This is a genomic window from Pseudomonas shirazensis (assembly GCF_050496565.1).
GTDB classification, from domain to species: domain Bacteria; phylum Pseudomonadota; class Gammaproteobacteria; order Pseudomonadales; family Pseudomonadaceae; genus Aquipseudomonas; species Aquipseudomonas shirazensis_A.
Window position 1 is genome coordinate 170,704 of record NZ_JBNWAE010000010.1, and the last position, 55,441, is coordinate 226,144.

A 55,441-nucleotide genomic window follows, 5' to 3' on the forward strand; every position below is an offset into this window, starting at 1 on the left:
GAGAGTAATAGTAATGAGAATGCTTGTCAAAGCGGTTTCTGAAACTAAATGTGCAAGGGCGACCGGCGGTTGGATTCGGCCTGTCACCTTAACCTGTGTATGATGGTCAGCCTTTGCTGGAAGCTTGGCGGGTTTGCCGCCGGGCAACGTTTTTTCACCTTCATCAGGAGATAACGATGAGCGTACTCGTTGGTAAACAAGCCCCCGACTTCACCGTTCCAGCTGTGCTGGGCAACGGCGAAATCGTCGACAGCTTCAACCTCGCTTCGGCGATCAAGGGCAAGTACGGCCTGGTATTCTTCTACCCGCTGGACTTCACCTTCGTCTGCCCGTCCGAGCTGATCGCGCTGGACAACCGCATCCCGGACTTCGCTGCGCGCAACGTCGAAGTGATCGGCGTGTCGATCGATTCGCACTTCACTCACAATGCCTGGCGTAACACCCCGGTCAACAACGGCGGCATCGGCCAGGTCAAGTACACCCTGGCGGCTGACATCACCCACGAAATCTGCAAGGCCTACGACGTTGAGTCCGAAGGCGGCGTAGCCTTCCGTGGCGCCTTCCTGATCGACCTGAACGGCGTTGTTCGCTCGCAGATCATCAACGACCTGCCACTGGGCCGTAACATGGACGAGCTGCTGCGTCTGGTTGACGCTCTGCAATTCCACGAAGAGCACGGCGAAGTCTGCCCTGCCAACTGGAAAAAAGGCGACAAGGGCATGAACGCTTCGCCAGAAGGCGTTGCTGCCTACCTGAGCGAGAATGCTGGCAAGCTGTAATAGCCACGCATAAAAAAACCGGCCCAAGTGGCCGGTTTTTTTGTGCCCGCTGCGCGCCTCACAAACACCGCGCCCTCTGTAGGAGCGGCCTTGTGTCGCGAAAGGGTCGCGCAGCGGCCCCAAGATTTGATGCTCACTGCAAGATTGCTGGGGCTGCTCTGCAGCCCTTTCGCGACACAAGGCCGCTCCTACAGGCTGCAATCAATCCCGCCAGCCGCCCAGATCCTTCCAGCGGTTGACGATGCCGCAGAACAGCTCGGCAGTCTTCTCGGTGTCATAACGCGCCGAATGCGCCTCACGGCCGTCGAAATCGATGTCGGCGCTCTGGCACGCTCGCGCCAGTACGGTCTGCCCGTAGGCGAGGCCGGCCAGGGTGGCAGTGTCGAAGCTGGAGAACGGGTGGAACGGATTGCGCTTGAGGTCATTGCGCGCAACCGCAGCGTTGAGGAAGCCCAGGTCAAAGCTGCTGTTGTGGCCGACCAGAATCGCCCGTTTGCAGCCGTTGGACTTGAGCGACTTGCGAACGCTGCGGAAGATCTCAGTCAACGCGCTCTCTTCGCTCACTGCCATGCGCAGCGGGTGGTCGAGCTTGATCCCGGTGAACTCCAGTGCCGCCGCTTCGATGTTGGCGCCTTCAAACGGCTCGACGCGGAAGAAGTGCGTGTGCTCAGGAAACAGGAAGCCCTTCTCGTCCATGCCGATGGTGACCGCGGCGATCTCCAGCAAGGCATCGGTGGCGCTGTTGAAGCCGCCGGTCTCGACATCGATGACAACCGGCAGGTAACCGCGGAAGCGCTCGGCCATCGGGTGGCGTGGGCCGCCGCTGGAAACTTCCTGGTCGTCTTCGTACAGATCTTCGCTCACGCGTTTTCCTCCAGCAGGCGCCAGCGCAGTTTTTCACCGGCGCGCAGCGGAATCACAAGGTTGTCGCCAAACGGCAGGCTGCTTGGCGCAGTCCATTCTTCACGGACCAGAGTAATCCGGTCGGTGTTTGCTGGCAGGCCGTAGAACGCTGGGCCATGCAGGCTGGCAAAACCTTCCAGCTTGTCCAGCGCGTTGCGCTGTTCGAACGCTTCGGCGTACATCTCGATCGCCGCATACGCGGTGTAGCAACCGGCGCAGCCACAGGCGGCTTCCTTGGCGTGCTGGGCGTGGGGCGCCGAGTCGGTGCCAAGGAAGAACTTGCGATTGCCGCTGGTGGCCGCGTCCAGCAGGGCCACCTGGTGGGTGTTGCGCTTGAGGATCGGCAGGCAATAGAAGTGCGGGCGAATACCGCCGACCAGCATGTGGTTGCGGTTGTACAGCAAGTGCTGAGCAGTGATGGTCGCACCGACATTGGCCGGCGCTTCACTGACGAACTGCGCGGCATCGGCCGTAGTGATGTGTTCGAACACCACCTTGAGCGTCGGGAAACGCTCGACCAGACGGCGCATGTGCTCGTCGATAAAGCGTTTTTCGCGGTCGAATACATCGACATCGGCATGCGTCACTTCACCGTGCACCAGCAGCGGCATGCCGGTTTCGGCAAGGGCTTCGATGGCCGGGAAGATCTTGTCGATGCTGGTCACGCCGGAATCGGAGTTGGTCGTGGCGCCAGCCGGGTACAGCTTGGCGGCATAGACAAAACCACTGGCCTTGGCCGCGCGGATGTCATCGGCACTGGTACGGTCGGTAAGGTACAGCACCATCAGCGGCTCGAAGCGGCTGCCAGCCGGGCGCGCGGCAAGGATCCGCTCGCGGTAGGCACCCGCTTCAGCGGCATCGCGCACCGGCGGAACGGTGTTGGGCATGACAATGGCGCGGGCGAAGGTACGCGCTACGTCGCCAACAGTGTGGGGCAGGACAGCACCATCGCGCAGATGGATATGCCAGTCATCGGGACGCAGGAGGGTCAGGCGGTCGGACATTGGGGATTCCAGGCGGGTCGAACTCAAGTGCGAATGCTACCGGAAAACCCTTGGTCGAGCACGGCTATCAAGTTTTCCGGCACGCGACCGATAGCCTGCAGGTAAGCCGTCAGAATTTGTGGAGCCGCCCGTGCGCCAGCGTTACCTAGCCCTGTTCACCTTGTTTGCCAGCCTGCCGGCAGGCGCATTGACCTTCCAGACCCGGATGGAGAACATCGCCTGGACGGTCGAAGGCGATCAGTTCGAATGCCGCCTGGTCCAGCCGATAGACGGCTTTGGCAGTGGCGAGTTCGTGCGTCGCGCAGGCGAGCAGCCAACCTTCCGTCTGCGCTCGGACACCAACCTGCTCGGCGCCGGCTCTGCCACCTTGCTCGCCGCCGCTGCGCCATGGCAGCCGGGGCGCAGTGATGTCAGTCTCGGTGCCGTACGCCTGGCCCGCACTGGGGTGTTGTTCACCTCCTCGCAAGGCCAGGCCAGTCGTTTGATCAACGGCCTGATGGATGGGCGCAGCACGGTCGTGCGCAACCATGCCGGCGAGGGTGGTCGAGCAATGGAAGTGCGCGTGCTGCCCGTCAGCTTTGCCAAAGCGTTCAACGACTATCAGCTGTGCGCGAGCAAGCTGTTGCCGATGAACTACGACCAGATTCGCCAGACCCAGGTCGCTTTCCCCCGTGGGGTCGAACTGGACAGCAATGGCCGGGCTCGGCTGGACGTGATTCTCGATTACCTGAAGGCCGACCCGACGGTCAATCACATCGAACTCAACGGTCACTCCGACAACGGCGGCAATCGTCTGGCCAATCGCGAGGACTCGCGGCGCCGGGCGCTGGCGGTTGCCGAGTATCTGGTCGCGCATGGTGTGCCTGAGACGCAGATCATCGTGCGCTTCCATGGCGAGCGCTACCCGCTGGCGAAGAACAACAGCGCGGCCAATCGGGCGCGTAACCGTCGCGTCAACATCGAACTGGATCGCGTCACGCCTGTGGTCAAACCGGTGGAAAAAGCGGCCGAGCCGTCCGCAGCTGGCGCTGCTGTTGCCCCTGCGCCTGCAGCCAAGCAACTGTAAGCCATAGGATATGTGACCGTTGGTCGCTGTATCGAAAGTTCTTGTCGCTTTGTCGTCAGAAGCTGTCGCCCCACTGTAAATTTGCCCACGAGGCCGGTAGAATCGACGGCTTTCCGTAAAACCCCGTGGAGTGATGGCATGGCGGACGTAAATAAGGTCGTACTGGCGTATTCCGGCGGCCTTGATACTTCGGTGATTCTCAAGTGGCTGCAGGACACCTACAACTGCGAAGTGGTGACCTTCACCGCTGACCTCGGCCAGGGCGAAGAGGTCGAACCGGCCCGCGCCAAGGCTCAGGCAATGGGCGTGAAAGAAATCTACATCGATGACCTGCGCGAAGAATTCGTGCGTGACTTCGTGTTCCCGATGTTCCGCGCCAACACCGTCTACGAAGGCGAGTACCTGCTGGGTACTTCCATCGCGCGTCCGCTGATCGCCAAACGTCTGATCGAGATCGCCAACGAAACTGGCGCTGACGCCATTTCCCACGGTGCGACCGGCAAGGGCAACGACCAGGTTCGCTTCGAACTCGGCGCCTACGCGCTCAAGCCAGGCGTCAAGGTCATCGCGCCATGGCGCGAGTGGGACCTGCTGTCCCGCGAGAAGCTGATGGACTACGCCGAGAAGCACGGCATCCCGATCGAGCGCCACGGCAAGAAGAAGTCGCCGTACTCGATGGACGCCAACCTGCTGCACATCTCCTATGAAGGCGGCGTGCTGGAAGACACCTGGACCGAGCACGAAGAAGACATGTGGAAGTGGAGCGTCTCCCCGGAGAACGCCCCTGACCAGGCGACCTACCTCGAGCTGACCTTCCGCAACGGCGACATCGTTGCCATCGACGGTGTCGACAAGTCGCCAGCTACCGTGCTGGCCGACCTCAACCGCATCGGCGGCGCCAACGGCATCGGCCGTCTGGACATCGTCGAAAATCGTTACGTCGGCATGAAGTCGCGTGGCTGCTACGAGACCCCTGGCGGCACCATCATGCTGCGCGCTCACCGCGCCATCGAGTCGATCACCCTCGACCGTGAAGTGGCTCACCTGAAAGACGAGCTGATGCCCAAGTACGCCAGCCTGATCTACACCGGCTACTGGTGGAGCCCGGAGCGGATCATGCTGCAGCAGATGATCGACGCCTCGCAGGTCAACGTGAACGGCGTAGTGCGCTTGAAACTGTACAAGGGCAACGTCACCGTGGTCGGCCGCAAATCCGACGACTCGTTGTTCGATGCCAACATTGCAACCTTCGAGGAAGATGGCGGCGCCTACAATCAGGCCGACGCTGCTGGCTTCATCAAGCTCAACGCACTGCGTATGCGGATCGCCGCAAACAAAGGTCGTTCGCTGCTCTGATCGACTGCCAGATGGCGTGATCAACCCCGGCCTAGCGCCGGGGTTTTTTTTGCCCGCCGCTCTCGAACAGCAATGACTGAGGGATAGCGGTGAGTGGCTCGACCGCCAGATAGATCTGTTTGTGCGAATCCAGGTTGTACAGCGTCAGGCTACGCGCACCAGGCTGGGGATCGGCCAGCGTCCGGTGGATGTGCTGTTCGATCAGATCGGCAGCGCCTGGCCCAGAGAATGCGATGGCCGCAGAGGGCTGCCCGTGGCTTTGCTGGAGTGCGTCCGCGGGCTGCTTCTCGGTCGATTCATGTGCAGCGGGCAGGTAAAGGGTCTGATGATTGAAGTTCAGGGTCAGAAAGAACAGCACCGTAAGAAAAAATGGAAAGCCAACCAGAAACCATGTGTAGATCAACTGGCTGTTTTCGCTCAGGAACGGCAACGAAGCGAGGGCCGATGCCTCGACGATGCCAGCGAAAATCGCTATGAGCGTCAAGGGGCTCAGACCTTTTTCGTTATTCATGGTGGCAGACCCCCTCCGATTTAGCTCCTGTTTACCTGTTGCAGGCTGAGCCGAAAAGGTAGCTGAGTTCCTCGCTTGGCTGGAGTGCCGTCGTGCCCGCAGGCCCTCGCTGGGATGTCTGGCGTATAGCACCGATTAATCCTGCAAGCACCGCAGGTGATACGGCTTGATCAGCGCCAGGGCTGCTCGGCTATTGTCTGGTCAGCAGCGGGAATCATTTCTCAAGGCGCCAGTTTGTAGGAAATTTCCTTGATTGATGTAGGTTCCATCTCTGCGTGTCCTGCGGGCCCCAACCCTTGCGCTATTTGGCTTTGCGCTCGGTTATGGTGGTGCCTGGATAAAAAAACAAATCAATGGATATCGCATGAATAAAGTGCTTATCGTGGATGATCACCCGGTCATTCGCCTTGCTGTGCGCATGCTGATGGAGCGGCATGGCTATGACGTAGTGGCAGAAACCGACAACGGCGTCGATGCGCTGCAACTGACCCGGGACTACCTGCCAGATATCGTGGTCCTGGACATCGGTATACCCAAGCTCGATGGGCTCGAGGTGATTGGCCGCATTGGCCTGGCCAGCCCCGGCAGCAAAGTGCTGGTGCTGACGTCGCAAGCGCCTGGGCATTTCTCCATGCGCTGCATGCAGGCTGGCGCAGCGGGCTATGTCTGCAAGCAGCAGGAGCTGACTGAATTGCTCAGTGCCATCAAGGCGGTGCTCTCAGGCTACAGCTATTTCCCCAACCAGGCTCTGCACAAGGCCCGGAGTACCATCAGCCGTGGCACCGAGACGGAAATGGTCGAGCGCCTCTCGGCGCGCGAGATGATGGTGCTGCAGCAGTTGGCCAGGGGCAAGAGCAACAAGGACATCGCCGAAAGCATGTTCCTCAGCAACAAGACCGTCAGCACCTATAAAACCCGGCTGCTGCTCAAGCTCAATGCTCGCTCACTGGTCGATCTGATCGAGCTTGCCCAGCGTCACGGGCTGGCCTGAGCAGGCTGAGGGTCGGCCTGTTTTCAGATCGTGGTGTTACAGGTCGTAGTCGTAATCGGCGAGTTGCCGCTGAAGGCGTCGTTCCTCCAGCAAGTTGTCAATGGTGCGACGCTTGTCCAGGTTGGTCTTGGCAACTTCTACCCGCGGTTCCGGCTCGTCATCGGTGCTCAGTACCAGATCGTCATCGATCACCAGGTCTTCTTTGTCAGTGCTCATGAGTTACTCCAAGCCAAGGGGCCATTGGCCGACCTTATAACGAGAATCTCTGGTCTGGTAAAAAAGATTTTTTCAATCAGGCAAGGGGGTTTTTGCCTATCGGCTCAATCGTCCGAGGTTTTCAGGCGGTATTCGCACAAGTCTTCGATGCGGCAGCTGCCGCAGCGTGGCTTGCGCGCCTGGCATACGTAGCGGCCGTGGAGGATCAGCCAGTGGTGAGCGTCGAGCAGGTAATCCTTGGGAACGAAGCGCATCAGCTTCTTTTCCACTTCCAGCACGGTCTTGCCAGGGGCGATCCCGGTGCGGTTGCTGACGCGGAAGATATGCGTGTCGACGGCCATGGCGGGCTGCCTGAACGCAGTATTGAGCACCACATTGGCGGTCTTGCGGCCCACGCCTGGCAGCGCCTCGAGTGCTTCGCGGTTGTCGGGGACCACGCTGCCATGCTGCTCAATCAGCAGCCTGCAGGTTTCGATGACGTTTTTCGCCTTGCTGTTGTACAAGCCGATGGTGCGGATGTAGGCGCTCAGCCCGTCCACGCCGAGGGCGTAGATTGCCTCGGGTGTATTGGCAACCGGATACAGGCGCGCCGTGGCCTTGTTGACGCCGACATCGGTAGCCTGTGCTGACAGGATCACCGCAATCAGCAATTCAAACGGTGTGGTGTAGGCGAGTTCGGTCTTGGGCTCTGGGTTGTCTTCGTGCAGCCGACGAAAGATCTCCAGGCGTTTGGCGGCGTTCATGAAAGGCTAGGCTCTCGTTTGAGGCGGGGAGGCTGGTCGCTGGCCATGTGGGCCAAAACAGCGCCCCGGCACTTGGCCGGGGCGTTGTTGCTTACTTGATGCGCTGGCCTGGCTTGGCGCCGCTGTCCGGGCTGAGCAGATAGATCTCTTCGCCGCCAGGGCCGGCGGCCATGACCATGCCCTCGGAGATACCGAAGCGCATCTTGCGGGGCTTGAGGTTGGCTACCATCATGGTCAGGCGGCCTTCCAGCAGCGATGGGTCAGGGTAGGCCGACTTGATCCCGGAGAACACGTTGCGACGCTCGTCGCCGATGTCCAGGGTCAGTTGCAGCAGCTTGTCTGCACCCGGTACTGCTTCGGCTTTGACGATCAGGGCTACGCGCAGGTCGACTGCGGCAAAGGTGTCGAATTCGATTTCCGCAGCCAGCGGATCCTTGCTCAGTTCACCATTGCCAGCAGGGGCGCTGGGGGCCTGGGAGGCGAGCAGGTCTTCCTTGCTGGCGGCGATCATGGCTTCGACCTTGGCCGGTTCGATGCGGCTCATCAGTGGCTTGAACGCATTCAGCTGATGGTTTTCCAGGCGTGACTGGTGATCGTCCCAGCGCAGCGGCGCGACGTTGAGGAAGGCCTCGGCGTCTGCTGCCAGCACTGGCAACACCGGTTTGAGGAAGATCACCAGCTGGCGGAACAGATTGACGCCCTGGGCGCAGATGGCCTGCACCTCGTCCTGCTTGCCTTCCTGCTTGGCCAGCGACCAGGGTGCCTTGTCGGCAATCCAGGCGTTGGCGCGGTCGGCCAGGGCCATGATTTCGCGCATGGCGCGGGCAAAGTCGCGTGCCTCGTAGGCTTCGGCGATCGATGGCGCGGCGACGGCAAAGGCTTCGGTCAGTTCAGGCGCAGCGTCACCGCCGACCATCACACCGTCATTGCCTTTGTGGATGAAGCCTGCGCAACGGCTGGCAATGTTCACCACTTTGCCGACCAGGTCGGAGTTGACCTTCTGGATGAAGTCTTCCAGGTTGAGGTCGAGGTCATCGACGCCGCGGCCAAGTTTGGCGGCGTAGTAATAACGCAGGTATTCCGGCGCCAGGTGGTCGAGGTAAGTACGCGCCTTGATGAAGGTTCCACGCGATTTCGACATCTTCGCGCCGTTGACCGTCAGGTAGCCGTGCACGTTGATCGCGGTCGGCTTGCGCAGGCCTGCGCCTTCGAGCATGGCCGGCCAGAACAGGGCGTGGAAGTTGACGATGTCCTTGCCGATGAAGTGATACAGCTCGGTGGTCGAGTCGGCCTTCCAGTACGCATCGAAGTCCAGCTCCGGGCGGCGTGCGCAGAGGTTCTTGAAGCTGGCCATGTAGCCGATGGGTGCGTCCAGCCAGACATAGAAGTACTTGCCAGGCTCATCCGGGATTTCGAAACCGAAATACGGTGCGTCGCGGGAGATGTCCCACTCCTGCAAACCGGAGTCGAGCCACTCGGCGAGTTTGTTGGCTACCGCGTCCTGCAGGGTGCCACTGCGGGTCCACTGCTGCAGCATGGCCTGGAAGTCAGGCAGCTTGAAGAAGAAGTGCTTGGAGTCCTTGAGTACTGGCGTGGCGCCAGAGATCGCCGACTTGGGGTTCTTCAGTTCGGTCGGGGCGTAGGTTGCGCCGCACTTCTCGCAGTTGTCGCCGTACTGGTCTTCCGCCGCGCACTTGGGGCAGGTGCCCTTGATGAAGCGGTCAGCCAGGAACATGCCTTTTTCCGGGTCGAAGTACTGTGTGACCGAACGGTTGGCGATGTGCCCGGCGTCGCGCAGGCGGGTGTAGATCATGCTCGACAGTTCGCGGTTTTCATCGCTGTGGGTCGAGTGGAAGTTGTCGAAGTCGACCAGGAATTCGGCGAAGTCACTGCTGTGCTCGGCCTGCACGTCGGCGATCAACTGCTCGGGGGTGATGCCTTCCTTTTCGGCGCGCAGCATGATCGCCGAGCCGTGGGCGTCGTCGGCGCAGACGTAGGTGCACTGGTTGCCACGCAGCTTTTGGAAGCGAACCCACATGTCCGTCTGGATGTACTCGAGCATATGGCCAAGGTGAATGGAACCGTTGGCATAGGGCAGGGCGCTGGTGACGAGAATCTGACGTGGCTCGGACATGGTGGCTCGGCTATTACTCTGGCTAGACGGGATACAAAGTTGATCGGCCACTATAAAGCGACAGCGAATATATTTCACCCCATCGACGTACCTGCTGACGATTGACGGGTTAGCATAGGCGCCTGTTTCACCTTCAGATCTTGCCTATGGGAGCCTCCATGAGTGCCGTCACACGTGCCGATGTCGAAGCCGCGCTTCGTCAGTACACCGATCCCTACCTGAACCAGGACCCGGTCAGCGCCGGTTGCGTACGCGCGATCGACATCCAGGGCAGCCAGGTCAGCGTGCAGCTGCAATTGGGCTACGCCGCCGGGCTGTTCAAGCATGGCTGGGCGCAGGTATTGCAGACCGCTGTCGAGAACCTGGAGGGCGTGACTGCGGCCAAGGTCTCGATCGACTGCGTGATCAGCGCACACAAGGCCCAGGCGCAAGTGCCTGGCATGGCCAACGTGAAGAACATCATCGCCGTTGCCTCGGGCAAAGGTGGCGTAGGCAAGTCGACTACTTCGGCCAACCTGGCCTTGGCGCTGGCGCGTGAAGGGGCGCGGGTGGGTATTCTCGATGCCGATATCTATGGCCCAAGCCAGGGCGTGATGTTCGGTATCGCCGAAGGCACTCGACCGCAGATTCGTGAGCAGAAGTGGTTTGTGCCGATCAAGGCGCACGGCGTCGAAGTGATGTCGATGGCATTCCTGACCGATGACAACACGCCGATGGTCTGGCGCGGGCCGATGGTCTCCGGCGCCCTGCTGCAACTGGTGACTCAGACGGCCTGGGATGATCTGGATTACCTGGTCATCGACATGCCGCCTGGCACTGGCGATATCCAGCTGACCCTGGCGCAGAAAGTCCCGGTGGCTGGCTCGGTGATCGTGACCACGCCGCAGGACCTGGCCCTGCTCGATGCGCGCAAGGGTGTGGAGATGTTCCGCAAGGTCAACATCCCGGTGCTTGGGGTGGTGGAGAACATGGCCGTGCACATCTGCTCCAACTGTGGCCATGCCGAGCACCTGTTCGGTGAGGGCGGCGGTGCCAAGCTGGCCTCGCAATACGGTGTCGACCTGCTGGCGTCGCTGCCGCTGTCGATGCTGATTCGCGAGCAGGCCGACAGCGGCAAGCCGACTGCGATTGCCGAGCCGGAAAGCCAGATTGCCATGGTCTACCAGGAGCTGGCACGGCAGGTCGGTGCGCGCATCGTGCTGCAGGAAGCAGCCGCCCCTGCCATGCCGAGCATCACTATCAGCGAAGACTGATTTTTCGGCATCCCTGCGTAAGCGGGGATGCCGTTCACGCTGGTCCGATAGCTAAATTGCAGGCATAAAAAAACCCGCCGAAGCGGGTTTTTTTGAAGCCAGCTGGAATTAACCCAGTTGAACTTCTTCAGCCTGCATACCTTTCTGGCCGCGGGTAGCGACGAAAGTTACGGCTTGGCCTTCTTTCAGAGTTTTGAAGCCGTCAGCTTGGATGGCTTTGAAGTGCACGAACAGGTCGTCACCCGATTGAGGGGTGATGAAGCCGTAGCCTTTTTCATCGTTGAACCACTTGACGGTACCGTTTTGACGGTTGGACATGTGTCTGTCTCCTTGGACAAAGTAATTATCGGCGCAGGAAATGCCCTGGCCGGACTGAGTGCAAAGAGTCGGAAAATTCAGCGATGGGCAGATTGGGATCGTGCATCTAACTAGAGTTCTCGGTGTCACGTGCAGCACAGTGACGTCACCATACCCCACTTTCTTCAGCCTGCCAATGGCCAAACGCGGCTTTGCTCAAAATCGGATCGGCGGCGGCTGCAAGCCCCGTCTGGCGCGGGATCCGGCCGGGGAACTTTAACCCGCAGGCCAGGACCGGTAAGATGCGCATCTCGTTTTTTACCTTGCAGCCTTCAGGACACCCGCCATGAGCATCAAATCAGACAAGTGGATTCGCCGCATGGCGCAGGAACACGGCATGATCGAACCCTTCGTTGAGCGCCAGGTGCGCGGTGACGAAGCCAGCCGGGTGATTTCCTTCGGCGTTTCCAGCTACGGCTACGACGTGCGCTGCGCAGACGAATTCAAGGTCTTCACCAACATCAATTCGGCCACCGTCGACCCGAAAAACTTCGATGCCGGCAGCTTTGTCGACGTAAAAAGCGATGTCTGCATCATCCCGCCGAACTCGTTCGCCCTGGCCCGCACCGTCGAGTACTTCCGCATCCCGCGCAACGTGCTGACCATCTGCCTGGGCAAAAGCACTTACGCGCGCTGCGGCATCATCGTCAACGTCACCCCGCTCGAGCCGGAGTGGGAAGGCCATGTGACCCTGGAGTTCTCCAACACCACCACCTTGCCGGCAAAGATCTACGCCAACGAAGGCGTGGCGCAGATGCTGTTCCTCGAGTCTGATGAAGAGTGCGAAGTCTCTTATAAAGACCGTGGCGGCAAGTACCAGGGCCAGCGTGGCGTCACCCTGCCGCGGACCTGAGCCGACGAGCGCGGGGAATTAGTTGCCCGCAAGGCACTCCAACGGGGTAACAGTTACGGCGTGCATGACGTACGCCGGCCCCCGTAAGGAGCTGCCTATGAAACTCCATACCACTGTCAGTGCCCAGCTGGCTCATCTCCAGCCCAACCAGATCGGCCTGCTGGCCTGGTCGCTGTTGGCGCAGCCACCACTGCCTGTGCAGGCAGGAGGGGTGCCGGGCCAGCCGGACCCGGACAGCCCGCAGCCACCGCAGCCGACCGAGCCGGGCGTACCGACCCAGCCGGACGAACCTCCGCCCACGCCTGTTGCGTAATTAACGCTGCACTGCCCAGACCCGCTCAGCCCCTGCCAGAAACACGCGGGTGGCTGCGTCGGGTTCGACCGTCCATCCGCCGGTGAACTCTCCGAATGCGGGCAACAGGCAGACCTGGTCATTGATAAGAAAGCACGGCAAGCGCAGCCGTTGCCGAGCCCTGCCGCGTAATACGTAAACTGGATGCACATGCCCGGCGAGCACCGTATGCGGGGGATTTGCCGTGGGCTCGTGCTGCAGGGCAAACGGGCCGTATAGCCATGGCTCTTCCCTGATCTCGATATTCAGCTCTGCTGGCGGGTCGCCGGCGTGGCGGTCATGGTTGCCGCGCACCAGTATCATCTGCACCTGAGCATGCCGCTCGCGCCAGGCCTTGAGCTTGGCGATGATCGCTGGCGCCTGTGCGTGGCGGGCGTGCAAAAAATCGCCAAGAACAATCAATTGCTCGCAAGCATGCTCGGTAAGCAGTGCATCAAGGCGAGCGAGGGTGGCATCGGTGGTGCCGCGCGGCACCGGCTGATTCAATGCGCGGTAGCTTGCCGCCTTGCCGATATGTACGTCTGCGACCAGCAGTGCTCGCTGCGCTGGCCAGTAAATCGCCTTGTCTGGCAGCAGCCAGAGCGTTTCGCCGCAGTGTTCGATTTCCAGATGCTGCATATCAGTCCTTGTATTCAGGGCGAGGCTCAGCTCCCGCGTCGGGTTCGCCCCTTGGGTGCGTCAGCGACTTTTTCCAGATCCGCCACCATTCGCGCGATACGGTCGGCCAATTTCTCGGTGCTGAGGGTTTCTCGCATGCCCTCTACCAACAGCGCAAAAGCCAACGGCCCGGGGCGACGCAGGTCGTGCAGGTCCAGGCGCAACGTGCTCAGTTTGAGCAGCTGCCGATGCAGCCGCTCGATTTCCAGTTCTTCGCGCAACACCTCATCCCGCGCCTGGCCGAGCAACAGGTTGTCGGCGTCGTGCTTGCGAAATACCTCGTAGAACAATCCGCTGGAGGCCTGAATCTGTCGAGTGCTCTTCTGCGCGGCCGGGTAGCCGCCGAACACCAGCCCGGAAATCTGCGCGATTTCGCGAAAGCGCCGTAGCGCCATTTCTCCCGCATTCAAACTGGCCAGGGCATCTTCGAGCAGACCATCCGTGCTCAGCGCCAGCGGCAGATAGGTGGCCCAGTCGACCGAGCTGGGGCTGACCAGCTCGAAGCCGTAATCATTGACCGCGATGGACACCGACAGCGGCTGCACCCGGCTCACGCGCCACGCTATCAGGTTGGCCAGACCCAGGTTGGCCATGCGCCCGGCGAATGGGTACAGGAACAAGTGCGAGCCTTGTCTTGAAGTGAATGTCTCGGCCAGCAGGGTGTGCTGGGTGGGCAGCGCCGACCAGGTCGCCTGCAATGCCAGCAGTGGCCTGACGGCGCGCATTTCCGGGCCATCGAAGTGGTCGTGGGCTGCGGCATCCAGGCGCTCGACCAAGGCGTCCGCCAGTTCGCTCGACAGCGGCATACGGCCGCCATTCCAGCGGGCAATCGCCGCCTTGCGTGCCGTGCTGCGGCGCACATAAGCGGTCATGTTCTCGACCCGCACCAGTTCCAGCACGCGGCCGGCAAACACCAGCGTATCGCCAGGTTTGAGGCGCGCGATGAACGATTCCTCTACGCTGCCCAGCTGTTTGCCACCGCCGCCCTTGCTCCAGTATTTGAGCTGGATACTGGCATCGCTGACGATGGTGCCGATGCCCATCCGATGGCGCCGCGCCAGGCGCTCGTTGGCCACGCGCCAGATGCCATCGGCGTGGGCTTCGACGCGCTGGTAGTCAGGGTAGGCCGTCAGCGAACTGCCGCCGTGGCAGACGAAATCCAGCGCCCATTGCCACTGGCTGTCGCGCAGTTCGCGAAAAGCCCAGGTGCTGCGCACTTCCTCGAGCAGTTCTGCTGGGCGAAAGCCGCTGCCCAGCGCCATGCTGACCAGATGCTGCACCAGCACATCCATGCTCAGCCGCGGCGACTGGCGTGCCTCGATCTGGCCGGCGGTCAGGGCATGCCGAGCAGCGGCGGCCTCGACCAGCTCCAGGCTGTGAGTCGGCACCAGGGTAATCCGCGAGGCGCGCCCGGGCGCATGCCCAGATCGACCCGCACGCTGCATCAAACGCGCGATGCCCTTGGCCGAGCCAATCTGCAGTACCCGCTCGACTGGCAGAAAATCCACCCCCAGATCCAGGCTTGACGTGCAGATCACCGCCTTGAGCGAGCCCTGCTTGAGGCTGCGCTCGACCCAGTCGCGGGTCTGGCGCGCCAATGAGGCATGGTGCAGGGCGATCAAGCCGGCCCAGTCAGGGCGGTGCTCGAGAAGTGCCTGATACCACAGCTCGGCTTGCGCGCGGGTATTGGTGAAGACCAGGCAGCTTTCGCTGGCGTCGATTTCGGCACTGACCTGCTTGAGCATTTTCAGGCCCATGTGACCGGCCCAGGGGAAGCGCTCGATTGCCTCCGGCAGTAATGTGTCGACGACAAAGCGCTTGTCCTGACGGCCTTTGACCAGCGAGCCGCCGGCGGGCAGCAGTACATCGCGGGCGTGTTCGAGGTTGCCCAGCGTCGCCGACAGCCCCCACACCACCAGCCCGGGATGCCAGCGGCGCAAGCGCGCCAGCGCCAACTGGAGCTGCACGCCACGCTTGTTACCGAGCAGCTCGTGCCATTCGTCGACCACCACCATGCGCAGCTGCGCAAAGTCTTCATGGGCCTGGGCGCGGGTCAGCAACAGGGTCAGGCTTTCTGGAGTGGTCACCAGCGTGCTGGGCAGTCGCCGGGCCTGGCGGGCGCGCTCGGCCGAGCTGGTATCCCCGCTGCGCACGCCGACGTTCCAGTTCAGTTCCAGGTCATCCAGCGGCGCCTGCAGGGCCCGCGCGGTATCTGCTGCCAGGGCGCGCATCGGCGTGATCCACAGCACCTGCAACGGCGCCGGCTTGCCGGTCGGGTTGGCCGTCCGCGCATAGGCGCGCAGGGCGGCCAGCCATACCGCGTAGGTTTTGCCCGAGCCGGTACTGGCATGCACCAGCCCCGACTCGCCACGCTCGACGGCGGCCCAGACCTGACGCTGAAAGGCAAAGGGCTTGAATCCACGCGTGGCAAACCAGGCGTTGGCAAGGTCGGTCGTGGCGGGCATGCGCGGGATCCGTCAGAGGCTGTGCTTCTACAGACCGCCGCGCGTGCCGATTGGTTTACCCGTCAGTTGCCCAATAGGTAACCGCTGCGGCAAATCTGCTCGCCCGCCACGTGGGCGACGACCATGCCGCTGGTGGCCATGCGCCGAACGCTACGGGCATACAGCAGCCCTGCCTGTTGATTGCGCAGCGAACTGACCTGATCGGTGAGTGGGTCGATCACTTCGGCAATCAGTTGCCCCGCTTGCAGGTATTGGCCGGGCTTGGCATGGAATACCAGCAGCCCGCCGTGGGGTGTGCTGACGGGTTCCACCGCGGCCAGTGGCGTTGCCGGATGGAGCAGCGCCGGTAATTCGGCCGGTTGCCCTTCGATAACGCCAGCATGGGTGAGGAAGTCAATGATCGCCTGGCAGTCCTTGGTCGCCAGCGCGTGGCAGACGTCGGCCTGCCCGCGCAGCTCCAGCGTAACCGAAATACCACCGTCGGGGATCGGGTAGCGCTTGCCGAAGCGCTGCTGCAATTGCCACCAGACCAGGCTGAAGCACTCATCGAACGACTGCCCGCCCGAGTCGGTCGCGAGCAGGCTGGCCTGCGCCCCGAGGTAGCGCGCCAGTGGCTCGACCCGCGGCCAGGCCTGCGGCGTGGTGTACAGGTGCTCGACCGCTTCGAAGTCGCAGTGCAGGTCGAGGACCATGTCGGCATCGCACGCCAGCCGTTGCAGGCACAGGCGCTGGGACTGCAGCGCGGTACGTACCGGGTGTGCGTCCAGGCCCCGGCGCAGGTGCTCGCGGATCAGCTCGAGGTTGTGCTGCGGGTCCTGCGTCAATTGGCCTTCGACCTGGTCGCCAATGGTGTCCGAAAGGTCGACGAAGTTGCGGTTGAAGTTCTCTCCGCTGTGCAGCTCGAAGCGGCCCATCGGCGCATCCAGCAGCACTTGCTCGATGCCCAATGGGTTGGCCACTGGCACCAGCAGGACCTGCTGACGCAACAGGCCTTGCTGTTCCAGTTCGAGCAGGCGCTGCTTGAGGTGCCAGGCGACCAGCATGCCGGGCAACTCGTCGGCATGCAGCGAGGCCTGGATATAGACTTTGCCGGCGCCGGCCGGGCCGAACAGGAAGCTGTGCAGGTGCCGGCTGATGCCGGGCGCGGGGCTGAGCAGGCTGTGGGTCGAGTGGTGCATGGGGGTCCTGGGCGCTGATTGATGATCGGGCTGCGACTGAAGATAGAAGCACAAACTTCAGCGTTGCGCATGTGCGCAGGCATATCCCGACCACTGTTTTAGCTCAGCAGGGCCTGCAAGGTGGCCAGGTCGTCGGCTTCCTCGACCGGCTTGTCCAGGCGCCAGCGCAGCATCCGCGGGAAGCGCACGGCGATGCCGCTCTTGTGCCGCTTGGACAGGGCGATGCCTTCAAAGCCCAGTTCGAACACCAGCGTCGGGGTGACGCTGCGCACCGGGCCGAAGGTTTCCACGGTGGTTTTGCGCACGATTGCATCGACCTTGCGCATTTCTTCATCGCTGAGGCCTGAATAGGCCTTGGCGAACGGCACCAAGGCACGTCCGGGCGTGCCTGCTGGCGCGTCCCACACGGCAAAGGTGTAGTCACTGTAGAGGCTCGCACGTCGGCCATGGCCGCGCTGGGCGTAGATCAATACGGCATCGACGCTGAACGGGTCGATCTTCCACTTCCACCACAGGCCCATGTCCTTGGTCCGGCCAACCCCGTAAAGCGCGTCGCGCTGCTTGAGCATCAGCCCCTCGACACCGAGGTTGCGCGACTTTTCGCGCTGTTCGGCGAGGTTGGCCCAGCTGTCGCCGGTCAGTAGCGGTGACAGCAGCAGCGGCGCCTGCGGGTAGTCGGCGACCACCTGCTCCAGCTGCGCACGCCGTTCGTGCTGCGGGCGGCTGCGCCAGTCGTGGTCCTGCCATTCGAGCAGGTCGTAGGCCTGCAGCACCACTGGCGCATCTCCGAGCAGCTTCTTGCCCAGGGTCTTGCGGCCGAGGCGTTGTTGCAGCAGGGCGAATGGCTGCACGGCGACATCCTCGCTGCTGGAGCCGGGCTTCCACACCAGAATCTCGCCGTCGAGCACGGTGCCGTCCGGCAGGCTGCTGGCCAGGCTGTGCAGCTCGGGGAAACGGTCGGTTACCAGCTCTTCGCCACGCGACCAGATCCACAACTGGCCCTCGCGTTTGACTACCTGCGCGCGGATGCCGTCCCACTTCCACTCCGCCTGCCAGTCGCTGACCGGGCCGAGCAGGGCGTCGAATTGCTCGGTCGGCGCTTGCAGCGCGTGGGCCAGAAAGAACGGATACGGCTGGCCGCCGCGCTGGCTGTGCTCGTCGGCCGACTCGGCGGCGATCAGCTTGAGGTAGCTGGCCGGGGTCGGTTTATGGCTGAGATCGGTATAGCCGACCATGCGCTGGGCCACGCGCTTGGCATCAAGATCGGCCAACTGCGCCAGCGCGCGGGTGACCAGCAGTTTCGACACGCCCACGCGGAAACTGCCGGTGATCAGTTTCAGGCAGAGCATCAGGCTCTGCCGGTCAAGTTGCGCCCACAGCACTGGCAGGCGGGCCCGCACTTCTTCCTGAGGCTGGCCGCGCAAGGGCAGCAGATGCTGCTCGATCCATTCAGCCAGGCCCTGATCGCTGGCGTGGAGGCTGTCTGGGAGCAGCAACGAAATGGTTTCGGCCAGGTCGCCCACTGACTGATAGCTCTCTTCGAACAGCCAATCGGGCAGGCCAGACAGTTCAATCGCCAGTTCACGTAGCAGACGCGTTGGCACCAGTTGCCGCGGCCGGCCGCCGGCAAGAAAGTACACTGCCCAGGCAGCGTCTTGCGCAGGCGCCTGGCTGAAGTATTCGCGCAAGGCCAGCAACTTGGCGTTGCTCGAAGTGGTGCCGTCCAGGCGCAGGTACAGCTCGGCAAAAGCCTTCATGGCTGCACCTCGCGGGTGTCGTCTTCCTCGCCGTATTCGGTGACGAAGGCCCGCGCGTCCAGACCTCGCTCGGACAAATAGCGCACCAGCACATTGACCGAACCATGGGTGACCATGACCCGTTCGGCGCCGGTCTGGGCAATCGCCCAAAGCAGCCCCGGCCAGTCAGCGTGGTCAGACAGCACAAAGCCGCGATCGACCCCGCGCCGCCGGCGGGTGCCGCGCAGGCGCATCCAGCCGCTGGCGAAGGCATCGCTGTAGTCGCCAAAGCGCTTCATCCAGCTGCTGCCACCGGCCGACGGCGGCGCCATGATCAACGCCTCGCGCAGCAGCGGATCGTTGCGGGCAAAGTCACCGGCGTAATGGGTCTCCGGCAGGGCCACCCCGGCTTCGCGATAGACCCGATTCAATGGCTCGACGGCGCCATGTACCAGAATTGGCCCAATGCTGGCGTCCAGGCCGTAGAGGATGCGCTGGGCCTTGCCGAAGGCATAGCAGAACAACACGCTAGCCTTGCCTTGCTCACGGTTGGCCCGCCACCACTGGTTGATCTCGGCGAAAATCACCGCTTGCGGGGGCCAGCGGTAGATCGGCAGGCCGAATGTCGACTCGGTGATGAAGGTGTGGCAACGCACCGGCTCGAACGGCGCGCAGGTGCCGTCGGGCTCGACCTTGTAGTCACCAGAGGCGACCCAGACCTCGCCCTGGTACTCAAGGCGCACCTGCGCCGAGCCGAGCACATGCCCGGCCGGGTGGAAGCTCAAGGTTACGCCGTGGTGCTCCAGGCGTTCGCCGTAGGGCAGGGTCTGCAGATTGATGTGCTGGCCGAGCCGGCTGCGCAGGATGCCGGCACCGGGCGCTGCGGTCAGGTAGTGATTGTTGCCCGAGCGTGAGTGATCACCGTGACCGTGGGTGATCACAGCGCGATCAACCGGGCGCCACGGGTCGATGTAGAAATCACCGGGTGGGCAATACAGGCCTTCGGGGCGAGCGATCACGAGGTCCATGGCAGGCCGCTGGCTAGGGAGTTATAGCTAGGAGCGTTGCTGGCGCGATGAAGTTCGGATTGTCTGGCTGAGGTTACCCGCACAGACAGGGCTGTGCGGGCAGTCGGGCGTTGGCTTACTTGCCTGGGACCAGGGTCAGGCGCTGACTGCCGTAGGCACGGGCGAAGTTCTGCGGTTGCAGTGGCAGGCTCATGAAGCGGCCTTTGAACCAGGCGTCCAGGCCGTCAGTGTGGTGACGGCTGGCCGGGTTGCCGGACTGACCACTGCTGGTCAGCAGTTGCAGCGGTTCGGCCTGGCCAAAGTCGACGATCATCCGCGCCGAAGCCGGCAGTTGCGTGTCGAAGTTGCTGCCCCACGCGTACGGCGTCAGGGCCAGGGTGCTGAAGTCGCCGCCGGCCGCCATTGGCGCGCGGCTGAGGTTGTCACCCAGGCCGTGGTAGGCCGGTGCTGGCCAACGGTACTGGTGCAGCTTGCCCCACTGCCAGGCCTTGCGGTCGGCGCCGAGCAGCGCGGTGCCGGTGTCAACCGCGCCAGCCAGGCTGCGCGCCAGGATCGCCGGTTTGTCTTCCTTCTGCGCGGTGCTGCGGTCATCCCAGAATGGGCTGTCCTCGCGGCCCAGCAGGTGATCGGCCTGGGCCGAGTAGGACAGCTGCGCGTTGCTGACAAAAGCCTGCCAGGCAGGGCTGGACTCAGGCCCCAGATCGTCGAGGAAAGTCTGTCGGGCCACTTCCTGAAGGAACAGCTGATACAGCGCGGCATCTGCCGACACCGGACTCAGGCGACCATCGAAGGCTTGCAGCCGAGCCAGCGCGGCATTGGCCTTATCGCGCTGGGCAGGTGGCAGTGCCGCGATCGCCTGCTTGAGCGGCTGAGCCATGCCGGGTGCGTTGAACATCTGCTTGAGCTTGTCGGCGAACAAGGTGACTTGATCGTTTTGCAGGGCCATCAGGCTACGGCTGTCATGGCGACCATTGCCTGCCAGCTGACCGAGGCGCTCGGCGCGCTCGGGGTAGTACCAGGTGTTGGACAGCTGCATACCGTAGCCCTTGGCCAGGCTGCGCTCGTTGGCATGGCCGAGCCAGCCGGACGGTGGGTCCTGGTCGTAGGGGTGGAGCATGGCGTCGGCATAGCCATCCCAGTCATAGCGCCCGTCCCAGCCTGGCGAGGGCAGCAAGCCCTGGCCTTCACGGCGGTTCGGGTAGCGCCCACTGACCTGCCAACCGATGTGCTGTGGCTCAGCAAAAACGAAGTTGAGCGCCGCTGCGCCAACCTCGCGGGTGCTGTCGAAGGCGCGTTCTACGGAAGTAGCGCGGGTCAAGTCGAACAAGGCGTCGAGGCTGCGATCACCCTTCAGTTGCGGCAGGCTAAGGGCCAGGCCAAGGCTACTGCCGGCAGGCTGGCCGAGCAGGGTGCCGTGGCGGGTGTCGTAAAGCACTTCGCGCAGAGGCTGCTGGCCGCGGGCGAAGAAGGTCTCGCTGCGGGCACGTGTCGGCAGCCATTTGCCGTCGGCCAGGTAAGTGACCTGGTTGCCTTGGCGGCGCAGTTGCTCAAGGTAAAGGTCCTGGTTATCGGCCATGACCGCGCTGCTGCTCCAGGCCAGTTTGCCGTTGTAGCCGGCCAGCACGATTGGCAGGCCCGGCAACGACAGCCCGGCAACCTGATACTTGCCGGTGTGGATCTGTACCGGGCTCAAGGCCCAGGCGGCGCGGCCGTCGCTGGCCAGCAGGCTTTTGCCGCTGCGGCTGCGTTGTGGGCCGAGGGCCAGGTTGGCCGAGCCCGGGCTGCCGAGCAGGCCCAGGTCGGCGAGCTTCTGGCTGGCGTTGGCCAGGGCAGGCAGGCCAGGCAGCTGGCTGGCCAGGTTGATGCCCTTGAGTTTGTCGACTTCGCCTTCAGCCAACGGCTCGTCAGGCGCACCCGGCAGGAGCCAGGCGAGCTTGTCGCTGCCGACTTTTTGCGCGAGGGTCAGGGCGCTGAGCTCTTCCTGCAGATTGACCGACTGGCTGAAGGCATACAGGCTGAAGATCAGCGCGCTGTCTTCGGCCTTCCAGTATTCAGGGCGATAACCATTGCGGGCGAGCTCACCCGGTAGCTTGTCGCGGTAGCGGTACAGGTAGGCGTTGACCCCGCGCGCATACACTTCAAAAAAGCGCTTGAGCCGCGGAGAGGCGTCGGCATACAGAGCATTGGCGCTCTGCTTGAGATTGGCCGCACGCATCAAACGGTCGATATCCAGCGCTTCAGGCCCGGCCAGTTCAGCCAGGCGGCCCTGAGCCAGCAGGCGCATGCCGAGCATCTGCTCGATGCGGTCGCCGGCGTGCACGTAACCCAGGGTGAACAGTGCATCGTGGAAGCTGCTGCTTTCGATCAGCGGTGCGCCCATGGCATTACGTCGCAGCGAAACGTTCTGCGCGAGGCCCTTGAGCGGTTGCACGCCGGTGGTCGGCGGCACGCTGTCTTGCACGGCGCTCATCTGGCAGCCGCCAAGACCAAGCAGACCTAGCAGCGCCAGGCTGGCGAAGCGGGGACGCAAAGGAGGAAAAGCGGGGGCGGCCATTGAAGAGGCTCCTGCAAGGTGTGACAAAAAGGGATTTGGCTGGATCGGAAAGCATCAACCGCAAGCAATCACGGCCAAAGGCGGCGATTGCTTGCGGCGGGGGTCAGCGAGCGAAGATCAGGCGCCGTGGCACTTCTTGAACTTCTTGTCGCTGCCGCACGGGCATGGGTCGTTGCGGCCAACGTCTTTCAAGGCGTTGCGCACCGGCTCCTGGTGGCCGTGGTTGCAGTGTGGACCGTGCACATGGCCGTGGTCATGATCATGCTGATGATCGTGATCGTGGTTGCAGTCAGGGCCATGAACATGCGGTTGCTGAGTCATTGCAGGTTACTCCGGTAAGAAATCGCCGGGCATTATCTCATCACTGCGCGACAAGTGCAGGCCCCGCCAGATGATCAGCCCGGTATTCAGCTCGGCCTGCAGTGAATAACGCAGCGGTTGCCTGCTCTTGAGCAGCTTGGCCAGCGGTTTGAGCTGCTTCCACAGGTTGGTGCGGGCAGTGATCTTGAAGGTCCGCCCCTCGTGAGCGGCGACGCTGCGCCAGATGCTCGCCTCATCGTCGACCAGCAGCAGCTGGTTGAGCCGCACCGAGTAATTCAGGTTGCGGATGAACAGGCGGCTGTCATTGGGATTGTCGACCCGCAGGTGAATGACGAACTCCTGTTGCAGCAGGCGCGCCTTGACTGTCTCGACCTTGACCAGATGCACCTGTGGTTCGCGCCATTGCTCGCCGCTCCAGCCTGCGCAGCCGGCCAGCAGCAGGATGCAGCTGGTCAGGAGCAGGCGGGCGAAGGCGTTCATGGTCAAGTACCGACGTAACTGGAACAGCACTTCTTGAACTTCTGCCCGCTGGCACAGGGGCAGGGGTCGTTGCGTGTGGCCTTGAGGCCGACCGTTGGGTCAATGAAGTACCAACGGCCATCGCGCTGCACGAAAGCCGAACGCTCACGGTGGGCGTGTTCGCCTTGAGCGTCGTGCCAGCGCGCGATGAAGGTGACAAACGCATGCTCAGGCTGACCGCCAAGCACCTCGGCGCTTTCCACCTCAAGCCCCAGCCAGGTGCTTTGCGCGCTCCAGGCGGCAATCGCGGCGCGGTCCAGGCCGTCTTGTTGGGCTGGCAGGGTGGTCGCGACCAGGTAATCGATCAGGCCCAGCACGTAAGCGCTGTAGCGCGAGCGCATCAATGCCTGGGCATCTGGCGCCGGGGTGCCGGCATGATAATGCCCGCAGCAGGCGTCGAGCAGGTTGCCGCTGCCGCAAGGGCAAACCGAGACACTCATCACATCACCACCAGTACTTGCCGAAGTTTTCAGGGTTGGCCCAGAACCTGGCGTTGAGCCAGTCCGGGACCTGCTTGTAGTCATGTAGATCATAGGTGAACAGGCTCAACACCTGTTGCTCACGGCTGAATTTCTCGCTGGCCGACATTGCCAGCGAGAAAAACTCGGTGTCTTGCCAGCCGCAGGCGCTCAAGTCGGCCAGCACTGCCAGGCGACTGGCATTCAGATTGCGAATGCCTGCCAGCAGTTCCAGGCCGGTGCGCTTGGGCAGGTGCTCAAGGCAGTCGACCAGCACCGCCAGGTCGAAGCGCTGGGCCGCGAGTGGCCCCGGCAGTACGCCTGGCGCTGCCACTTCGATGACCACCTGCGGGTGCGCCTGGGCAAACGCCTCCAGCGCCGGGAAGCGCGTGCCCACCAGCAGCAGGCGCTGCGGTTGCACCCGCTCGAGCAAGGCGGCGAGGGCTTGTTGCGGCGTGCGTTGGGAAAAACCGTCGGTCATTGCCTATCTCCGTTCAGGGTCGCTCAGCCTAGCTGGCTAGAGCTTGCCGGCAAAGGGCTGCTGCACACCAGCATGGCTCATTGCTGGCAGATCGGGAATGCGCGGTCTTTACTGGCACAGATCGGCCTTATGCCGATTCCCCCTAGGAGATGCAACAGATGAGCATAGTTCGCACGGCGATACCCTTGGTGCTGCTGACCAGTGTGTTGACTGGTTGTGCAGGTTTGCAGAAAACCGACTGGCCGACATGTGCTGCCGTCGGGGGTGTGGGCGGCGCTGCCCTTGGCGCTATTGAAAGCTCGAGTTGGGCCGGCTGGGGCGCGCTGCTTGGCGGCGGGCTGGCGGCCGGCTATTGCTGGGCCAATGGCGACGGTGACGAAGATGGCGATGGCGTGCCGGACAGTCGTGACAAGTGCCCGGGCACCCCGCGTGGGGTCCAGGTCGATGCCAATGGCTGCCCACCTGAGCCGGTGGCGGTGATCGAAGAGGTGGTAGTGGTCAAGGAAGAAGTCATCGTCATCCGTGACGTGCACTTCGAATTCGACTCGGCGCGGCTGACTGCGGCCGACAAGGAACGCCTCAATACCATCGCCACCCGCCTCAAGCAGGAAGCGGCCAGCACCCGACTGAGTGTCACCGGGCATACCGACAGCGTTGGCTCCGACACTTACAACCAGAAGTTGTCCGAGCGCCGCGCGCATTCGGTGACTGACTATCTGGTCGAAAGCGGCGTGCCGCGCAGCAGTGTGGTGTCGGTAGGCGGTGCCGGCGAAACCCAGCCAGTGGCCGACAACGCTACTGCTGAGGGGCGTGCCATGAACCGCCGGACCGAGATCAAGATCGAGCGTTGACCGTGGGCTGCAGATGGAGGACGCCTGGCAGTCTGTCCTCCAACTGCACGATCAACTCTACTGCGGCCCCGCCAGGGCTGATACAAGGTCTGGCGGGTGCCCCTTGATAACGTTACTGTGGACGCAGCGGCCCGTTTGCATGGGCCGTTGCGACAAAAAACAAGATGGGGGCGGGGTATGAAATTTATCCTGGGGCTGGGCAAGGCCCTGACGGTTGTGTTCTGGTGGGTGGTGCTGGTCAATCTGCTGATGCCGCAGCCGCTGCCGTTCAATCTCCTGATCAATGCAGCGGGCATCCTTTTGCTTGGCCTGCATATGCTCGAAGTACTGTTTTTCAACGCCAGCCTGCGCAACCGTAGCCACCGCTGGTTCGATCGTCTGCAGATTTTGCTGACAGGAATTTTTCACGTGATGTCGATTCCCAAGCCTCAGGAGGCGCCCCGCCGTGCGTAAATTGATGTTGTTGGTGGCCTTGGCCAGCCCATGGGCCCAGGCAGACAGCCTGGATGTTGCTGCCAACTCGGTGATGCGCCTGGCCAACAAGGCCGGCAGTGTTCATCTGCAACACCTGCGGGTGGCGGATTCGGCAACCTTGCTGTTGCCGGCGTCACTGACCTCGCTCAAGGTCGAGCAACTGGAACTTGGCCAGGATGCGCGCATTGCCGTCGCCCCGGCCGACACGGAATTGACCATCGAAGCCGGCTCGGCGCGCTTCGCCAGTGGCAGCGAGATCAGCGCCAACGGCGCGCCCGGTACCTATGAACGCGCCGCCCACAGCGGCCGCAGCCTTGACCTGCAGTTGCACGCACTGGACGCCGAGCAGTTGTCGATCGACGCCCGTGGTGGCGCCGGTGCGCCGGGCTATGTCGGCCTGGATGGTGCCAATGGCAAGGCCGGTGGCTGCACCTGGGGCCAGGCCAGCCGCGGCGCTGATGGCGACAATGGTGGCAACGGCCATGACGGCGCAGCGGGCGGGCGAATCCGTCTGGCGGTGCCGGCTGACTACCCCGAGCAGCGCATTGTCGTCCGCCTGCACGGCGGTGTACCGGGCAAGCCGGGCGCTGCGGGCAAGCCTGGCGCAGGTGGCGCGAGCAAGGGTTGTCTGGTGTATAGCACCGACGCTGGGGCCAAGGGCCGGCCGGGCGTTGAAGGCCAGGCCGGCCTGGCCGGCGCAGACGGTGTGTTGATTCGGCGCCCCCTTAACCCGGACTTCCCGCCGCGCAGTTGGCCGGCGCGGCGGCACCGTTCAGAGCGGGAGACGCAGGCTGGCAATCGCCACAACGGCCAGCCCCAGAAGCAGGTTGATACCCACCAGCCGGCGAATCCGCCCCAGCGCAGCAGCACCTGCCGGCCAATCCTCGGCCTGCACTGCGGCACGCAAGTCAGGCAGCAGCAAGGCCTGCACGCGCAGGAACAAGGCGAACATCACGATCGCTCCGCCCATCATCACTTGCACATACTTGGGCGCCGTCTCGAAGCCGCTGAAACGCATGTGCAACATGCCGATACCACTGATCGCCAAAATCGCCACAGCGATCCAGACCCAGACAAAGAAGCGTCGGAAAACTTCCAGCCACAAGCGCAAGCGTGCCGGCCCCTCCAGGGCTGCAACCGTTGCCGGGCGCAGGATCAGCCAGGCGAAGAACATCCCGCCGACCCAGACCAGGGCGGCTAGTACATGCAGGGTGTAGGGTAGGGCAAAGCTCAGCATCGGGATCTCCATGCGGCATAAAGGGCGCGAGCGAGGTATGATAGCCGCCCATGCAAAACACTGAAAATATATCCAGCCCTTCGGGCGCCTGCAGACCATGATCAGCAACGAACTCAAAGTCACCATCCAGGGCGCCTATTCGCGTTTTCTCGAAGCCAAGAGCCTCAAGCCGCGTTACGGCCAGCGCCTGATGATTGCCGAAGTGGCGAAAGTGCTTGGCGATATTGCCTGCGACGACGAAGGTCGACGCTCGGGTGACCCCGCTGTGGTTGCCGTCGAGGCGGGCACTGGTACCGGCAAGACGGTCGCCTACGCCCTGGCGGCCATCCCGGCTGCCAAGGTCGCCGGCAAGCGCCTGGTGATTGCCACCGCTACCGTGGCGCTGCAGGAGCAGATCGTCTTCAAGGATCTGCCTGACCTGATGCGCAACAGCGGTCTGAACTTCAGCTTTGCTCTGGCCAAAGGCCGTGGCCGCTATCTGTGCCTGTCCAAGCTCGATGTGCTGTTGCAGGAAGGCCACGCCCAGTCGGCCACTGCGCAGCTGTTCGAGGAAGAAGGCTTTCATATCGAAGTCGACGAGCGCAGCCAGAAGCTGTTCAACAGCATGATCGAGAAGCTCGCCGGCAACCGCTGGGATGGCGACCGTGACAGCTGGTCGGAGACCATCGAAGACCCGGACTGGGCGCGCCTGACCACTGACCACAGCCAATGCACCGGCCGCCACTGCCCGAACTTCCAGCAGTGCGTGTTCTACAAGGCCCGAGAAGGCATGGGCAAGGTTGATGTGATCGTCACCAACCACGACATGGTCCTGGCTGACCTGGCCCTGGGCGGCGGCGCGGTGCTGCCTGACCCGCGCGACACCATTTACGTGTTCGACGAAGGCCATCACCTGCCGGACAAGGCGATTGGGCATTTTGCCCATTATTCGCGGCTGCGCTCGACCGCCGACTGGCTTGAGCAGACGGCCAAGAACCTGACCAAGTTGCTCGCCCAGCACCCGCTGCCGGGCGATCTGGGCAAGTACATCGAACAGGTGCCGGAGCTGGCGCGGGAAATCCGCACCCAGCAGCAGTTCATGTTCACCCTCTGTGAGCAGATTGCAGACTTCAAGCCCGGTGAAGACACCGAAGGCCGCGAGCGCCCACGTTACCGCTTCGAGGGCGGGGTAGTACCGGAGCATATCCGCGAAGTCGGCATCGAGCTGAAAAAGGGTTTTTCCCAGCTCAACGACCTGTTCACGCGCCTGGCAGACCTGCTCAAGGAAGGCATGGATGGCGAGAAGAACATCGGTATCGCCAGCCACCAGGCCGAAGAGTGGTATCCGCTGTTCGGCAGCCTGGTCACGCGGGCTCAGGGCAACTGGGAGCTGTGGACGGCGTTCACCGCCGAGGACCCGGAGGACAGCCCGCCGATGGCGCGTTGGCTGACCCTGGCCGAGACCGGTGCGTTGTTCGACATCGAGGTCAACGCCAGCCCGATCCTGGCGGCGGAGATGCTTCGGCGCAGCCTGTGGAGCGTTGCCCATGGCGCCTTGGTGACCTCGGCAACGCTGACCGCGCTGGGCAAGTTCGACCGCTTCCGCATGCGCTCCGGCCTGCCAAGGGACGCAGTAACCTGTGTGGTGCCGAGCCCGTTCGTGCACGGCGATGCCGGGTTGCTGCGGGTGCCTGATCTGGGTGCCGATCCGCGCGATGCTGCCGGGCACACTGCAGCGATCATCCGTGAACTGCCGGCGATGCTTGAAGAGGCGCGGGGTGCGCTGGTGCTGTTCTCGTCGCGCAAGCAGATGCAGGACGTATTCGATGGCCTTGATCGTGACTGGCGCAAGCTGGTGCTGATTCAGGGCAACCTGTCCAAGCAGGAAACGCTGAACAAGCACAAGGCGCGGGTCGACGACGGCCAGCACAGCGTGCTGTTCGGCCTGGCCAGTTTCTCCGAAGGGGTCGACTTGCCTGGCGCTTACTGCGAGCACGTAGTGATTGCCAAGATCCCGTTCTCGGTGCCGGATGATCCGGTCGAGGCTGCCCTGGCCGAGTGGATCGAAGCGCGCGGGGGTAATCCATTCATGGAAATCTCCGTACCCGACGCCTCGCTGAAGCTGATCCAGGCCTGTGGTCGCCTGCTGCGCACCGAACAGGACCGCGGCGTGATCACCTTGCTCGATCGGCGCCTGGTCACTCAGCGCTACGGCAAGGCTATCCTCAACGCGCTACCGCCGTTTCGGCGGGAAATTTCCTGACGGCTGGAGCGTGCAGCTCCGGCCTGTTGTCCATTACTCAGTCACGGGCTCCCCGCGGCCCTGAAGGAGAGCTTTAGCTCTATGATTCGACGCACCTTGCCCGCAGTCTTCACGCTGCTGTTCTGCTCACCCTTGCTGGCTGGGCAGCAGACGCTGTTCAGCTTCGTGCGGCCGGCCTCGGTGGTCAATGTCGTCACCGCCGACGCCGGCATGCCGCAATACAACGCCGAACAGACCGCCGAGGGCGAGGTGTTGCGCCGCGTCGTGTTCAATCCAGCGGAACGCCCAAGCCTGGGCCTGAGCCCGCAAGGTGGGGCGTGGGACTGGTCGGCCGGCAAGGCCCTGACCTTGCGCCTGCAAAGTGCAATGGATTGGGCGCTGACGGTCGACGTCACGGTGCAAAGCAGCGATGGCCGCACCCTAACCAGCCGCATCGACCTGCCGGCCGGGCCTGCGCAAACGGTGATGGTGCCGCTTACCGCCAGCTCGCCGCTGAGCCAAGGCATGCGTGCCGGCCCACCGATGCCGTGGACCTACGACGGGCAGCGCGTTCTGCTGACCAGCAGTGTCGGCGAGGTGGACCTGAAGCAGATCAGCTCGGTGACTCTGAGCATCCCCAAGCCCAACGTGGCGCAAAGCCTGCTGATCGAGAGGGTCGGCCTGCAGGATGACGATCTCGCCTTCAAGGCGGCCTATGCCGATCTGATCGACGCTTACGGCCAGTCGACGCGGGGCCGCTGGCCGGAGCGAATCGTCAGCGATGACCAGCTCAAAGCTGCTGGTAGCCGTGAGCAGGCGCAGCTCAAGACCTGGCTGTCCGAGCGCGGCAAGCAAGCGCTTGACCCGTACGGTGGGCTGCTGGCCGGGCCTGCGTTCGAGGCTCAGGGCTTCTTCCGTACTGAGAAGCGCGATGGCCGCTGGTTCCTGGTGACGCCTGAAGGTCATCCGTTCTTCTCGTTGGGCGTCAACGCTGTGGCCGCTGATGGCGGGCGTACCTATGTCGCCGGCCGCGAAGGCATGTTCACTGCGTTGCCCGGCGTCAACGAGCCCCTCGCCGCGTTCTATGGCGAAGGCAACAATGATGATGGCAATGCCTCTTCGCAAGGGCGCGCATTCAAGAAAGGCCGCTGGTTCGACTTCTACGCAGCCAACCTGCAACGCAGCCATGGCCAAAGCTGTGCCCCGGCCGCCGGCGAACCGACCAGCCAGGCGTGCCCGCCGATGGCGATCGATACCGCCCGTTGGCAGGCGCATGCTCTGGATCGCTTGCAGGCGTGGGGCTTCAATACCCTCGGCAACTGGAGCGACCCTGAGCTGGGCCTGGCCAAGCGAGTGCCTTACACCCTGCCGCTGTCGATCGTCGGCGACTACGCCAGCATCAGCACCGGCATGGACTGGTGGGGGCGCATGCCCGATCCGTTCGACCCACGTTTTGCCATGGCCACCGAGCGTGCTGTAGCGATTGCTGCCCGTGACCATCGCGATGACCCGTGGTTGATCGGCTACTTTGCCGACAACGAACTCGCCTGGGCCGCACCTGGTGATGATCCGCGGGCCCGCTATGGCCTCGCTTTCGGCACCCTGCGCCTGACCACCGACGTGCCGGCCAAACGCGCGTTCCTCAAGCAGCTGCGCGACAAGTACCGCAATCAGGAAGGGCTGTCCAAGGCCTGGGGCATCGAGCTGCAGGCGTGGGAGCTGATGGAAGACCCAGGCTTCGAAGCACCGCTGCCCAACCCCGAACACCCGGAAATCGAACGCGATTACCAGTACTTCCAACAGGTGTTCGCCGACACTTACTTCAAGACCATTGCTGACTCGCTCAGCTGGCATGCGCCCAATCACCTGCTGCTCGGTGGCCGCTTCGCCCTGAGCAGCCCGCAGGCGGTCAAGGCCTGCGCCGAGTTCTGCGATGTGCTCAGTTTCAACTTCTATACCCTCAAGCCTGACGACGGCTACGACTTTGCTCGCCTGGCCGAGCTGGACAAGCCGGTGCTGGTGTCCGAATTCCAGTTCGGTTCGCGCGATCGCGGGCCGTTCTGGCCGGGGCCGGTGGAGCTGGCGCGTGAAGAAGACCGTGGCCCGGCTTATTCCAACTTCCTCAAGGCCGCCATGGCCCAGCCGATGATCGTCGGTGCGCATTGGTTCCAGTACCTGGATCAGCCTGCCAGTGGCCGCTTGCTCGATGGCGAAAATGGGCATCTTGGGTTGGTGGCGATCACCGATGTGGCCTATCCGGGCTTTGTAGAGGCGGTGCGGCGCAGCAATCAGCAGGTAATCGACGGGCTGCGCACGGTGGTCAGCAAGCCCGCGCCATGAGGCGCTTGGGCCTGGTTGCAGAGCTGTTTGGCAACGTTGCCTGACAACCATCCAGCCACATTCAGTAGGCAAAATGGCCAACTACTGAAACAATGCACGCCTTTGCAAACTCGAGTCGTACGGAGAGCTGGCGGTGCAGATTCAGGGTCACTATGAGCTGAAGTTCGAGGCGGTGCGTGAAGCATTCGCCGCCTTGTTCGAGGATTCCCAGGAGCGCGGTGCCGCATTGTGCATCCAGGTCGGTGGCGACACCGTGATCGACCTGTGGGCCGGCAGTGCCGACAAGGATGGGCAGCAGGCCTGGCATAGCGACACCATTGCCAATCTGTTCTCCTGCACCAAGACGTTCACCGCCGTGACTGCCCTGCAACTGGTAGGTGAGGGCAAGCTGGCGCTGGATGCCCCGGTAGCACGCTACTGGCCGGAGTTCGCTCAGGCCGGTAAAGAAGCCGTGACCCTGCGTCAGTTGCTTAGCCACCGCGCTGGCCTGCCGGCAATCCGCGAGCTGCTCCCCGCCGAGGCGTTGTACGACTGGGAAGTGATGACTGCCGCGTTGGCCGCAGAAACGCCGTGGTGGACCCCAGGCACCGAGCATGGCTACGCGGCGATCACCTATGGCTGGCTGATCGGCGAGCTGATTCGCCGAGCTGACGGCCGCGGTCCGGGTGAGTCGATCGTCGCCCGCACGGCCAAGCCGTTGGGGCTGGATTTTCATATCGGCCTGGCGGATGAAGAATTCTACCGTGTGGCACATATCGCCCGCGGCAAGGGCAACTCAGGCGATGCGGCTGCTCAGCGCCTGCTGCAGGTGACGATGCGCGAGCCAGAGGCGCTTTCGACCCGTGCGTTCACCAACCCGCCAGCAATCCTTACCAGCACCAACAAACCCGAATGGCGACGCATGCAGCAGCCTGCGGCCAACGGCCATGGCAACGCGCGCAGCCTCGCCGGTTTTTATGCCGGCCTGCTCGACGGCAGCTTGCTCGAATCGGAGCTGCTGGATGAACTGACCCGCGAGCACAGTCTCGGTGAAGACCGCACCTTGCTGACCCAGACCCGCTTCGGCCTGGGTTGCATGCTGGACCAGCCAACCGTAGCCAACGCCACCTTCGGCCTTGGCGCACGTGCCTTTGGTCACCCGGGCGCGGGTGGTTCGGTCGGTTTCGCCGACCCCGAGCACGATGTTGCCTTTGGCTTCGTCACCAATACCCTCGGCCCCTACGTGCTGATGGACCCAAGAGCGCAGAAGCTGGTGCGGGTGCTCGCCAGTTGCCTTTGATCGGCTAGTGCGGGTAATGCCCGTACGGTTTGACTATGCTCAATGCCAATGCCTGCGGTTGCAGGCAAAATTTCCTTCAATTTCATGGTGTATCGCTGATGTCTTCACAAAAAACCTTAGCACTCGCCCTGTGCCTGGCCATGACCGGTTGTGCCAGCCAATCGCAGGATGCCTCCTCGACTAGCGGTCACAGCTGGTGGCCGTTTGGCTCGGACAAGGTTGCCGATCAGGAAGTGAAGCAGGCGGTGACCGAAAAAGTTGCCAAGGCCGACGCCAAGTCTGAAAGCAGCAGCCGCTGGTGGTGGCCGTTCGGCTCTGAAGAGACCCAGGCCAAGGGGCCAGTCGTTCCCAAGATCGACCACAAGGCCACCCAGGCCTGGCTTGACCAGTATGAGCCTAAGCTGCGCGAAGCGGTCAAGGACAGCAAGTTTGAAGTGGAGCGCCGCGAAGACCTGCTGGCCGTGACCATTCCGGTCGACAGCTCGTACAACCCGGACCGCCCGAACATGCTGTTGCCGGCGAGCCTGGGGCCGATCACCCGCCTGGCCAAGGCCATTGAGGTCGACCCGAAAACTGCCGTGCTGATTCTCGGTCACGCCGACAGCAGCGGTGCCGCTGCCGCCAACCAGAAGCTCAGCCTTGAGCGTGCTGCTTCGGTCTCGGCGATCTTCCGTTTGAGTGGCCTGCAGCGCGACCGTTTGAGCCTCAAAGGCATGGGCTCGGTGATGCCACGCGCCGCCAACGACAGCCTCGAAGGCCGCGCCTTGAACCGCCGCGTCGAATTGCTGATGACGCCGCAGAACACCATGCTGGCCCTGTTGGCCAAATACCAGCAGCCGAACCTGGCGCCGGCCCCGGCCGCTGTGGTCGCCACTCAAGACAGCAAAGCCCCGGTGGCCAAGCCTGCAGCGAGCAAGCCTGCTGCCAAGACCGCTGTCAAGCCAGCGGCGAAGAAAGCCGTGGCCAAAGCCCCGGTCAAAAAGGCCGCAGCCAAGACTGCTGCGAAGAAGCCGGCGGCCAAGCCGGCCGCGAAAAAAACCACGGCCGACAAGAAAGTCGCTGCCAACAGCCCTGCGAAGACCAACTGATCGTCAAGGAAGTGCTGTCATGACTCAATCTCTGGCCGATATGCGCCGCGACTACACCCGTGATGGCCTGGCCGAAAGCCAGGCGCCGGATGAGCCGTTTGCGCTGTTCCACCAGTGGTTTGCCGATGCTGTAAAAACCGAACAGGCACCGGTCGAGGCCAATGCCATGACGCTGGCTACGGTCGATGCAGATGGGCGTCCGCATTGCCGAGTGTTGCTGTTGAAGGGCCTGGATGCTCAGGGGTTCACCTTTTTCAGCAACTATGACAGTGCCAAGGGGCAGCATTTGCGGGCTAACCCGTTTGCGGCGATGACCTTCTTCTGGCCGGCGCTGGAGCGTCAGGTACGGATTGAGGGGCGAGTTGAGAAGGTTACTGCGCAGGAGTCCGATGACTATTACCAGGTGCGGCCGCTGGGGAGTCGCCTGGGGGCTTGGGCTTCGCCGCAGAGTCGGGTGATTGCTGGGCGCGAAGAGCTGGAGGCTTTGGTCAAGGCTACTGAAGAGCGGTTTTCGCAGACTCAGCCGCATTGTCCTGAGCATTGGGGGGGGTATCGTTTGCTGCCGGAGCGGGTTGAGTTTTGGCAGGGTAGGGCTAGCCGGTTGCATGATCGGCTGAATTATCTTTTGGTGGCGGGGCAGTGGGGTCGGGAGCGGTTGGCTCCCTGATCGCGGTTATTGTGAGCTTATCCGGTTCTTGTGGTGGTTTTGCGGGCCCCTTTCGCCCTTACGGCGAGTCACTTTTTTGGCAAACGCCCCAAAAAAGTAACCAAAAAAGGGCTTGGCTCCACATCCGGCCCCTTCGCTGCGCTGCGGGGTTCCCTCGCTCCGGCCTTGCTCCCGGGAGGACCGCGCTGAACGGGCCCTCCTGGCCCGCAGCGCTTGACGGGCATCCATGCCCGTCACCTCCCTTCGCAAGACCTGCGCTCGGCCTCCTGAGTCGCCGGTAGATCAAGATCAAGATCAAGAGCACGCCTCGCTGCGCTGGCGCAGATCAAGAGCGGGGCCGCTTTGCGGCCCTTCGCGGCGGTCCGGCGTCCCGGTAAACCCGCTCCCACAAGTTGGCGCCGCTTCCTGTGGGAGCGGGTTTACCCGCGAAGGGCTGCGCAGCAGCCCCGGCAATCTCAAACCAGACAAAAATCAGGCAGCCACACCAATCTCGCTCTGCGCCAGCGCAGCGAGGCGTGCTCTTGATCTACCAGCGACTTCAGGAGGCCGAGCGCAGGTCTTGCGGAGAGAGGTGCCGGCCATGGATGGCCGGCAAGCGCTGCGGGCCAGGATGGCCCGTACAGCGCGGTCCTCCCGGGAGCAAGGCCGGAGTGAGGGAACCCCGGAGCGCAGCGCAGGGGCCGTATGTGGGAGCGAGCCCTTTTTTGGTTACTTTTTTGGGGCGTTTGCCAAAAAAGTGACTCGCCGTAAAGGCGAAAGGGGCCAGCACTGCCAACATACAGAATGGATAAGTCCCCAATACCCAATCCCAAACCCAATGCAGTAATCCAAGCCAATCCAAGGTCTGACTATCAAGCGTCAACACACACCCTGTACCGACGCTGAATGAATGCTTTTTTGTTACGTATGCACCGTGACAGCCGTCAACCTGCAGCGTCTAATGGTCACCTGTCTTATGGAGATACAACCCATGCGTAAATCTGTTCTGGTGGTAGCGTTCACCACCATGTCGCTGCTGCTCGGCGGTTGTGCCTCGAGCCTGACCGGTGACAGCTACTCCCGTGATGAAGCCCGCCGCGTGCAGACAGTACGCATGGGCACCATCGAAGCCCTGCGCCCAGTCAAGATCGAAGGCACCAAGACCCCAATCGGCGGCGGCGCTGGTGCTGTGGTCGGCGGTGTGGCCGGTAGTGCCATCGGCGGCGGTCGCGGCAGCATCGTTGCCGCTGTAATCGGTGCTGTAGCCGGCGGCCTGGCAGGTTCGGCTGCCGAAGAAGGCATCACCCGTACCCAGGGCGTCGAAGTCACCGTACGTGAAGATGACGGCAGCACCCGCGCTTACGTGCAGGCCGTGCAGGAGAATGAAATCTTCCGTGTGGGCGAGCGTGTCCGCATCATGACTGTAGATGGCACCAGCCGCGTCACTCACTGATAGCCGCGCTGAAAGCAAAAACCCCGATCGGCAGTGCCGATCGGGGTTTTTTACGCCTGGTTTTCAGCTCACTGCAGCCCGAGGATATCCCGCGCCACGGCTTCGGCGATGCGAATGCCGTCGACACCTGCCGACAGAATACCGCCCGCGTAACCTGCACCTTCACCGGCCGGGAACAGGCCCTTGACGTTGATGCTCTGGAAGCTGGCATCACGGGTGATGCGCAGTGGTGACGAGGTGCGCGTCTCGAGCCCGGTCAGTACCGCGTCATGCAGGTTGTAACCCTTGATCTGCCGGTCGAACGCCGGCAGCGCTTCGCGGATGGCCTCGATCGCGAAATCAGGCAGGCTCAACGCCAGATCACCCAGGGTCACGCCCGGCTTGTACGAAGGCTCGACACTGCCCAGCGCGGTCGAAGGCCGACCGGCGACAAAGTCGCCAACCAGTTGCGCCGGCGCCTGGTAATTGCTGCCGCCCAGCTCATAGGCGAGTGTCTCAAGCCGCTCCTGCAGCTCGATGCCGGCAAGCGGCCCGCCCGGGTAATCCCGTTCCGGGTCGATGCCGACGACGATGCCTGAGTTGGCGTTGCGCTCGTTACGCGAGTACTGGCTCATGCCGTTGGTCACGACTCGGCCTGGCTCGCTGGTGGCCGCAACCACAGTGCCGCCCGGGCACATGCAGAAGCTGTATACCGAGCGGCCGTTCTTGGCGTGATAGACCAGCTTGTAGTCCGCGGCGCCGAGTTTCGGGTGGCCGGCGTATTTGCCCAGGCGCGCCTTGTCGATCAAGGTTTGTGGGTGCTCGATGCGGAAACCGACCGAGAACGGCTTGGCTTCCATGAACACACCCTTGGCGTGCAGCATACGGAAGGTATCACGCGCACTGTGGCCAAGAGCCAGCACCACGTGCCGCGAGTGCAGCTGTTCGCCGCTGTCGAGGACCACACCGGTGAGCTGTTCGCCGTCGAGGAGCAAGTCGCTGACTTTTTGCTCGAAGCGCACTTCGCCACCGAGGGCGATGATCTGCTCGCGCATGTTCTCGACCATGCCGGTCAGGCGGAAGGTACCGATGTGCGGCTTGTTGATGAACAGGATCTCGTCTGGCGCGCCGGCCTTGACGAACTCTTCCAGCACCTTGCGGCCGTGGTGCAGTGGGTCCTTGATCTGGCTGTACAGCTTGCCGTCGGAAAAAGTCCCGGCGCCGCCTTCACCAAACTGTACGTTGGACTCGGGGTTGAGCACGCTTTTGCGCCACAGGCCCCAGGTGTCCTTGGTCCGCTGGCGGACTTCCTTGCCGCGCTCGAGCACAATCGGCTTGAAGCCCATCTGCGCCAGCAACAGCCCGGCAAAGATACCGCACGGGCCGAAGCCGACGACCAGCGGCCGCTCCTGCAGCTCGGCAGGCGCCTGGCCGACGTACTTGTAGCTGACGTCGGGGGCAACGCTGATGTTGTGATCGTCGGCGAATTTGTGCAGCAATTCAGCTTCGTTGCTGGCGTGCAGGTCGATGGTGTAGATGAACAGCAGTTCGCTGTTCTTCTTGCGGGCATCGTAGCTGCGCTTGAACAGGGTGAAGCTCAGCAACTGCTCATCGGCAATGCCCAGGCGCTGGAGAATGGCCTCGCGCAGGGCTTCGTCAGGATGGTCCAGGGGCAGCTTCAGTTCAGTGATTCGTAACATGGCAGGGTCCAGTATCCCGGCCTCTGGCGGCCGGCGGCTTTACACAAACCGCCAAGTATAAGCTGTTCGCCGGGCTCAAAGGCAGGATAAAAACCACCAGGCGATCAGTTGTCGCGGGCCCCGCCATAGTAAGCGCAGCCGTGCACGGTCTGGCCATCGACGCGCAACTCGGCACGCAAGTGGCGTACGGCGCCGTTGACGCTGTCGACGCAGCGCTGCGGGGCGAGCCACAGTTCGATGCGCTGGCCATTGGCTTCGCTGGACAGGTTGAGGCCGCCGCCGGGCATCTGCTCTTCAAGGAACGGCAGTGGCAGTGGCGGCTGGCCGGCGCGGTTGAGGACCATGCCCTTGCCGCTGGCCTTGATATCCCACTCCGGTGCATGGCCGCCGGCGCGCAGGGTCAGTTGCTTGAAGTTGGGGTCTTCGCAGGCACTGGCCGAAGGCTCCAGGCGATACAGCCGGCGAACATCCAGCTGGCCGTCGCTGTTGGCCTGCTTGCTGCCGGCAAGGCGCCCGCGCACATCGGCGAACAGCTTGTCGCCAGCGCCGTGGGCCAGGCTCGAGGCTTCCTGCAGGATGCCCGTGGCGCCGGCATCATTGACCACGAACGAGCGGCTTTCGCTGCAGGGTTTGAACAGCAGATGACCGCCGCTGGCGCTCAGTTCGCCCTGCATGCGCGTGGTGCCAAGGTCAGGGTCGACCGGTTTGTCGGCCAGCATCTGGCAGCCGGCGAACAGTGGCAGCAGGGTGGCGAGCAGCAGAGGAGGGGTGCAACGCATGGGTGAGGCTCCGGGGACGCGGCGGGTGAAGTGCGCACGTTACCGAGCAGTACCGGGGATCACAAGGGGTGGTGAAACGATTGGGGCCGCAAAACGGCCCCAATGGATTACACGAAGGATCAACCGCCCAGATAGGCGTCTCGCACCTTCGGGTCACTCAGCAACGCTTCGCCAGAGCCCTGCATGACCACGTGACCGTTCTCCAATACATAGGCACGGTCTGCGATCTTCAGCGCCTGGTTGGCGTTTTGTTCGACCAGGAATACCGTAACGCCATCCCGGCGCAGCTGTTCGATGATGTCGAAGATCTGCTGGATGATGATCGGCGCCAAGCCCAGCGAAGGCTCATCTAGCAGCAGCAACTTGGGCTTGCTCATCAGCGCACGACCAATCGCCAGCATCTGCTGTTCGCCACCGGACATGGTGCCGCCACGCTGTGAGTAGCGCTCTTTCAAGCGCGGAAACAGCTGCAGAACCTTGTCCAGTTGCTCCTGGTAATCGCCCTTGTCGGTAAAGAAACCGCCCATGGCCAGGTTTTCTTCGACAGTCAGACGGGCAAATACCCGGCGGCCTTCGGGGACCACGGCGATGCTTTTGCGCATGATGTGCGAAGACGGCTGGCCGACCAGCTCTTCGCCCAGGTACTTGATGCTGCCGCTATGTGCCTGCGGCGAGCCGCACAGGGTCATCAACAAGGTCGACTTGCCGGCGCCATTGGCGCCGATCAGGGTGACGATCTCGCCCTGGTTGATCTCGACGTTGACGCCATGCAGCGCCTGGATCTTGCCGTAGAAGGTGGAAACGTTTTCGAACTTGAGCATTACGCTTCCCCCAGGTAGGCCTTGATCACATCAGGATTGTCACGGATCTGCTCCGGGGTACCGTCGGCCAGGGGAGTGCCCTGGTTGATCACGACGATATGGTCGGAGATGCTCATCACCAGTTTCATGTCGTGCTCGATCAGCAGCACAGTCACGTTGTGGGATTCGCGCAGGTAGCCGATCAATGCCTTGAGGTCTTCGGTTTCCTTGGGGTTCAAGCCGGCGGCGGGCTCGTCGAGCATGATGATCCGCGGTTGGGTCATCATGCAGCGGGCGATTTCCAGGCGGCGTTGCTGGCCGTAGGCGAGGGTGCCGGCAGTGCGGTTGGCAAACTCGGTCAGGTTGACCTTGTCCAGCCAGTACTGCGCGCGCTCCATGGCTTCGTGTTCGCTGCGGCGGAAACTCGGGGTCTTGAACAGGCCGGCAAAGAAGTTGGTGTTCAAGTGCCGGTGCTGGGCGATCAGGAGGTTTTCCAGCGCTGTCATCTCTTTGAACAGCCGCACGTTCTGGAAGGTCCGCACCACACCCTTGCGGGCGATCTGATGGCCGGCCAGGCCCTGAATCGGCTGGCCGTCGAGCAGAATGGTGCCGCCACTTGGCTTGTAGAAGCCGGTCAGGCAATTGAACACCGTGGTCTTGCCGGCGCCGTTCGGGCCGATCAGCGCCACCACTTGTTTTTCCTTGACGGTCAGGGCCACGCCGTTGACCGCCAACAAGCCGCCGAAGCGCATGCTCAGGCCGCTGACTTGCAGAATTTCGCGGCTCATCGACGCAGCTCCATATGTGGTCGTTGCATAGGCAGCAAGCCCTGCGGACGCCAGATCATCATCAAGACCATCAGCGCACCGAACATCAACATGCGGTACTCGCTGAACTCACGCATCAGCTCCGGCAGCAGGATCATCACGATGGCCGCGAGAATCACGCCCAACTGCGAACCCATACCGCCCAGCACAACGATGGCGAGGATGATTGCCGACTCGATGAAGGTGAACGACTCCGGTGTCACCAGCCCTTGCCGTGCGGCGAAGAAGCTACCGGCAAAACCGGCGAAGCAGGCGCCCAGGGTGAATGCCGAGAGCTTGATCACGGTGGGGTTGAGGCCCAGCGCGCGGCAGGCGATCTCGTCTTCACGCAGTGCTTCCCACGCCCGGCCAATTGGCATGCGCAGCAGGCGGTTGATCACGAACAGAGCCAGCAAGGCCAGCAGCAACGCCACCAGATAGAGGAAGATGACCTTGTTGATCGAGTTGTACTCGATGCCGAAGTACTCGTGGAAGGTCTGCATGCCTTCAGCCGCGCGGCGCTCGAACGAGAGCCCGAAGAAGGTCGGCTTGGGAATGTTGCTGATGCCGTTGGGGCCGCCGGTGAGGTCGGTCAGGTTACGCAGGAACAGCCGGATGATCTCACCGAAACCGAGGGTCACGATCGCCAGGTAGTCACCGCGCAAGCGCAATACCGGGAAGCCCAGCAAGAAGCCGAAGGTGGCTGCCATCAGGCCGGCAATCGGCAGGCAGATCCAGAAGCTCAGCCCATAGTAGTGCGACAGCATGGCGTAGCTGTAGGCACCCACTGCGTAGAAGCCGACATAACCCAGGTCGAGCAGGCCGGCCAGTCCCACGACAATGTTCAGGCCCAGGCCGAGCATCACGTAGATCAGGATCAACGTGGCAATGTCGACCGCGCCGCGTGAGCCGAAGAACGGCCAGACCAATGCCACCACGATCAGGCCGAGGATGATCCAGCGCTGGGTCTTGGGCAAGGTCAGGAAGTTGCTTACGGCTGGCGAGATCAGCTTGCGGTCCGAGCCACGGGCAGTCACTGCGCTCCACTGCTTGTCGAACAGCACCCGCAGGAACATCAACACCGAACACACCGCAATCACGGTGATGGTGAACGGCCCCTGGCTATGCACGATCAGGTTGATGCCATCGATGCTCAGCTTCAGGCCGAGTACCGGGAAGGCCACGGCCCAGACCAGCAGGGCGCTGAAAAACGCTTGTTTGATATTCTTGTTCATACTTTCTCAACCTCCGGACGGCCCAGAATGCCGGTCGGCCGGAACAACAGCACCAGAACCAACAGCCCGAACGCCACGACGTCCTTGTACTGGTCACCGAAGATATCGGCGCCAAAGGCTTCGGCCACACCCAGCACCAGGCCACCGAGCATGGCGCCCGGAATACTGCCGATGCCGCCCAGGACTGCCGCGGTGAAGGCTTTCAAGCCCACCAGGAAGCCGGCGTTGGGGTTGATCACCCCGTATTGCATGCTCAGCAACACGGCTGCCACTGCCGCCAGTGCGGCGCCAATGACGAAGGTCAGGGCAATAATGTTGTTGGTGTTGATACCGAGCAGGTTGGCCATCTTGATGTCCTCGGCGCAGGCGCGGCAGGCGCGGCCCAGGCGGGAACGGGAGATGAACAGGGTCAACAGGGTCATGGCCACCAGAGTGACGACGAACACCAGTACCTGCATGTAGGAAATCAGCACTTCCTCTGCGCCGCCCGGGCCGAAGGAGAAACTCCCAGGGATCAGGTTGGGGATCGACTTGTCCTTGGAGTCCTGTGACAGCAGCACAGTGTTCTGCAGGAAGATCGACATGCCGATGGCAGAGATCAGCGGGATCAGACGGTTACTGTTGCGCAGCGGGCGGTAGGCAACGCGCTCGATGCTGTAGCCATAGGCACTGGTTACGCAGATCGTGGCGATGAAGGCCACGGTCATCAGTATCGGCAGGGAATGGATGCCCATCATGGCCAGCCCGGCGAGTGCAATGAATGCCACGTAGGACCCGATCATGTACACCTCGCCGTGGGCGAAGTTGATCATGCCAATGATGCCGTACACCATCGTGTAACCGATGGCGATCAAGGCATAGGTGCTGCCGATGGTCAATCCATTAACCAGTTGTTGGAAGAAATGGTAGATCTCAGGCATTACAGCGCTCCTAAAAACCTGATTGCATTCGCTGGCGGGGGGTAACCCGGCGCGCCTCGTGGTCTGTGCAACGATGGCAGGGCTCGGCCAGTGAACCGCGGGTGACGGTTTTAAGATTTTCAGGTGAGGCGGCTGCCGGATCACGGCAATCGGTCTCATGAACCTCGTAAAACAAAGCCCACTGCTCGCACAGTGGGCTTTTCGGTCAGCTATTGATCACGCAGTTACTGCGGGGAGACTTCGGTCTTCGGCTTGTCGAAGTGCCATTCGTAAACCACGAACTTGAAGTCTTTCAGGTCGCCCTTGGCGTCATACGACAGGTCGCCGGTCGGGGTCTTGAAGGTACCAGCATGGATGGCTGCAGCCACCTTGTCGGCGTCTTCGGACTTGGCTGCAACGATGCCGTCAGCGATCAGCTGTACAGCGGAGTAGGCCGGGAATACGAACGGGCCGCTTGGGTCCTTGCCGTCAGCCTTGATGGCATCGGCAATGGCCTTGTTCGCAGGGTCTGCGTCGAACGACTTCGGCAGGGTCACCAGCAGGCCTTCCGACGCGCCTTGGGCGATCTGCGAGATGGAGTCGTTGCCGACACCTTCTGGACCCATGAACTTGGCTTTCAGCCCTTTTTCCTGAGCCTGGCGCAGGATGAGGCCCAGCTCTGGGTGGTAGCCGCCGTAGTAGACGAAGTCGACGTTGTTCTGCTTGAGCTTCTGGATGATCGAGGAGAAGTCCTTGTCACCCGCGTTGAGGCCTTCGAACACGGCAACTTTGGTGCCTTTGCTTTCCAGGGTCTGCTTGACCGCGGTAGCGATGCCTTCACCGTACTGCTGCTTGTCGTGCAGTACTGCAACAACCTTGGGCTTGACGTGGTCGGCGATGTAGTTGCCGGCAGCCGGGCCTTGCGCGCTGTCCAGGCCGATGGTGCGGAAGATCATCTTGTAGCCACGGGCGGTGATTTCCGGGCTGGTGGCAGCCGGGGTGATCATGATCACGCCTTCGTCTTCGTAGATGTCGGATGCAGGCTGGGTGGAGCTGGAGCACAGGTGACCGATTACGTACTTGACGCCATCGTTGACCACTTTGTTGGCAACGGCCACTGCTTGTTTAGGGTCGCAAGCGTCGTCATATTCCTTGGCCTCAAGCATCTTGCCATCGACGCCGCCCTTGGCGTTGATGTCCTTGATAGCTTGCTTGGCGCCGATGAACTGCATGTCGCCGTACTGGGTGACGGGACCGGTTTTCGGGCCAGCGATACCAATCTTGATGGTATCGGCGGCAAACGAATGGCTGGCTACGCCGGCCAGTACCATTGCAGCGAACAGCTTGGAAATCTTGATCATAGTGCTCCACTCATTCTGTTGTAATTCTTATAGTCCTGGCGGTCAGGGCTACAGACCGGGCGGGATGTGCAATGGCCACGCCATATGCACGCCCACCTTCCCCCGGAACATGTCCCGGAACTGTACCGGTACAGTGTAGAGCGCTGGCTCGATGCTTGAAAAGCCATCAAAAAGCGTCTGTTTCGTGGGGTGTCGCGTGATCGACATAAACATACAGAATAGCGCCATCAAATAGCCTCTATTCAGCGTTGCATCCCCCATACGCGGGAGCCGTAGAGCAAATTACATATTTGCAACCGGGTTTTTCTGCAAAAATAGCGGCCTTTAAGTTGGCCGATTGTTGCTGGTAGGAACCCATGACTGATCAAACAAGCACCCTCTATGCCAAATTGCTTGGTGAGACTGCAATCATTGAGTGGAAAGCGCTGGAGCGTTTCTGGGCAAAGGGTGACCTGATTTGGGTCGACCCCGATCTGGACCTGATTACCGTCGCTGCAGCGATGGCCGAAAACCAAGGCGAAATGTTCGCCAAATGGCGGGCGGATCGCACTGTCGGCCCGGTATCGGCAGAGCAGGCGCTAGACATGCAGGCCCGTGATCCGCAAATCTGGGCTGTGGTGGTTTCGCCGTTTGTGCTCATGCAGACAAAGCCCGCTACAAATCAGTGAGCTTTTTTGGTGCGTAGAAACAGGCAGGCGGCTGCTTATGGTGCGCGTTGACGTGCACGTAAGGTAGAAGTAAGTAACACCGCAAGCCGCGTTCGGCACAGCGGTAACAGTTTACGGAATGCGTAATAAAGGTGCAGGGCGCTCGCCACTGCGCTCAGGTCGAGGCCAGGGTGGCGCCGTCACTTGCTGGTTGCTGCTGCACACACTGTTGATGGAGTTGCTATGAGTAGTGCATTGCCTGCGTTGGGTTTCGCCGGGATTGGCTTGATGGGCCTGCCGATGTGCCGTCGCCTGTTGGCTGCCGGTTATCCATTGACGGTATGGAACCGCAGCCCGCACAAGTGCGCCGAGTTGGTCGCTGCCGGCGCGCGGCTGGCGGCAAGCCCTGCAGAGCTGAGCCAGCACAGCGACATGGTGCTGTTGTGCCTGGCGGACACCAGCGTGGTCCGCGAGGTGGTATTTGGTGAACAGGGGGTTGCCGCCGGTGGCCGGCACGGGCAGTTGCTGGTCGACCTGTCCAGCCTTGAGCCCAGTGCGACACGGGCAATGGCAGCCGAGCTGGCCGTGCGTTGTGGCATGGCCTGGCTGGATGCGCCAGTGTCTGGCGGCACAGCCGGGGCTAGCGCCGGCAGCCTGGCGATCATGGTTGGCGGCGCAGCGCAGGATCTGGCCCGGGCACGGCCGGTGCTGATGCAGCTCGGTCAGCGTGTGACCCACATGGGCGCGGTAGGCGCAGGCCAGGTCACCAAGGCCTGCAATCAGATGATCGTTGCCTGCAATGCCTTGGTGATCGCCGAAGTGGTCGCCCTCGCCGAGCGCGCCGGCGTCGACGCCAGTTTGATCGCCGAAGCGCTGGCTGGTGGCTTTGCCGATTCCAAGCCGCTGCAGATCCTTGCGCCGCAGATGGCAGCGAGCGAGTTCGAACCGGTCAAGTGGCATGTACGCACGCTGCTCAAGGACCTCGATGGCGCCGTCAAACTGTCCCACGAACAGGGCTCGGCCGCACCGATCAGTGGCCTCGCCGCGCAACTGATGCGCTTGCACGGTAGCCAGGGCTACCTGGAAAAAGATCCGGCAACTCTGGTTGAGCTGTATCGGAATCTGCCTTGAGCGTCAGTTGCTGGCGATCGAGGCGCTCCAGTACCGGGTACAGCTCGGTCAACGGCACCGGTCGGCTGAGCAGGTAGCCTTGCAGGTAATCACAACTGTGGCCGACCAGAAACTGCTGCTGCTCCACGGTTTCGACGCCTTCGGTGACTACCTGCAGGTGCAGGGTGTGGGCCATCATGATGATTGCCTGGACGATCTCGCGGTCTTTCTGGCTGACCGGGACTTCCTGGATGAATGAGCGATCGATCTTCAGCACGTCCAGCGGCAGGCGCTTGAGGTAGGCCAGCGACGAATAGCCGGTGCCGAAGTCATCGATCGACAGCGCCACGCCTTGCGCGCGAATCCGCTTGAGCAGGTTGATGACCTGCTGAATGTCGCCCATCAGGGCGTTTTCAGTGACCTCAAGTTCCAGTTGTCGCGGCGCCAGGCCAGCCTGGAACAAGGCCTGTTCGACATCCTCTGGCAGCTCTTCGCGGGCCAGTGCCAGCGCCGAGCAATTGACCGTGACCCTGAGGCTGGCGTAACCATGCTGATTGAGCCGGGCGAGGTCGGCGCAGGCGCGGCGCAGCACCCACAGATCCAGTTCGGCGATCAGCCCGTTGGCTTCGGCGATGCCGATGAAGCGGTCGGGCCCGAGCAGACCGTGCTGCGGATGTTGCCAGCGCACCAGCGCTTCCAGCTTGGCCACTTGACCGCTGCGTACGTCGAAAATCGGTTGGTAGTGCACGCACAGGCCGCGCTCTTCGAGCAAGGCAACCCGCAGTTCTTCCTCCAACTGCAGCTCCAGGGTCGCGCGAACACGCAGGCTGCTATTGAAGAAGTTGAGGTTATTGCGTCCGCAGCCTTTGGACTGATAAAGCGCCAGGTCGGCGTTTTTCAGCAATTCTTCGGCATTGCGGCCGTCGTCCGGATAGATGCTGATGCCGATACTGGTGGTCATGACCATGCGCCGCCCGCCCAGGTCGATCGGCTCCTTCATCCGCTGCATGATCCGCTGCGCCAGGTGACGGGCCTCGTCGCGGCTGTGCAGGCTGGTGACGATGCAGAATTCGTCGCCGCCAAACCGCGCCACCAGATCCTGGCTGCGGGTTGCGGCTTTGATGTGATCGGCGATGACCTTGAGCAGGTCGTCGCCGGCGGCGTGGCCGAGGCTGTCGTTGATCCGCTTGAAGTGGTCGATGTCGAGGAACATCACCGCCAGCATGCCTTCATTGGCGGCATGCTCGGCGAGGCGTTCGGCAAACACTTGGTTGAAACCACGGCGGTTGATCAGGTTGGTCAGTGCATCGTAGTGCGCGGCCTGCTGCAGCGACACCCGGGCCTGGTCAAGTTGGCTGAGCAGCACACTGACCCGGCGCAGGTCGTGCTCCTTGCTTTGCAGTTTTTTGTCGGCGAGTGCCGCGCTGATGCTGCTGGCGCTGATCAGCAGGGTGATGCAGGCAACGGTCAGGCCCAACTGCAGGCTGTTGTCAGTGGATGGCAGGCTCAGCGCGGCGTCTGCCGGGATCACCAGGGTCATGGCCGCCATCCCGGTGAAATGGGTTGCGACGATACCGCCGGCCATCAGCAGGCTGGCGCCGTACTTCATGGCCAGATGCAGGGTGCCGCTGCCGTTGCGAAAGTAACGCGCCATGACTAGCGCGAGCAGGCTGGCGACGATGGCAATCAGCAACGAGGCCAGTAGCAGGCTGGTCTGGTAGTACTGCACGGCGCTGGTCTTCATTGCCGCCATGCCGACGTAGTGCATCAAGGTCACACCGAGGCCGATGAATGTGGCCGCTTGCAGGTAATGACGCGGGCTCATCACATGGCGCTCAAGGCTGTGCATGGCAAACCACGAGGCGAGCAGGGCAAGCAGCAATGACAGCCCGGTCAGCGCGGCGTCATAGTGGGTTTCCAGCGGCGCGTGAAACGCCAGCATGCTGATGAAATGCAAAGCCCAGATACCCCCGGCCAGGCAGCATGCGCCAAGAATCCGCCATTGCCGGCGAGCGTTGTCGTTTTCGCTGTGGCACTGGCGCTCAGCCATGTCCAGGGTGGCAAACGCCGCAGCACTGACGACGATATAGGCGAGGATGATCAGCAATGGCTCGTGACGGCAGTCAACAATGATCTGTCCGGTTGCCGGTAGCTCGGCGAACAATTGCAGTCCCAGCCACTCCATCGCGCCTCTCCGTGGTGCCCTGGATCCGTCTCCGAAGGAGACTCATGAACAGGCAGTATAGGAAAAGGTAGTTAACCCTTCCTGATTAATGGCAATTTGGTTGCTACGATTTGGTTATCGCTTTGATAGCGGGCGGGAATAAAAAAGGGCGCCGTTTGGCGCCCTTTTGATGTTGCTTGAAGTTGCGCTGAAGCTGATCAGCCAGCAACCAGCACCCGAATCGCTTCCAGGCGCAAAGCCGCCTTGTCGAGCATGGCCAAGCCCTGCTCACGCTGTGCACGCAGGGCGTCGATTTCGCTGTCACGTACCGTCGGGTTGACGGCCTTGAGTGCGGTCAGGCGTGCCAACTCTTCATCCGCTTCGGCAGCCAGGCGACGCTGCGCCTCGGCCACGCGCTCGACGTGCACCGGCTCGATCTTGGCTTCGGCACCACTGATGCGCTGGGCCAATACATCGCGCTGCGCCTGGATGAACTTGTTGGCGCTGGCTCGCGGTACGCTTTCGAGCTGCTCGTTGAGCGTCTCGAAGGCCACCCGTGCAGCCAGATCGTTGCCGTTGGCATCGAGCAAACAGCGCAGGGCTGCGGTCGGCAGGTAACGGCCCAGTTGCAGGCTGCGCGGCGCGACCACTTCACTGACATAGAGCAGTTCGAGCAGGACGGTGCCTGGCTTGAGCGCCTTGTTCTTGATCAAGGCTACGGCGGTGTTGCCCATCGACCCGGACAGCACCAGGTCCATGCCACCCTGCACCATCGGGTGTTCCCAGGTCAGGAACTGCATGTCTTCGCGCGACAATGCCTGGGCTCGGTCGTAGGTGATGGTCACGCCTTCGTCGTCACCCAGCGGGAAGCTGGCGTCGAGCATCTTTTCGCTCGGCTTGAGGATCAGGGCGTTTTCCGAATGGTCCTCGCTGTCGATACCAAAGGCATCGAACAGGGTTTCCATATAGATAGGCAGGGCGAACTGGTCGTCTTGCTCCAGGATCGCCTCGACCAGTGCCTGACCTTCGCCAGCACCGCCGGAGTTGAGTTCGAGCAAGCGGTCGCGGCCGCTGTGCAGCTCGGACTCAAGGCGCTCGCGGTCAGCGCGGGCTTCTTCCACCAAGCTGTCCCAGGCGCTGGCTTCGCCATTGCCGAGCAGCGCCAGCAGGCGCGAACCATGGCGATGCTGCAGGGCGTTGCCGGTCGGGCAGGTTGCAAGGAAGGCATTCAGCGCCAGGTGGTACCACTGGAACAGGCGCTCTTGCGGGCTGTCCTGCAGGTACGGGATGTGCAGCTCGATGGTGTGCTTCTGGCCGATCCGGTCGAGACGGCCAATGCGCTGCTCGAGCAGGTCGGGGTGGGCTGGCAAATCGAACATCACCAGGTGATGAGCGAACTGGAAGTTGCGGCCCTCACTGCCGATCTCGGAGCAAATCAGCACCTGCGCGCCGAACTCTTCATCAGCGAAGTAGGCTGCCGCGCGATCCCGCTCAAGGATGCTCATGCCTTCATGGAATACCGTGGTCGGGATGCCGGAGCGCACGCGCAGGGCGTCTTCCAGATCCATCGCGGTTTCGGCGTGGGCGCAAATCACCAGCACCTTGGTGCGCTTGAGCATTTTCAGCGTGTCGATCAGCCAGTCGACCCGTGGGTCGAAGCGCCACCAGCGTTGCTCGTCATCGCCCGGGCCCTGGGCCTGGAAGGCCACTTCCGGATACAGCTCGGCGCGCTCGCCGGCCGGCAGGGCGCTGTACTGCTCAGGGTTGGGCAGCGGGTAGGGGTGCAGATGGCGCTCGGGGAAGCCTTGCACGGCAGCACGGGTGTTACGGAACAGCACGCGGCCGGTACCGTGGCGATCGAGCAGCTCGCGGATCAGGCGCGCGCTGGCTTCGCTGTCGCCATCGTTGACCGCCGTCAGCAAGGCTTCGCCTTCGGCACCGAGGAAACCGTGGATAGTGGTATGGGCCTTGGGCGACAGGCGGCCTTGTTCGAGCAGCTCTTGCACTGCTTCGGCGACCGGGCGGTAGTTCTCGCTCTCCGCGCGGAAGGCTGCCAGGTCGTGGAAACGATGCGGGTCGAGCAGACGCAGGCGCGCGAAGTGGCTGTCCTGGCCAAGTTGCTCAGGGGTCGCGGTCAGCAGCAGCACGCCAGGGATGACCTCGGCCAGTTGCTCGACCAGGGAATATTCCGCGCTGGCGTTTTCTTCATGCCAAACCAGGTGGTGCGCTTCGTCGACCACCATCAGGTCCCAGCCGGCGGCGAACAGCGCGTCCTGAGCCTTCTCGTCTTCGACCAGCCACTCCAGCGCGACCAACGCCAGCTGAGCGTCTTCGAATGGGTTACTGGCATCGCTTTCAATGAAGCGTTCGGCGTCGAACAGCGCTACCTGCAGGTTGAAGCGCCGGCGCATTTCCACCAGCCACTGGTGCTGGAGGTTTTCTGGAACCAGGATCAGCACCCGGTTGGCGCGGCCGGTGAGTAGTTGGCGGTGAATCACCAGGCCCGCTTCGATGGTCTTGCCCAGGCCTACTTCGTCGGCCAGCAGAACCCGCGGAGCGATCCGGTCGGCGACCTCGCGGGCGATGTGCAACTGGTGCGCGATCGGTTGCGCGCGGCAGCCGCCCAGCCCCCACAGGCTCGACAGCATCTGTTTGCTGTTGTGCTGCAGGGTGTTGTAACGCAGCGAGAACCACGCCAGCTGGTCGATCTGCCCGGCGAACAGGCGGTCGCTGGCCAGGCGGAACTGGATGAAGTTGGACAGCTGGGTTTCCGGCAGGGTGCGCGGCTGGTTCTGGGCGTCGAGGCCGTGGTAGACCATCAAGCCGTCGACGTCGTCGACCTCGCGCACGGTCAGCTTCCAGCCCTCGAAATGCGTGATCTGGTCGCCCGGCGAGAAGCGCACGCGGGTCAGCGGCGCATTGCGCAGGGAATATTGACGGGTGTCGCCAGTGGCCGGGTACAGCACGGTCAGCAAGCGGCCATCCTGTGCCAGGATGGTACCCAGGCCGAGCTCGGCTTCGCTGTCGCTGATCCAGCGTTGCCCCGGTTGATACTGCTGCGCCATACTGCCTGAACTCCCGCCGATGAAAAGCCGGCTATGTTAACGGATAGACCGGGCAGACCAAAGAGTTAACAGACTAGCCGTTTCATCGACGCCCACCCGCAGCGACGAGGATACCCAGCCCCATGCCTGCCAAGTACCGTTGGTTGACCGCTTCCGTGGGCCTGGGCAGCTTGCTGCTGATGGCCGGTTGCGAGCAGAACAATTTCCAGTCCTTGGCGCCGATCGCCGCCGAGCAGCTCGAGGTGCTGGGTGTGCGTACACCGATCAGGAGCGTGCATTTTCGCGACCACGACGGCGAAGGCCTGCTGGTGCTGAGCCGTACCGATGGCCAGGCCAGTGACCCCGAGAGCGAGCAGGAAGTCGACAAGGTGGTGCTCAAAGCCACCCTGTACGGGCGCACTGCCGGCAGCGAAGCGTTCAAACCACGCTGGCAGATCGAGCAAGAGACCACCTGCCCGGGGCTGGATCTGGATGTCGACTTCTATACCGATGTCAGTGACGTCAGCGATCTGAATGGCGACGGCGTTGCCGAGGTGACAGTGGCCAGCCACGCATTCTGCGGCGGTGGTATCGACCCGCACGACATTGCAATCGAACTGCGTGAAGGCGCTTCGGTCTACAGCATCACCGGCCAGTCCTTGATCAGCCCGGCGGGTGAACAACCTATCGGCGGTGAGCGGGTCGACAGCGCGTCGCTGAAGAATGCCCCGCAGGTTCTGCGCGATCATCTGGATGCGGTGTGGCAGAAGGTCTACAAACGGCCGTGGAGCGAAGTCAGCCCCGAGCCGGATGGCGCAGATGACGATCTACCCGATTAAGCAAGCCTGGCTGGCGGCGCTCCCTTCCCGTAGTGAGGCACTCAAGGCCGGTTCACACCGGCCGATACAGTAGTGACAGGAGAACCTTAATGCTGCCGCCGATCATTCCACTCAGTGCCATGCCCGTGACCACCCAGCACGACCCGGTCAAACAGACACCGGACATCCGCCCGGTTGTCCCTGCGCAGCCAGCTCCCGACGACAGCTCGATCAACCTCAAGCAGCAGCGCGACCCCAACGAGCAGGCCTTGCTCCTGCGCGATGAACAGCGTCGCCAGCATCAGCGCCGCCACGATGAGGACGACGAGCGTTACGAGGCACTCGCCGGTGAGGAACTCAACGCCGACAACACCGTGCCTGTAGCGCCGTTGGGCGAGCGCCCGCGCCAGGGTTTGCTGGTCGATATCGAAGTCTGACTGGCCAATAGCGACGCCTGGCGGCATCATGCAGCTATCTGCTGACAGTCGGGCCCGCCCATGAGTGAAGACAACCTGATCGACTTCGGCGCCGAGCGCGCCAAACGTATCCATGACCTCAAGGACAAGCGCCTCGATGAAATGCGCCAGGCCTTCGAGCAAGCCATGCCGCTGACGGCTGGTAAAAAGAAAAAGCCCAAGAACAAACCCAAGAAGCGCTGAAACTTGACGCAGGTCAACCCTGCGCCCGCCTCCAGTGCCCGGTCCCGGGCACTATTGACCCCGGTCAATTTCCTCCCTGCTCCCATTCGTTACCTTACATCCATCGGACGACGGCAGATAAACAGGGAGCGCCGACATGTTCTTCGACAATGTGGTTATCGCAGGTGTTGTGACGGTCGGTTTGATGCTGGTCTTCTTCGCCGGTCTGGGCATTTTCATCTGGAAGGATTCGCACAAGCGCAAACAGCGTTGATCTTTCCCGATTCATGAGCACGCAAGGCATTTAGGGCGACTTCGGTCGCCCATTTTTTTGCCTGTATTTTCTTGCTGGCGCAGCGCGGCTTACTGTTCCGGTAAAAGTGCTTGAACAGCCGTCTCAGGACGATCAACGGCCAGGTGAAAGCTGAACACTGTTCCGCCCTCAAGGCTTGATGCCACTTGCATGTGCCCGCCGTGGGCGAGGGCGATCTGGTTGGCAATGTACAGGCCGAGGCCCAGGCCTTGCTGATGGGCTGTGGCGCGTGTTCGGGTGAAGGGCTGAAACAGCTGAGCGAGGGTCTGCGCGGGGATCGGCTCGCCGACGTTGTGTACGCTCAGCAGGAAGTGACCGTCATGAATGCTTGCATCCACCGTCACTACACCCTGCGGGTCACCATGCACCAGAGCGTTGGCGATCAGGTTGGATAACAACTGGGCAATCCGCTCAGGGTCACAATGCAAACCGCCGATCTCGCCCAGTTGCAGCTGCAATTGGCGCTGTGGGTGGACGCGTTGCAGTTCCGAGGCAACGTGCCGCAGTACCTCGGCCAGGTCATGGCACGGTTGCTGCGCAAGGGCGATACCGCTGCCCAGGCGGCCGCGGGCGAAGTCCAGCACATCACGCACAAGATTGCTGGCCCGTTGACCGCAGGTGAGGATGTGCTTGGCCAACGCCTGGTGTTTTTGCTCGGTCAGGCGCTGCACCAGCAGCTCTGCGCCGGCGGTGATGGCGAACAGCGGGTTGCGCAGGTCGTGGCCCAGCACGGCAATGAACTGCTCGCGCACCTCTGCCATTGCTCGCTCCTGCTGTAGGGCGTGTTCGGTACGCTGCGCCTGTTCTTCATGTTCTATCTGCACCGACAGCAGGCGGGCAAAGCCCTCGACCATTGGCTGTACCGCGCTGTTTTTCAGCGCAAACGGCTCGGGATCAAGCGCGCAGATGGTGCCGAAGAAACTGCCGTCCTGGCGGTACACCGGCACAGAGATGTAACTCTCGAACTTGTATTGCTTGGGGATGGGATGCTGGCAGTAGAGCTGGTCCTCACTGGCCTTGTCGATGACGATGGCCTGATGTGAGCTGCGGATTACATTGCAAAAGGTGGTGGCGATGTCCAACTCGCCACCTACATCCATGCCGAACCCGAGGCTGTCCAGCACCGCGCAGGCGGTCCAGCTGTGCTCGGTGACCCGCGCTACGGCAGCAAAGCGCATGCCGGTGCTCTGGCAGATAACCTGAAGAATCGCCGGCACCGCACTGATGCGGCCAATGGTGGCGATGTCGGAACTTACCGCGTTGTTCATGCAGGGTTCCACGGCCCCTTGGGCCACATCAATGATTTGCAGGGTATTCTACCGGGCTTGCCAGGAGCAGATCAAAAAGCTTGGCGAAGCGCTGGCCAGTTGCGCTAGGCTGGCAGCTGCGCGTGGCCCGCCAGAGGCCGCCGCAGGCTTTGCGTGCGTCACTCCCTTAATTAGCGAGGTACGCCATGGCCATCACTTCTCAAGACATCTGCAGCGCCGCCGACCAGCTCAATGGCTTTGTCGGTTATCACGCCAAGCGCGGCAGTCATATCGTGCGCTTTTCCGAAGATGCCTTTGGCATGGATGTGGCGGACGACAGCATTACACCGTGTAGCGAATTCGTCTGGCGGGCTGAGTCCGGGCAGCGCATGGCGTTGTGCCGTGAGCGCCTGGCGCTGCTGCTCGGCCAGCATGTGGACGACCGCCTGAATATCGCCGAGCCGTTGCGCATCTATCTGCAGCGCAGCGATCTGCCGGAGATAGTCGCCGAGCGCCGTCTACGTTGAGCGGGCGGGCCCCGCTCAGTCTGGGTATGCCAGCCTGAGCGGGGCAGCGGGCGCGTGATTAAAGCTGACCTGGTCGCGGCCCTGATGTTTGGCGGCATAGAGTGCTTTGTCGGCGTGCTCCAGCCAGTGTTCAGGCGACTTCAAAAGCTCATCATAGGCTGCCAGACCAATGCTCAGACTGATCCGTAACATCGGCAATTGCGGGTTGCGGTAGGCATTGACCCGGTCACGCAGCGCTTCCATCGCCAGCCCGGCCCGGGCTTGGTCAGCCCCTGGGAATATCACGCAGAACTCGTCTCCACCGTAGCGCCCGGCCTGATCATCCGGGCCGAGGCTGCGCTGCAGTTCCTGGCTCAAATGGCGCAGCACGCAGTCGCCGACGACGTGACCATAGGTGTCATTGATGACCTTGAAATGGTCGATGTCGATCAGGGCGATCATTGCCGGCAGGCGCTGTTGGCGGCTGATCTGGAACTTGAGCAGGAGCAGGTCCTTCCAGGAGCCGTGATTGAGCAAGCCAGTCAAGCTGTCGGTTCGGCTCAATGCACTAAGCTGACGTTTATGGTCGGCCAGGTTGATCGCCAGGCGATAACACACCCATCCCAGCGCCATGGGGTACAGAGCCAGCATTGGCAGGCACGCCCAGACCTGCAGGGCGCTGGTCTGCAACTGTAGGCCGCTGCCCAGGATCGCGCTGGCGAGCAGCATCCCGGCCGATTGCCCGAGCAGCCCACGCACCAGCAAGGGTTTGCCGCCGGCGGCAACATTGTTCATGGTCATCATCGACAGGATGGTCACGGTCGGCAGCGGATTGAAGTGCATGGCCGCCGCCCAGAACCCGCCCATCAGTGATTCCAGCAGCAGATTGCGTTGTTCGGCGCGGTAGGGCGCAGTCGAATGCTTTGCCCATAGATAAGCAACGTGTGGCCACAGCAAGCCATTGACCAGTATCAACGCCCAGATCCAGCCGGGAGGGTGCAGCGGCGCCATGGCGGCCATCACGCTGAACAGGCCGATGGCCATGCCGAGAATCCTGGGCAGGTAGATGCGCCTGACGAATGAGAGTCCCTTGCCGCTTCTGTTGTCGATCATGATCGTGGTTCTTCCGTGGGGCGCCGTTTATCGCATAAATCGCGTGAATATTGTTCAACAGACTTACCTCGGCGAAAAATGACCTTACAAGCCATTTCACGGTTGATCCAACGCAGTGAGGTAATATGAAGGCCTTGTTTCTCTGCACTGGGATTCTGCTCATGCTGCCCACGGACTCCACTGCCGGTGAACCGGCGCGTTATCAGGATGGGCGCTTTCACAACCAGGCGGCCCTGCCACAGGACGGCATGCTGAAAAAACTGCGCATCGGTCTCAAATACCTGTTCTTGCGCAAACCACCGCAAACGCGGCCAGCGACGGCTATTACCTTGCAGCCGATGAGCCGGCAGCAGGTGCTTGATTCGCCAGACCACAGTCTGTGGCGGCTGGGGCACTCGACGATACTGCTCAAACTGCGTGGGCGCTTTTTCCTCACCGACCCGGTATTTGCCGAGCGCGCCTCGCCGGTGCAGTGGGCCGGGCCGCAGCGCTTTCACCCTTCGCCGTTGGCGGCCAACGAGATTCCGCCGTTGGCAGCGGTGATTCTGTCCCATGATCACTTCGATCACCTCGACGAGCATGCCATCCGCCAGTTGGCGCCGCGCACAGACGTTTTCCTGGTGCCGCTAGGGGTAGGTGATCGCCTGATCGGGTGGGGTGTGCCAGCGGGCAAGGTGCGCCAACTCGATTGGTGGCAGGAGGCAGAGGTGGCGGGCGTGCGCTTTGCCGCCACACCTGCGCAGCACTTCTCCGGGCGCGGTCTGTTCGACAGCAATCA

At 62.4% G+C, this 55,441-nt stretch carries 52 protein-coding genes and 1 pseudogene (1 of these 53 cut by a window edge); 24 read left to right on the top strand and 29 right to left on the bottom strand.

Features of this window, described 5'->3' with window-relative positions; genetic code table 11:
• The first annotated feature begins 176 nt into the window (after window positions 1–176).
• Window positions 177–779 carry a peroxiredoxin gene (locus ACQZ2L_RS16380; RefSeq protein ID WP_101321839.1) on the top strand — a complete coding sequence of 201 codons (603 nt, stop codon included), beginning with the start codon at window positions 177–179 and terminating at the stop codon, window positions 777–779.
• Between the two features lie 201 nt (window positions 780–980).
• On the opposite strand, the gene rnt is transcribed toward ACQZ2L_RS16380, so the two are convergent.
• A complete protein-coding gene (rnt, locus tag ACQZ2L_RS16385) occupies window positions 981–1,583 on the bottom strand; it encodes a ribonuclease T (RefSeq protein ID WP_189691781.1) in 603 nt (200 codons plus the stop codon).
• A 56-nt stretch (window positions 1,584–1,639) separates the two neighbouring features.
• The gene (gene pyrC, locus ACQZ2L_RS16390) at window positions 1,640–2,686 is read right to left on the bottom strand and encodes a dihydroorotase (RefSeq protein WP_430326983.1); all 1,047 of its coding nucleotides are present in this window, start codon (window positions 2,684–2,686) and stop codon (window positions 1,640–1,642) included.
• Between the two features lie 130 nt (window positions 2,687–2,816).
• Between pyrC and ACQZ2L_RS16395 the strand changes: the two genes are divergently transcribed.
• Both ACQZ2L_RS16395 and ACQZ2L_RS16400 read left to right on the top strand, forming a co-directional pair.
• On the top strand, window positions 2,817–3,752 hold the full coding sequence (locus ACQZ2L_RS16395; RefSeq protein ID WP_430326984.1) for a flagellar protein MotY: 936 nt from the start codon (window positions 2,817–2,819) through the stop codon (window positions 3,750–3,752).
• Window positions 3,753–3,890: 138 nt separating this feature from the next.
• Window positions 3,891–5,108 carry an argininosuccinate synthase gene (locus tag ACQZ2L_RS16400; protein WP_101321835.1) on the top strand — a complete coding sequence of 406 codons (1,218 nt, stop codon included), beginning with the start codon at window positions 3,891–3,893 and terminating at the stop codon, window positions 5,106–5,108.
• A gap of 31 nt (window positions 5,109–5,139) precedes the next feature.
• Here the strand turns inward: ACQZ2L_RS16400 and ACQZ2L_RS16405 are convergent, their stop codons facing one another.
• Window positions 5,140–5,619: a hypothetical protein gene (locus tag ACQZ2L_RS16405; RefSeq protein WP_430326985.1), complete on the bottom strand. Its 480-nt coding sequence runs from the start codon at window positions 5,617–5,619 to the stop codon at window positions 5,140–5,142.
• A gap of 364 nt (window positions 5,620–5,983) precedes the next feature.
• Between ACQZ2L_RS16405 and ACQZ2L_RS16410 the strand changes: the two genes are divergently transcribed.
• Window positions 5,984–6,610 (top strand): response regulator, encoded by a 627-nt coding sequence (locus tag ACQZ2L_RS16410; protein WP_430326986.1) that lies wholly within the window; start codon window positions 5,984–5,986, stop codon window positions 6,608–6,610.
• A 36-nt stretch (window positions 6,611–6,646) separates the two neighbouring features.
• Here the strand turns inward: ACQZ2L_RS16410 and ACQZ2L_RS16415 are convergent, their stop codons facing one another.
• The 3 genes from ACQZ2L_RS16415 to metG form a co-directional block, all read right to left on the bottom strand.
• Window positions 6,647–6,826, bottom strand: coding sequence for a PA3496 family putative envelope integrity protein (locus ACQZ2L_RS16415; protein WP_101321832.1), 180 nt, complete (start codon window positions 6,824–6,826; stop codon window positions 6,647–6,649).
• A gap of 104 nt (window positions 6,827–6,930) precedes the next feature.
• Window positions 6,931–7,569, bottom strand: a complete 639-nt coding sequence (nth, locus tag ACQZ2L_RS16420) for an endonuclease III (protein ID WP_430326987.1) — start codon at window positions 7,567–7,569, stop codon at window positions 6,931–6,933.
• Window positions 7,570–7,660: 91 nt separating this feature from the next.
• Window positions 7,661–9,703, bottom strand: a complete 2,043-nt coding sequence (gene metG / locus ACQZ2L_RS16425; RefSeq protein ID WP_430326988.1) for a methionine--tRNA ligase — start codon at window positions 9,701–9,703, stop codon at window positions 7,661–7,663.
• Between the two features lie 158 nt (window positions 9,704–9,861).
• On the opposite strand from metG, the gene apbC reads away from it, so the two are divergent.
• Window positions 9,862–10,956 (top strand): iron-sulfur cluster carrier protein ApbC, encoded by a 1,095-nt coding sequence (apbC, locus tag ACQZ2L_RS16430; protein ID WP_430326989.1) that lies wholly within the window; start codon window positions 9,862–9,864, stop codon window positions 10,954–10,956.
• Between the two features lie 108 nt (window positions 10,957–11,064).
• On the opposite strand, the gene ACQZ2L_RS16435 is transcribed toward apbC, so the two are convergent.
• Window positions 11,065–11,274 carry a cold-shock protein gene (locus ACQZ2L_RS16435; protein ID WP_101321828.1) on the bottom strand — a complete coding sequence of 70 codons (210 nt, stop codon included), beginning with the start codon at window positions 11,272–11,274 and terminating at the stop codon, window positions 11,065–11,067.
• A 325-nt stretch (window positions 11,275–11,599) separates the two neighbouring features.
• Between ACQZ2L_RS16435 and dcd the strand changes: the two genes are divergently transcribed.
• Both dcd and ACQZ2L_RS16445 read left to right on the top strand, forming a co-directional pair.
• Window positions 11,600–12,166 (top strand): dCTP deaminase, encoded by a 567-nt coding sequence (dcd, locus tag ACQZ2L_RS16440; RefSeq protein ID WP_101321827.1) that lies wholly within the window; start codon window positions 11,600–11,602, stop codon window positions 12,164–12,166.
• 97 nt (window positions 12,167–12,263) lie between these two features.
• Window positions 12,264–12,479: a hypothetical protein gene (locus ACQZ2L_RS16445; RefSeq protein ID WP_430326990.1), complete on the top strand. Its 216-nt coding sequence runs from the start codon at window positions 12,264–12,266 to the stop codon at window positions 12,477–12,479.
• Here ACQZ2L_RS16445 and pdeM read toward each other — a convergent pair whose 3' ends face one another.
• The 10 genes from pdeM to ACQZ2L_RS16495 form a co-directional block, all read right to left on the bottom strand.
• A complete protein-coding gene (pdeM, locus tag ACQZ2L_RS16450; protein ID WP_430326991.1) occupies window positions 12,480–13,136 on the bottom strand; it encodes a ligase-associated DNA damage response endonuclease PdeM in 657 nt (218 codons plus the stop codon).
• 26 nt (window positions 13,137–13,162) lie between these two features.
• Window positions 13,163–15,640, bottom strand: a complete 2,478-nt coding sequence (locus ACQZ2L_RS16455; protein ID WP_430326992.1) for a ligase-associated DNA damage response DEXH box helicase — start codon at window positions 15,638–15,640, stop codon at window positions 13,163–13,165.
• 62 nt (window positions 15,641–15,702) lie between these two features.
• Complete coding sequence (locus tag ACQZ2L_RS16460) at window positions 15,703–16,818, bottom strand: succinylglutamate desuccinylase/aspartoacylase family protein (RefSeq protein ID WP_430326993.1); 1,116 nt, start codon at window positions 16,816–16,818, stop codon at window positions 15,703–15,705.
• 98 nt (window positions 16,819–16,916) lie between these two features.
• Window positions 16,917–18,575 (bottom strand): ATP-dependent DNA ligase, encoded by a 1,659-nt coding sequence (locus ACQZ2L_RS16465; RefSeq protein ID WP_430326994.1) that lies wholly within the window; start codon window positions 18,573–18,575, stop codon window positions 16,917–16,919.
• Window positions 18,572–19,582 (bottom strand): ligase-associated DNA damage response exonuclease, encoded by a 1,011-nt coding sequence (locus tag ACQZ2L_RS16470; RefSeq protein ID WP_430326995.1) that lies wholly within the window; start codon window positions 19,580–19,582, stop codon window positions 18,572–18,574. The genes ACQZ2L_RS16465 and ACQZ2L_RS16470 overlap by 4 nt, the downstream gene beginning before the upstream one ends.
• Window positions 19,583–19,697: 115 nt before the next feature.
• Entirely contained in the window at window positions 19,698–22,136 is a 2,439-nt protein-coding gene (locus ACQZ2L_RS16475) for a penicillin acylase family protein (protein WP_430326996.1), read from the bottom strand.
• Between the two features lie 117 nt (window positions 22,137–22,253).
• The gene (locus ACQZ2L_RS16480) at window positions 22,254–22,457 is read right to left on the bottom strand and encodes an SEC-C metal-binding domain-containing protein (RefSeq protein WP_101321819.1); all 204 of its coding nucleotides are present in this window, start codon (window positions 22,455–22,457) and stop codon (window positions 22,254–22,256) included.
• A gap of 6 nt (window positions 22,458–22,463) precedes the next feature.
• Entirely contained in the window at window positions 22,464–22,937 is a 474-nt protein-coding gene (locus ACQZ2L_RS16485) for an LEA type 2 family protein (protein WP_430326997.1), read from the bottom strand.
• A 2-nt stretch (window positions 22,938–22,939) separates the two neighbouring features.
• Window positions 22,940–23,416 carry a YchJ family protein gene (locus ACQZ2L_RS16490; protein WP_101321817.1) on the bottom strand — a complete coding sequence of 159 codons (477 nt, stop codon included), beginning with the start codon at window positions 23,414–23,416 and terminating at the stop codon, window positions 22,940–22,942.
• Between the two features lie 4 nt (window positions 23,417–23,420).
• On the bottom strand, window positions 23,421–23,915 hold the full coding sequence (locus tag ACQZ2L_RS16495) for a DUF6231 family protein (protein WP_430326998.1): 495 nt from the start codon (window positions 23,913–23,915) through the stop codon (window positions 23,421–23,423).
• A 158-nt stretch (window positions 23,916–24,073) separates the two neighbouring features.
• Between ACQZ2L_RS16495 and ACQZ2L_RS16500 the strand changes: the two genes are divergently transcribed.
• The 3 genes and pseudogenes from ACQZ2L_RS16500 to ACQZ2L_RS16510 form a co-directional block, all read left to right on the top strand.
• The gene (locus ACQZ2L_RS16500) at window positions 24,074–24,766 is read left to right on the top strand and encodes an OmpA family protein (RefSeq protein ID WP_430326999.1); all 693 of its coding nucleotides are present in this window, start codon (window positions 24,074–24,076) and stop codon (window positions 24,764–24,766) included.
• A gap of 177 nt (window positions 24,767–24,943) precedes the next feature.
• Entirely contained in the window at window positions 24,944–25,219 is a 276-nt protein-coding gene (locus ACQZ2L_RS16505; RefSeq protein ID WP_101321814.1) for a DUF1145 domain-containing protein, read from the top strand.
• A pseudogene (locus ACQZ2L_RS16510) lies at window positions 25,212–25,967 on the top strand (collagen-like protein); the annotation flags it as partial. The gene ACQZ2L_RS16505 and the pseudogene ACQZ2L_RS16510, both read left to right, overlap by 8 nt.
• Window positions 25,968–26,012: 45 nt before the next feature.
• On the opposite strand, the gene ACQZ2L_RS16515 reads toward ACQZ2L_RS16510, so the two are convergent.
• The gene (locus tag ACQZ2L_RS16515) at window positions 26,013–26,477 is read right to left on the bottom strand and encodes a CopD family protein (protein ID WP_430327021.1); all 465 of its coding nucleotides are present in this window, start codon (window positions 26,475–26,477) and stop codon (window positions 26,013–26,015) included.
• A 97-nt stretch (window positions 26,478–26,574) separates the two neighbouring features.
• Here ACQZ2L_RS16515 and dinG point away from each other — a divergent pair, with 97 nt between their 5' ends.
• The 6 genes from dinG (at window position 26,575) to ACQZ2L_RS16545 (ending at window position 35,504) form a co-directional block, all read left to right on the top strand.
• Window positions 26,575–28,719, top strand: coding sequence for an ATP-dependent DNA helicase DinG (gene dinG, locus ACQZ2L_RS16520; protein WP_430327000.1), 2,145 nt, complete (start codon window positions 26,575–26,577; stop codon window positions 28,717–28,719).
• 81 nt (window positions 28,720–28,800) lie between these two features.
• On the top strand, window positions 28,801–31,038 hold the full coding sequence (locus ACQZ2L_RS16525; RefSeq protein WP_430327001.1) for a beta-agarase: 2,238 nt from the start codon (window positions 28,801–28,803) through the stop codon (window positions 31,036–31,038).
• A 133-nt stretch (window positions 31,039–31,171) separates the two neighbouring features.
• Entirely contained in the window at window positions 31,172–32,317 is a 1,146-nt protein-coding gene (locus tag ACQZ2L_RS16530) for a serine hydrolase domain-containing protein (RefSeq protein ID WP_430327002.1), read from the top strand.
• Between the two features lie 98 nt (window positions 32,318–32,415).
• A complete protein-coding gene (locus ACQZ2L_RS16535; RefSeq protein ID WP_430327003.1) occupies window positions 32,416–33,405 on the top strand; it encodes an OmpA family protein in 990 nt (329 codons plus the stop codon).
• Between the two features lie 19 nt (window positions 33,406–33,424).
• A complete protein-coding gene (gene pdxH, locus ACQZ2L_RS16540; protein WP_430327004.1) occupies window positions 33,425–34,072 on the top strand; it encodes a pyridoxamine 5'-phosphate oxidase in 648 nt (215 codons plus the stop codon).
• 970 nt (window positions 34,073–35,042) lie between these two features.
• Window positions 35,043–35,504, top strand: coding sequence for a glycine zipper 2TM domain-containing protein (locus ACQZ2L_RS16545; RefSeq protein ID WP_150573613.1), 462 nt, complete (start codon window positions 35,043–35,045; stop codon window positions 35,502–35,504).
• Window positions 35,505–35,572: 68 nt separating this feature from the next.
• On the opposite strand, the gene ACQZ2L_RS16550 is transcribed toward ACQZ2L_RS16545, so the two are convergent.
• From ACQZ2L_RS16550 to ACQZ2L_RS16580, 7 genes are all read right to left on the bottom strand, one after another.
• On the bottom strand, window positions 35,573–37,183 hold the full coding sequence (locus ACQZ2L_RS16550; RefSeq protein WP_430327005.1) for an NAD(P)/FAD-dependent oxidoreductase: 1,611 nt from the start codon (window positions 37,181–37,183) through the stop codon (window positions 35,573–35,575).
• 104 nt (window positions 37,184–37,287) lie between these two features.
• Window positions 37,288–37,962 (bottom strand): hypothetical protein, encoded by a 675-nt coding sequence (locus ACQZ2L_RS16555; RefSeq protein WP_314878278.1) that lies wholly within the window; start codon window positions 37,960–37,962, stop codon window positions 37,288–37,290.
• Between the two features lie 119 nt (window positions 37,963–38,081).
• Window positions 38,082–38,783: an ABC transporter ATP-binding protein gene (locus ACQZ2L_RS16560; protein ID WP_430327006.1), complete on the bottom strand. Its 702-nt coding sequence runs from the start codon at window positions 38,781–38,783 to the stop codon at window positions 38,082–38,084.
• Entirely contained in the window at window positions 38,783–39,550 is a 768-nt protein-coding gene (gene livG, locus ACQZ2L_RS16565; protein WP_101321802.1) for a high-affinity branched-chain amino acid ABC transporter ATP-binding protein LivG, read from the bottom strand. The genes ACQZ2L_RS16560 and livG overlap by 1 nt, the downstream gene beginning before the upstream one ends.
• Window positions 39,547–40,803 (bottom strand): high-affinity branched-chain amino acid ABC transporter permease LivM, encoded by a 1,257-nt coding sequence (locus ACQZ2L_RS16570; RefSeq protein ID WP_101321801.1) that lies wholly within the window; start codon window positions 40,801–40,803, stop codon window positions 39,547–39,549. Before ACQZ2L_RS16570 ends, livG begins: the two co-directional genes overlap by 4 nt.
• Window positions 40,800–41,723: a high-affinity branched-chain amino acid ABC transporter permease LivH gene (gene livH / locus ACQZ2L_RS16575; RefSeq protein WP_101321800.1), complete on the bottom strand. Its 924-nt coding sequence runs from the start codon at window positions 41,721–41,723 to the stop codon at window positions 40,800–40,802. Before livH ends, ACQZ2L_RS16570 begins: the two co-directional genes overlap by 4 nt.
• 224 nt (window positions 41,724–41,947) lie before the next feature.
• Entirely contained in the window at window positions 41,948–43,063 is a 1,116-nt protein-coding gene (locus tag ACQZ2L_RS16580; protein WP_430327007.1) for a branched-chain amino acid ABC transporter substrate-binding protein, read from the bottom strand.
• A gap of 356 nt (window positions 43,064–43,419) precedes the next feature.
• On the opposite strand from ACQZ2L_RS16580, the gene ACQZ2L_RS16585 reads away from it, so the two are divergent.
• Both ACQZ2L_RS16585 and ACQZ2L_RS16590 read left to right on the top strand, forming a co-directional pair.
• Window positions 43,420–43,731, top strand: a complete 312-nt coding sequence (locus tag ACQZ2L_RS16585) for a DUF2288 domain-containing protein (protein ID WP_430327008.1) — start codon at window positions 43,420–43,422, stop codon at window positions 43,729–43,731.
• Between the two features lie 222 nt (window positions 43,732–43,953).
• A complete protein-coding gene (locus ACQZ2L_RS16590) occupies window positions 43,954–44,841 on the top strand; it encodes an NAD(P)-dependent oxidoreductase (RefSeq protein ID WP_430327009.1) in 888 nt (295 codons plus the stop codon).
• Here the strand turns inward: ACQZ2L_RS16590 and ACQZ2L_RS16595 are convergent.
• The gene (locus ACQZ2L_RS16595) at window positions 44,741–47,005 is read right to left on the bottom strand and encodes a putative bifunctional diguanylate cyclase/phosphodiesterase (RefSeq protein WP_430327010.1); all 2,265 of its coding nucleotides are present in this window, start codon (window positions 47,003–47,005) and stop codon (window positions 44,741–44,743) included. The two genes, ACQZ2L_RS16590 and ACQZ2L_RS16595, sit on opposite strands and share 101 nt — an antisense overlap.
• A gap of 197 nt (window positions 47,006–47,202) precedes the next feature.
• Window positions 47,203–50,049, bottom strand: a complete 2,847-nt coding sequence (rapA, locus tag ACQZ2L_RS16600) for an RNA polymerase-associated protein RapA (RefSeq protein ID WP_430327011.1) — start codon at window positions 50,047–50,049, stop codon at window positions 47,203–47,205.
• 122 nt (window positions 50,050–50,171) lie between these two features.
• Between rapA and ACQZ2L_RS16605 the strand changes: the two genes are divergently transcribed.
• The 4 genes from ACQZ2L_RS16605 (at window position 50,172) to ccoM (ending at window position 51,758) form a co-directional block, all read left to right on the top strand.
• Complete coding sequence (locus ACQZ2L_RS16605) at window positions 50,172–50,867, top strand: M949_RS01915 family surface polysaccharide biosynthesis protein (RefSeq protein ID WP_430327012.1); 696 nt, start codon at window positions 50,172–50,174, stop codon at window positions 50,865–50,867.
• A gap of 89 nt (window positions 50,868–50,956) precedes the next feature.
• Window positions 50,957–51,283 carry an aspartate-semialdehyde dehydrogenase gene (locus tag ACQZ2L_RS16610; protein ID WP_430327013.1) on the top strand — a complete coding sequence of 109 codons (327 nt, stop codon included), beginning with the start codon at window positions 50,957–50,959 and terminating at the stop codon, window positions 51,281–51,283.
• A gap of 60 nt (window positions 51,284–51,343) precedes the next feature.
• Window positions 51,344–51,505: a hypothetical protein gene (locus tag ACQZ2L_RS16615; protein ID WP_188035409.1), complete on the top strand. Its 162-nt coding sequence runs from the start codon at window positions 51,344–51,346 to the stop codon at window positions 51,503–51,505.
• Between the two features lie 136 nt (window positions 51,506–51,641).
• A complete protein-coding gene (gene ccoM, locus ACQZ2L_RS16620) occupies window positions 51,642–51,758 on the top strand; it encodes a cytochrome c oxidase subunit CcoM (protein WP_275967712.1) in 117 nt (38 codons plus the stop codon).
• An 89-nt stretch (window positions 51,759–51,847) separates the two neighbouring features.
• Here the strand turns inward: ccoM and ACQZ2L_RS16625 are convergent, their stop codons facing one another.
• A complete protein-coding gene (locus tag ACQZ2L_RS16625; RefSeq protein ID WP_430327014.1) occupies window positions 51,848–53,065 on the bottom strand; it encodes a GAF domain-containing sensor histidine kinase in 1,218 nt (405 codons plus the stop codon).
• Window positions 53,066–53,250: 185 nt separating this feature from the next.
• On the opposite strand from ACQZ2L_RS16625, the gene ACQZ2L_RS16630 reads away from it, so the two are divergent.
• The gene (locus tag ACQZ2L_RS16630) at window positions 53,251–53,571 is read left to right on the top strand and encodes a DUF2025 family protein (RefSeq protein WP_101321790.1); all 321 of its coding nucleotides are present in this window, start codon (window positions 53,251–53,253) and stop codon (window positions 53,569–53,571) included.
• Window positions 53,572–53,586: 15 nt separating this feature from the next.
• On the opposite strand, the gene ACQZ2L_RS16635 is transcribed toward ACQZ2L_RS16630, so the two are convergent.
• The gene (locus ACQZ2L_RS16635) at window positions 53,587–54,663 is read right to left on the bottom strand and encodes a diguanylate cyclase (RefSeq protein ID WP_430327015.1); all 1,077 of its coding nucleotides are present in this window, start codon (window positions 54,661–54,663) and stop codon (window positions 53,587–53,589) included.
• A gap of 125 nt (window positions 54,664–54,788) precedes the next feature.
• On the opposite strand from ACQZ2L_RS16635, the gene ACQZ2L_RS16640 reads away from it, so the two are divergent.
• Window positions 54,789–55,441: the 5' portion of an MBL fold metallo-hydrolase gene (locus ACQZ2L_RS16640; protein WP_430327016.1), read on the top strand. Its footprint extends 442 nt past the window's final position; 653 of the gene's 1,095 nt are visible here — the first part of the coding sequence; its start codon is at window positions 54,789–54,791; the stop codon falls past the right edge of the window.

Excerpts from the sequence above, each read along its gene's own strand:
- livG (WP_101321802.1), bottom strand. The coding sequence starts at position 39,550 with ATGAGCCGCGAAATTCTGCAAGTCAGCGGCCTGAGCATGCGCTTCGGC.
- ACQZ2L_RS16635 (WP_430327015.1), bottom strand. The coding sequence starts at position 54,663 with ATGATCGACAACAGAAGCGGCAAGGGACTCTCATTCGTCAGGCGCATC.
- ACQZ2L_RS16505 (WP_101321814.1), top strand. The coding sequence starts at position 24,944 with ATGAAATTTATCCTGGGGCTGGGCAAGGCCCTGACGGTTGTGTTCTGG.
- ACQZ2L_RS16570 (WP_101321801.1), bottom strand. The coding sequence starts at position 40,803 with ATGAACAAGAATATCAAACAAGCGTTTTTCAGCGCCCTGCTGGTCTGG.
- ACQZ2L_RS16455 (WP_430326992.1), bottom strand. The coding sequence starts at position 15,640 with ATGCCCGCCACGACCGACCTTGCCAACGCCTGGTTTGCCACGCGTGGA.
- ACQZ2L_RS16500 (WP_430326999.1), top strand. The coding sequence starts at position 24,074 with ATGAGCATAGTTCGCACGGCGATACCCTTGGTGCTGCTGACCAGTGTG.
- ACQZ2L_RS16555 (WP_314878278.1), bottom strand. The coding sequence starts at position 37,962 with ATGCGTTGCACCCCTCCTCTGCTGCTCGCCACCCTGCTGCCACTGTTC.
- ACQZ2L_RS16585 (WP_430327008.1), top strand. The coding sequence starts at position 43,420 with ATGACTGATCAAACAAGCACCCTCTATGCCAAATTGCTTGGTGAGACT.
- pdeM (WP_430326991.1), bottom strand. The coding sequence starts at position 13,136 with ATGCAGCATCTGGAAATCGAACACTGCGGCGAAACGCTCTGGCTGCTG.
- ACQZ2L_RS16495 (WP_430326998.1), bottom strand. The coding sequence starts at position 23,915 with ATGACCGACGGTTTTTCCCAACGCACGCCGCAACAAGCCCTCGCCGCC.
- metG (WP_430326988.1), bottom strand. The coding sequence starts at position 9,703 with ATGTCCGAGCCACGTCAGATTCTCGTCACCAGCGCCCTGCCCTATGCC.
- ACQZ2L_RS16460 (WP_430326993.1), bottom strand. The coding sequence starts at position 16,818 with ATGCACCACTCGACCCACAGCCTGCTCAGCCCCGCGCCCGGCATCAGC.
- ACQZ2L_RS16560 (WP_430327006.1), bottom strand. The coding sequence starts at position 38,783 with ATGCTCAAGTTCGAAAACGTTTCCACCTTCTACGGCAAGATCCAGGCG.
- apbC (WP_430326989.1), top strand. The coding sequence starts at position 9,862 with ATGAGTGCCGTCACACGTGCCGATGTCGAAGCCGCGCTTCGTCAGTAC.
- ACQZ2L_RS16445 (WP_430326990.1), top strand. The coding sequence starts at position 12,264 with ATGAAACTCCATACCACTGTCAGTGCCCAGCTGGCTCATCTCCAGCCC.
- ACQZ2L_RS16475 (WP_430326996.1), bottom strand. The coding sequence starts at position 22,136 with ATGGCCGCCCCCGCTTTTCCTCCTTTGCGTCCCCGCTTCGCCAGCCTG.
- ACQZ2L_RS16630 (WP_101321790.1), top strand. The coding sequence starts at position 53,251 with ATGGCCATCACTTCTCAAGACATCTGCAGCGCCGCCGACCAGCTCAAT.
- ACQZ2L_RS16400 (WP_101321835.1), top strand. The coding sequence starts at position 3,891 with ATGGCGGACGTAAATAAGGTCGTACTGGCGTATTCCGGCGGCCTTGAT.
- ACQZ2L_RS16580 (WP_430327007.1), bottom strand. The coding sequence starts at position 43,063 with ATGATCAAGATTTCCAAGCTGTTCGCTGCAATGGTACTGGCCGGCGTA.
- ACQZ2L_RS16590 (WP_430327009.1), top strand. The coding sequence starts at position 43,954 with ATGAGTAGTGCATTGCCTGCGTTGGGTTTCGCCGGGATTGGCTTGATG.
- ACQZ2L_RS16415 (WP_101321832.1), bottom strand. The coding sequence starts at position 6,826 with ATGAGCACTGACAAAGAAGACCTGGTGATCGATGACGATCTGGTACTG.
- ACQZ2L_RS16525 (WP_430327001.1), top strand. The coding sequence starts at position 28,801 with ATGATTCGACGCACCTTGCCCGCAGTCTTCACGCTGCTGTTCTGCTCA.
- ACQZ2L_RS16615 (WP_188035409.1), top strand. The coding sequence starts at position 51,344 with ATGAGTGAAGACAACCTGATCGACTTCGGCGCCGAGCGCGCCAAACGT.
- ACQZ2L_RS16515 (WP_430327021.1), bottom strand. The coding sequence starts at position 26,477 with ATGCTGAGCTTTGCCCTACCCTACACCCTGCATGTACTAGCCGCCCTG.
- pdxH (WP_430327004.1), top strand. The coding sequence starts at position 33,425 with ATGACTCAATCTCTGGCCGATATGCGCCGCGACTACACCCGTGATGGC.
- ACQZ2L_RS16490 (WP_101321817.1), bottom strand. The coding sequence starts at position 23,416 with ATGAGTGTCTCGGTTTGCCCTTGCGGCAGCGGCAACCTGCTCGACGCC.
- ACQZ2L_RS16470 (WP_430326995.1), bottom strand. The coding sequence starts at position 19,582 with ATGGACCTCGTGATCGCTCGCCCCGAAGGCCTGTATTGCCCACCCGGT.
- dinG (WP_430327000.1), top strand. The coding sequence starts at position 26,575 with ATGATCAGCAACGAACTCAAAGTCACCATCCAGGGCGCCTATTCGCGT.
- ACQZ2L_RS16550 (WP_430327005.1), bottom strand. The coding sequence starts at position 37,183 with ATGTTACGAATCACTGAACTGAAGCTGCCCCTGGACCATCCTGACGAA.
- ACQZ2L_RS16485 (WP_430326997.1), bottom strand. The coding sequence starts at position 22,937 with ATGAACGCCTTCGCCCGCCTGCTCCTGACCAGCTGCATCCTGCTGCTG.
- rnt (WP_189691781.1), bottom strand. The coding sequence starts at position 1,583 with ATGGCCGAGCGCTTCCGCGGTTACCTGCCGGTTGTCATCGATGTCGAG.
- ACQZ2L_RS16480 (WP_101321819.1), bottom strand. The coding sequence starts at position 22,457 with ATGACTCAGCAACCGCATGTTCATGGCCCTGACTGCAACCACGATCAC.
- ACQZ2L_RS16625 (WP_430327014.1), bottom strand. The coding sequence starts at position 53,065 with ATGAACAACGCGGTAAGTTCCGACATCGCCACCATTGGCCGCATCAGT.
- ACQZ2L_RS16610 (WP_430327013.1), top strand. The coding sequence starts at position 50,957 with ATGCTGCCGCCGATCATTCCACTCAGTGCCATGCCCGTGACCACCCAG.
- ACQZ2L_RS16435 (WP_101321828.1), bottom strand. The coding sequence starts at position 11,274 with ATGTCCAACCGTCAAAACGGTACCGTCAAGTGGTTCAACGATGAAAAA.
- dcd (WP_101321827.1), top strand. The coding sequence starts at position 11,600 with ATGAGCATCAAATCAGACAAGTGGATTCGCCGCATGGCGCAGGAACAC.
- livH (WP_101321800.1), bottom strand. The coding sequence starts at position 41,723 with ATGCCTGAGATCTACCATTTCTTCCAACAACTGGTTAATGGATTGACC.
- ACQZ2L_RS16605 (WP_430327012.1), top strand. The coding sequence starts at position 50,172 with ATGCCTGCCAAGTACCGTTGGTTGACCGCTTCCGTGGGCCTGGGCAGC.
- ccoM (WP_275967712.1), top strand. The coding sequence starts at position 51,642 with ATGTTCTTCGACAATGTGGTTATCGCAGGTGTTGTGACGGTCGGTTTG.
- ACQZ2L_RS16545 (WP_150573613.1), top strand. The coding sequence starts at position 35,043 with ATGCGTAAATCTGTTCTGGTGGTAGCGTTCACCACCATGTCGCTGCTG.
- ACQZ2L_RS16405 (WP_430326985.1), bottom strand. The coding sequence starts at position 5,619 with ATGAATAACGAAAAAGGTCTGAGCCCCTTGACGCTCATAGCGATTTTC.
- ACQZ2L_RS16535 (WP_430327003.1), top strand. The coding sequence starts at position 32,416 with ATGTCTTCACAAAAAACCTTAGCACTCGCCCTGTGCCTGGCCATGACC.
- ACQZ2L_RS16595 (WP_430327010.1), bottom strand. The coding sequence starts at position 47,005 with ATGGAGTGGCTGGGACTGCAATTGTTCGCCGAGCTACCGGCAACCGGA.
- rapA (WP_430327011.1), bottom strand. The coding sequence starts at position 50,049 with ATGGCGCAGCAGTATCAACCGGGGCAACGCTGGATCAGCGACAGCGAA.
- ACQZ2L_RS16380 (WP_101321839.1), top strand. The coding sequence starts at position 177 with ATGAGCGTACTCGTTGGTAAACAAGCCCCCGACTTCACCGTTCCAGCT.
- ACQZ2L_RS16465 (WP_430326994.1), bottom strand. The coding sequence starts at position 18,575 with ATGAAGGCTTTTGCCGAGCTGTACCTGCGCCTGGACGGCACCACTTCG.
- nth (WP_430326987.1), bottom strand. The coding sequence starts at position 7,569 with ATGAACGCCGCCAAACGCCTGGAGATCTTTCGTCGGCTGCACGAAGAC.
- ACQZ2L_RS16410 (WP_430326986.1), top strand. The coding sequence starts at position 5,984 with ATGAATAAAGTGCTTATCGTGGATGATCACCCGGTCATTCGCCTTGCT.
- pyrC (WP_430326983.1), bottom strand. The coding sequence starts at position 2,686 with ATGTCCGACCGCCTGACCCTCCTGCGTCCCGATGACTGGCATATCCAT.